This is a genomic window from uncultured Algibacter sp. (genome assembly GCF_947495675.1).
Lineage (GTDB): Bacteria > Bacteroidota > Bacteroidia > Flavobacteriales > Flavobacteriaceae > Algibacter_B.
On the sequence record NZ_CANLZX010000014.1, the window covers coordinates 57,672 to 115,303 of the forward strand.

General features: G+C 29.9%; 52 protein-coding genes (1 of these 52 only partly in view). 27 read left to right on the top strand and 25 right to left on the bottom strand.

Translation table 11 applies throughout. From position 1 onward, the window contains the following. Positions 1 to 173 carry the 3' portion of a hypothetical protein gene (locus Q0842_RS10850; RefSeq protein WP_298497917.1) on the top strand. The gene continues 70 nt to the left of window position 1, outside the view, so only the last 173 of its 243 coding nucleotides appear in the window; the start codon falls outside the window, past its left edge; the stop codon is at positions 171 to 173. A 74-nt stretch (positions 174 to 247) separates the two neighbouring features. On the opposite strand, the gene Q0842_RS10855 is transcribed toward Q0842_RS10850, so the two are convergent. Next, complete coding sequence (locus Q0842_RS10855; RefSeq protein WP_298497919.1) at positions 248 to 1,108, bottom strand: winged helix-turn-helix domain-containing protein; 861 nt, start codon at positions 1,106 to 1,108, stop codon at positions 248 to 250. A 132-nt stretch (positions 1,109 to 1,240) separates the two neighbouring features. On the opposite strand from Q0842_RS10855, the gene Q0842_RS10860 reads away from it, so the two are divergent. Then, on the top strand, positions 1,241 to 2,023 hold the full coding sequence (locus tag Q0842_RS10860) for a hypothetical protein (protein ID WP_298497921.1): 783 nt from the start codon (positions 1,241 to 1,243) through the stop codon (positions 2,021 to 2,023). Positions 2,024 to 2,035: 12 nt separating this feature from the next. Here Q0842_RS10860 and Q0842_RS10865 read toward each other — a convergent pair whose 3' ends face one another. The 5 genes from Q0842_RS10865 to bshC form a co-directional block, all read right to left on the bottom strand. Beyond that, positions 2,036 to 2,266 carry a DUF3820 family protein gene (locus Q0842_RS10865; protein WP_298497923.1) on the bottom strand — a complete coding sequence of 77 codons (231 nt, stop codon included), beginning with the start codon at positions 2,264 to 2,266 and terminating at the stop codon, positions 2,036 to 2,038. Between the two features lie 6 nt (positions 2,267 to 2,272). Further along, the gene (locus Q0842_RS10870) at positions 2,273 to 2,815 is read right to left on the bottom strand and encodes a DUF922 domain-containing protein (RefSeq protein ID WP_298497925.1); all 543 of its coding nucleotides are present in this window, start codon (positions 2,813 to 2,815) and stop codon (positions 2,273 to 2,275) included. A gap of 39 nt (positions 2,816 to 2,854) precedes the next feature. Beyond that, positions 2,855 to 4,792, bottom strand: a complete 1,938-nt coding sequence (locus Q0842_RS10875) for a LysM peptidoglycan-binding domain-containing protein (RefSeq protein WP_298497927.1) — start codon at positions 4,790 to 4,792, stop codon at positions 2,855 to 2,857. A gap of 202 nt (positions 4,793 to 4,994) precedes the next feature. Then, positions 4,995 to 6,530, bottom strand: a complete 1,536-nt coding sequence (guaA, locus tag Q0842_RS10880) for a glutamine-hydrolyzing GMP synthase (protein ID WP_298497929.1) — start codon at positions 6,528 to 6,530, stop codon at positions 4,995 to 4,997. A 56-nt stretch (positions 6,531 to 6,586) separates the two neighbouring features. Beyond that, positions 6,587 to 8,188, bottom strand: coding sequence for a bacillithiol biosynthesis cysteine-adding enzyme BshC (bshC, locus tag Q0842_RS10885; protein WP_298497931.1), 1,602 nt, complete (start codon positions 8,186 to 8,188; stop codon positions 6,587 to 6,589). 204 nt (positions 8,189 to 8,392) lie between these two features. Here bshC and Q0842_RS10890 point away from each other — a divergent pair, with 204 nt between their 5' ends. Both Q0842_RS10890 and Q0842_RS10895 read left to right on the top strand, forming a co-directional pair. Next, positions 8,393 to 9,196, top strand: a complete 804-nt coding sequence (locus Q0842_RS10890; protein ID WP_298497933.1) for a TerC family protein — start codon at positions 8,393 to 8,395, stop codon at positions 9,194 to 9,196. Positions 9,197 to 9,293: 97 nt separating this feature from the next. Next, positions 9,294 to 10,559, top strand: a complete 1,266-nt coding sequence (locus tag Q0842_RS10895) for a carboxypeptidase-like regulatory domain-containing protein (RefSeq protein WP_298497935.1) — start codon at positions 9,294 to 9,296, stop codon at positions 10,557 to 10,559. Here the strand turns inward: Q0842_RS10895 and Q0842_RS10900 are convergent, their stop codons facing one another. From Q0842_RS10900 to ychF, 8 genes are all read right to left on the bottom strand, one after another. Continuing rightward, on the bottom strand, positions 10,560 to 11,345 hold the full coding sequence (locus Q0842_RS10900) for an endonuclease/exonuclease/phosphatase family protein (RefSeq protein ID WP_298497937.1): 786 nt from the start codon (positions 11,343 to 11,345) through the stop codon (positions 10,560 to 10,562). It lies immediately after the preceding gene. Between the two features lie 248 nt (positions 11,346 to 11,593). Next, positions 11,594 to 14,245 carry a DNA gyrase/topoisomerase IV subunit A gene (locus tag Q0842_RS10905; protein ID WP_298497940.1) on the bottom strand — a complete coding sequence of 884 codons (2,652 nt, stop codon included), beginning with the start codon at positions 14,243 to 14,245 and terminating at the stop codon, positions 11,594 to 11,596. Positions 14,246 to 14,254: 9 nt separating this feature from the next. Next, the gene (locus Q0842_RS10910; protein ID WP_298497942.1) at positions 14,255 to 14,389 is read right to left on the bottom strand and encodes a hypothetical protein; all 135 of its coding nucleotides are present in this window, start codon (positions 14,387 to 14,389) and stop codon (positions 14,255 to 14,257) included. A 152-nt stretch (positions 14,390 to 14,541) separates the two neighbouring features. Next, positions 14,542 to 16,395 (bottom strand): DNA topoisomerase IV subunit B, encoded by a 1,854-nt coding sequence (locus Q0842_RS10915; protein ID WP_298497944.1) that lies wholly within the window; start codon positions 16,393 to 16,395, stop codon positions 14,542 to 14,544. Between the two features lie 141 nt (positions 16,396 to 16,536). Continuing rightward, complete coding sequence (locus Q0842_RS10920) at positions 16,537 to 17,235, bottom strand: TonB-dependent receptor (protein ID WP_298497945.1); 699 nt, start codon at positions 17,233 to 17,235, stop codon at positions 16,537 to 16,539. Between the two features lie 110 nt (positions 17,236 to 17,345). After that, a complete protein-coding gene (locus Q0842_RS10925; protein WP_298497946.1) occupies positions 17,346 to 18,251 on the bottom strand; it encodes a DMT family transporter in 906 nt (301 codons plus the stop codon). 133 nt (positions 18,252 to 18,384) lie between these two features. After that, the gene (locus tag Q0842_RS10930) at positions 18,385 to 18,855 is read right to left on the bottom strand and encodes an SRPBCC family protein (protein WP_298497947.1); all 471 of its coding nucleotides are present in this window, start codon (positions 18,853 to 18,855) and stop codon (positions 18,385 to 18,387) included. Positions 18,856 to 18,963: 108 nt separating this feature from the next. Beyond that, entirely contained in the window at positions 18,964 to 20,058 is a 1,095-nt protein-coding gene (gene ychF / locus Q0842_RS10935) for a redox-regulated ATPase YchF (RefSeq protein ID WP_298497949.1), read from the bottom strand. Positions 20,059 to 20,346: 288 nt separating this feature from the next. On the opposite strand from ychF, the gene Q0842_RS10940 reads away from it, so the two are divergent. Continuing rightward, complete coding sequence (locus Q0842_RS10940) at positions 20,347 to 21,888, top strand: hypothetical protein (protein ID WP_298497950.1); 1,542 nt, start codon at positions 20,347 to 20,349, stop codon at positions 21,886 to 21,888. Between the two features lie 4 nt (positions 21,889 to 21,892). Here Q0842_RS10940 and Q0842_RS10945 read toward each other — a convergent pair whose 3' ends face one another. Both Q0842_RS10945 and Q0842_RS10950 read right to left on the bottom strand, forming a co-directional pair. Further along, on the bottom strand, positions 21,893 to 22,498 hold the full coding sequence (locus Q0842_RS10945) for a thiamine diphosphokinase (RefSeq protein WP_298497952.1): 606 nt from the start codon (positions 22,496 to 22,498) through the stop codon (positions 21,893 to 21,895). 108 nt (positions 22,499 to 22,606) lie between these two features. Further along, positions 22,607 to 22,960, bottom strand: a complete 354-nt coding sequence (locus tag Q0842_RS10950; RefSeq protein WP_298497954.1) for a 4Fe-4S dicluster domain-containing protein — start codon at positions 22,958 to 22,960, stop codon at positions 22,607 to 22,609. 100 nt (positions 22,961 to 23,060) lie between these two features. Here Q0842_RS10950 and Q0842_RS10955 point away from each other — a divergent pair, with 100 nt between their 5' ends. The 9 genes from Q0842_RS10955 to Q0842_RS10995 all read left to right on the top strand — a co-directional run bounded on the left by Q0842_RS10955 (position 23,061) and on the right by Q0842_RS10995 (position 31,418). Continuing rightward, positions 23,061 to 24,119: an acyl-CoA reductase gene (locus Q0842_RS10955; RefSeq protein WP_298497956.1), complete on the top strand. Its 1,059-nt coding sequence runs from the start codon at positions 23,061 to 23,063 to the stop codon at positions 24,117 to 24,119. A 77-nt stretch (positions 24,120 to 24,196) separates the two neighbouring features. Next, a complete protein-coding gene (gene serC, locus Q0842_RS10960; RefSeq protein ID WP_298497958.1) occupies positions 24,197 to 25,261 on the top strand; it encodes a 3-phosphoserine/phosphohydroxythreonine transaminase in 1,065 nt (354 codons plus the stop codon). Between the two features lie 51 nt (positions 25,262 to 25,312). Further along, entirely contained in the window at positions 25,313 to 26,263 is a 951-nt protein-coding gene (locus Q0842_RS10965) for a D-2-hydroxyacid dehydrogenase (protein ID WP_298497960.1), read from the top strand. Positions 26,264 to 26,392: 129 nt separating this feature from the next. Next, positions 26,393 to 27,031, top strand: coding sequence for a DUF937 domain-containing protein (locus Q0842_RS10970; protein ID WP_298497962.1), 639 nt, complete (start codon positions 26,393 to 26,395; stop codon positions 27,029 to 27,031). A 210-nt stretch (positions 27,032 to 27,241) separates the two neighbouring features. After that, positions 27,242 to 27,679 (top strand): DUF6146 family protein, encoded by a 438-nt coding sequence (locus tag Q0842_RS10975; protein WP_298497965.1) that lies wholly within the window; start codon positions 27,242 to 27,244, stop codon positions 27,677 to 27,679. A 34-nt stretch (positions 27,680 to 27,713) separates the two neighbouring features. Then, complete coding sequence (locus Q0842_RS10980; RefSeq protein ID WP_298497967.1) at positions 27,714 to 28,016, top strand: DUF6787 family protein; 303 nt, start codon at positions 27,714 to 27,716, stop codon at positions 28,014 to 28,016. Continuing rightward, entirely contained in the window at positions 28,016 to 28,348 is a 333-nt protein-coding gene (locus Q0842_RS10985) for a hypothetical protein (RefSeq protein ID WP_298497969.1), read from the top strand. The genes Q0842_RS10980 and Q0842_RS10985 overlap by 1 nt, the downstream gene beginning before the upstream one ends. Positions 28,349 to 28,429: 81 nt before the next feature. Further along, positions 28,430 to 30,829, top strand: coding sequence for a TonB-dependent receptor (locus Q0842_RS10990; RefSeq protein ID WP_298497971.1), 2,400 nt, complete (start codon positions 28,430 to 28,432; stop codon positions 30,827 to 30,829). A 19-nt stretch (positions 30,830 to 30,848) separates the two neighbouring features. After that, complete coding sequence (locus Q0842_RS10995) at positions 30,849 to 31,418, top strand: type 1 periplasmic binding fold superfamily protein (protein ID WP_298497973.1); 570 nt, start codon at positions 30,849 to 30,851, stop codon at positions 31,416 to 31,418. A gap of 85 nt (positions 31,419 to 31,503) precedes the next feature. Here the strand turns inward: Q0842_RS10995 and guaB are convergent, their stop codons facing one another. The 5 genes from guaB to Q0842_RS11020 all read right to left on the bottom strand — a co-directional run bounded on the left by guaB (position 31,504) and on the right by Q0842_RS11020 (position 36,524). Beyond that, entirely contained in the window at positions 31,504 to 32,976 is a 1,473-nt protein-coding gene (gene guaB / locus Q0842_RS11000; RefSeq protein WP_298497975.1) for an IMP dehydrogenase, read from the bottom strand. A 91-nt stretch (positions 32,977 to 33,067) separates the two neighbouring features. Further along, positions 33,068 to 33,556, bottom strand: coding sequence for a hypothetical protein (locus Q0842_RS11005; protein ID WP_298497977.1), 489 nt, complete (start codon positions 33,554 to 33,556; stop codon positions 33,068 to 33,070). Continuing rightward, positions 33,557 to 34,084, bottom strand: coding sequence for an FMN-binding protein (locus Q0842_RS11010; RefSeq protein ID WP_298497979.1), 528 nt, complete (start codon positions 34,082 to 34,084; stop codon positions 33,557 to 33,559). It lies immediately after the preceding gene. A 189-nt stretch (positions 34,085 to 34,273) separates the two neighbouring features. Then, complete coding sequence (locus Q0842_RS11015; RefSeq protein ID WP_298497981.1) at positions 34,274 to 35,449, bottom strand: hypothetical protein; 1,176 nt, start codon at positions 35,447 to 35,449, stop codon at positions 34,274 to 34,276. 211 nt (positions 35,450 to 35,660) lie between these two features. Next, positions 35,661 to 36,524 carry a hydroxymethylglutaryl-CoA lyase gene (locus Q0842_RS11020; protein WP_298497983.1) on the bottom strand — a complete coding sequence of 288 codons (864 nt, stop codon included), beginning with the start codon at positions 36,522 to 36,524 and terminating at the stop codon, positions 35,661 to 35,663. Between the two features lie 107 nt (positions 36,525 to 36,631). Here Q0842_RS11020 and Q0842_RS11025 point away from each other — a divergent pair, with 107 nt between their 5' ends. Both Q0842_RS11025 and Q0842_RS11030 read left to right on the top strand, forming a co-directional pair. Next, positions 36,632 to 37,561, top strand: coding sequence for a spondin domain-containing protein (locus Q0842_RS11025; protein WP_298497986.1), 930 nt, complete (start codon positions 36,632 to 36,634; stop codon positions 37,559 to 37,561). Positions 37,562 to 37,714: 153 nt separating this feature from the next. Next, positions 37,715 to 39,643, top strand: coding sequence for a T9SS type A sorting domain-containing protein (locus tag Q0842_RS11030; protein ID WP_298497988.1), 1,929 nt, complete (start codon positions 37,715 to 37,717; stop codon positions 39,641 to 39,643). 1 nt (position 39,644) lies between these two features. On the opposite strand, the gene Q0842_RS11035 is transcribed toward Q0842_RS11030, so the two are convergent. Then, a complete protein-coding gene (locus Q0842_RS11035; protein WP_298497990.1) occupies positions 39,645 to 40,676 on the bottom strand; it encodes a quinone-dependent dihydroorotate dehydrogenase in 1,032 nt (343 codons plus the stop codon). A 136-nt stretch (positions 40,677 to 40,812) separates the two neighbouring features. On the opposite strand from Q0842_RS11035, the gene pepT reads away from it, so the two are divergent. The 11 genes from pepT to Q0842_RS11090 all read left to right on the top strand — a co-directional run bounded on the left by pepT (position 40,813) and on the right by Q0842_RS11090 (position 52,676). Beyond that, positions 40,813 to 42,057 carry a peptidase T gene (pepT, locus tag Q0842_RS11040; protein ID WP_298497992.1) on the top strand — a complete coding sequence of 415 codons (1,245 nt, stop codon included), beginning with the start codon at positions 40,813 to 40,815 and terminating at the stop codon, positions 42,055 to 42,057. A gap of 396 nt (positions 42,058 to 42,453) precedes the next feature. Next, a complete protein-coding gene (locus Q0842_RS11045; protein WP_298497994.1) occupies positions 42,454 to 42,753 on the top strand; it encodes a hypothetical protein in 300 nt (99 codons plus the stop codon). Positions 42,754 to 42,952: 199 nt separating this feature from the next. Continuing rightward, positions 42,953 to 43,354 (top strand): hypothetical protein, encoded by a 402-nt coding sequence (locus Q0842_RS11050; RefSeq protein ID WP_298497996.1) that lies wholly within the window; start codon positions 42,953 to 42,955, stop codon positions 43,352 to 43,354. A gap of 30 nt (positions 43,355 to 43,384) precedes the next feature. Beyond that, complete coding sequence (trmD, locus tag Q0842_RS11055; RefSeq protein WP_298497998.1) at positions 43,385 to 44,065, top strand: tRNA (guanosine(37)-N1)-methyltransferase TrmD; 681 nt, start codon at positions 43,385 to 43,387, stop codon at positions 44,063 to 44,065. Beyond that, positions 44,055 to 44,561 carry a GyrI-like domain-containing protein gene (locus tag Q0842_RS11060; protein WP_298498000.1) on the top strand — a complete coding sequence of 169 codons (507 nt, stop codon included), beginning with the start codon at positions 44,055 to 44,057 and terminating at the stop codon, positions 44,559 to 44,561. The genes trmD and Q0842_RS11060 overlap by 11 nt, the downstream gene beginning before the upstream one ends. Before the next feature lie 347 nt (positions 44,562 to 44,908). Further along, positions 44,909 to 45,259, top strand: coding sequence for a 50S ribosomal protein L19 (gene rplS / locus Q0842_RS11065; protein WP_298498001.1), 351 nt, complete (start codon positions 44,909 to 44,911; stop codon positions 45,257 to 45,259). Positions 45,260 to 46,091: 832 nt separating this feature from the next. Continuing rightward, on the top strand, positions 46,092 to 48,302 hold the full coding sequence (locus tag Q0842_RS11070; RefSeq protein ID WP_298498003.1) for an NADP-dependent isocitrate dehydrogenase: 2,211 nt from the start codon (positions 46,092 to 46,094) through the stop codon (positions 48,300 to 48,302). A gap of 76 nt (positions 48,303 to 48,378) precedes the next feature. Beyond that, positions 48,379 to 50,754 (top strand): TonB-dependent receptor, encoded by a 2,376-nt coding sequence (locus tag Q0842_RS11075; RefSeq protein ID WP_298498005.1) that lies wholly within the window; start codon positions 48,379 to 48,381, stop codon positions 50,752 to 50,754. A 4-nt stretch (positions 50,755 to 50,758) separates the two neighbouring features. Beyond that, positions 50,759 to 51,574, top strand: a complete 816-nt coding sequence (locus Q0842_RS11080) for a DUF4249 domain-containing protein (RefSeq protein WP_298498007.1) — start codon at positions 50,759 to 50,761, stop codon at positions 51,572 to 51,574. Positions 51,575 to 51,634: 60 nt separating this feature from the next. Beyond that, a complete protein-coding gene (murQ, locus tag Q0842_RS11085) occupies positions 51,635 to 52,453 on the top strand; it encodes an N-acetylmuramic acid 6-phosphate etherase (RefSeq protein WP_298498009.1) in 819 nt (272 codons plus the stop codon). Continuing rightward, positions 52,443 to 52,676, top strand: coding sequence for a DUF6095 family protein (locus Q0842_RS11090; RefSeq protein WP_298498011.1), 234 nt, complete (start codon positions 52,443 to 52,445; stop codon positions 52,674 to 52,676). Before murQ ends, Q0842_RS11090 begins: the two co-directional genes overlap by 11 nt. Positions 52,677 to 52,692: 16 nt before the next feature. On the opposite strand, the gene Q0842_RS11095 is transcribed toward Q0842_RS11090, so the two are convergent. The 3 genes from Q0842_RS11095 to Q0842_RS11105 form a co-directional block, all read right to left on the bottom strand. Next, a complete protein-coding gene (locus Q0842_RS11095) occupies positions 52,693 to 53,178 on the bottom strand; it encodes a DinB family protein (RefSeq protein WP_298498012.1) in 486 nt (161 codons plus the stop codon). 171 nt (positions 53,179 to 53,349) lie between these two features. Then, positions 53,350 to 55,788 (bottom strand): helix-turn-helix domain-containing protein, encoded by a 2,439-nt coding sequence (locus Q0842_RS11100; protein WP_298498013.1) that lies wholly within the window; start codon positions 55,786 to 55,788, stop codon positions 53,350 to 53,352. 355 nt (positions 55,789 to 56,143) lie between these two features. Beyond that, positions 56,144 to 57,475 (bottom strand): exonuclease domain-containing protein, encoded by a 1,332-nt coding sequence (locus Q0842_RS11105; protein ID WP_298498014.1) that lies wholly within the window; start codon positions 57,473 to 57,475, stop codon positions 56,144 to 56,146. Between the last annotated feature and the right edge of the window lie 157 nt (positions 57,476 to 57,632).

Consider the following 57,632-nt stretch of genomic DNA (forward strand, 5'->3'; position numbering starts at 1 on the left):
TTCATTTAAAAGAATATATTCAATTAGAACATTTAAATGTTACCTCTACAGGAATTGAAAACCTAAGTGACATACACACTATTGCATTTTTAGTTGTTGATGAAAACTTAATGAAACCTATAAGAGATGCATTAAAACCACACAGAGGTCAAGTATATACTGAAACCGAATAATATTTCGTTTTTACAATTAATTTTATATTTATAAAAAATTACGATTACTATTCTTTTAATGCTATTTAGTAAAATTAATCGTTAGTTATAAGTTTATAACCAACACCACGAACATTTACTATTTTAAGCTTTGAATCGAATTCTAATTTCTTTCTTAATTTTGATATAAAAACATCTACCGTTCTACCAATATAATCGCCCTCATCTCCCCAAACTGTATTTAATATAACATCACGATTTACAGTTGTATTTGCTGCATCAAATAATAGGAGCAACAAATCTGCTTCTTTACTTGTAAGTTCTATTTCCTGATTATTAATTATAAGTTTGGTGTTTTTTTTATCAAAAAGATAAGCACCTAATGAAATTATATTGGGGTTATTGTTATTTGAATTTGAGCGTTTCTTAAAATACAACATTACTAATAGTAGAAGTATAACTAGTAATATAATTAGCAAATAATCCTGAGGTGTTAAATTACTATTTACACCTTTTTCAATATTGTGATCAATAATAGTAAATAAAACAGAATAACAAGATTTAGGCAATACTCTCCCTTTACAAGGAATGATATCGGACTTTTTTAACACGTCCATTTCAAAACTATAAACAACTTCATTAGTTTCACATTGCTCAACCTCAACAATATAATTTTTAGCAATTTTAGTTTGTTTAACAACCTTATTTACAATTGAGACTAAGCTATCTGGATTAAAAAGTAAATTAGATTCAAATTGAATTCGGTATTGATTTTTATCTCTTGTTAAAGGTAAAACACGGGAAGTACTATCATTTGATTTAAGTAAGATTTGATGACCAATCAATCTTAATGCAACTTCAACATGTTTGTCTTTTTCTTGAGAAAAACCTCCTGTTGCAAACAAAAAAAAACATACATTAATTACTATTATTCTTTTAAAATGTGTTGAGACCATTTTACAAAACTATTCGATTATGTTACAATTTATAATGATTTACGCAAATTTTACATTATTTTACATTTGATTACGCTTATAAGACGTGCCTTGAATTAAATTTGGAGCTCATTAATCATTAAATTTACAGTTATGAAAAAATCAATTATTATAATTTGTATTGCTTTGGCCGTTTTTAGTTTTTTTGCTTTTAATTATATTAATAACAAGGAAAGTGAAACAAAAAAAACAGAAATTATAAGTCTTGAAGTTTCCAATAAAATTAAAGAAAACATCCCGGATTTTATTTATGAAGTTGGCCCCAGATTTTCTCCTATAAAAAAAGGAAACATAAATAATAATTTGTCAATAACTTATTTTTTAGATGCCATGCAGGTTGATAGAATCTCTTCTATTGAATCTATTGAAATCATTATAATTGAAAATGACGAACAAACAAATAGACGCTTAAAAGTATTAGGTAATAATTTTTCAGATGCTCAAATTAATCTACTAAAATCTTTTAATTACTCTGATGGTTTTAAACTAAAAATTGATTATAAAGAAAAACATTTTGGATCTGAGACTTTATTTGACGCCTCTTCTACTCCACATCATACAATAGTTCCAGAAACACAAGCTGAATATATTTATGGTAAAAATGCTTTAATTAAATATTTTAAAGATAACACAGAAACTGTAACACAAAATGTAGTTGAAGAAAAGCTAAAACCAGCTAAATTATATTTTACAGTTACAAAAGATGGTAGTATAAACAATATTAGATTAGATAATACTTCTGGCTATATTGAAATAGATGAGTTAATGCTAGAATTAATAAATACAACCCCAGGAGGATGGATTCCTGCAACAAATATAAAAGGTGAAAATGTTAACCAAGAGTTGGTAGTATCATTTGGCTTATTAGGTTGTTAACTTTTTTACAAACTATTGTTTAGGATATTGCTTTTTAATATTTCTTATTAAATCTTCCAAGCCATTTAACTTTAACTCATAAACTTGTTCTAACATTTTACCTAATTTTCCTTTTGGAAATCCTTTGTTATGATACCAAACTACATAATATTCGGGCAAATCAATTATATAACGATCTTTATACTTCCCATAAGGCATTTTTGTGTGCGCTAAATCTATAAGAAACTGCTTATCTGGTAACATTGCTTTTTAATCTAAAGATTGGTATTTAGAAAATTTTTCTAGTTCCTTACTAATAAAATTTCCCCAATTAGTCTGAGACTCAAAATTTCTTGAATAATCAGTTTCACTATCATATTTATTTTGCACCTGAGACAATTCAGTATTTATATCATTATGGATTTTCTTAAGCTGGCTTTTAATATTATTCGAAAGTTTTAATTGGCTAATTCGATATCTAAATTTACGAGCAAATAATTCAGTAATATCAAAATGCAATTGTTCATGTCCTAAAATATGGCTATCTGCTTGCTCTATTTTATACCATGATTGATCAGGATAAAAATGTGCATGTACATTAGTTGTAAAACTTAAAACTTCATTTTTATCTGTTTTTGTAATAGAAAACTTAAATGTAATTCCTGAAGCTGTTATAGCAACTGCAGCGTCATTTAAATTTGGTTTTGCTTTAAAATCTTCCCATGACAACGTTTTAGATGCACTCCAAGACAAAACAGGTGCATTATCTTGAACACAAAACAAACAACAAATTAATATTAGAATTTTAACCACGATTTTAAGCTATTAAAGTAAAACGAATAGCCTTTAGCCTTATTGCTTTACTTCAACAATTGTTAAATCGTTATACTTAACTAAATAAACAGTATCGTTAAAATAGCCACCAAAAAGTTTTTTCTTGTAAGCAAATTTATTTTCAACATACTCTGTTAAAGGCGCATTATTTACAGATGCATATAAATCTTCAGAGGATACTAAACGCAACACCACATCCATTGTTAAATCAAAACCTCTAACAGCCCTTTTATTAGGTGTTATATTATATAGCTTTTCGTATTTCTTAACAAAAGCATTATTATCATTTTCGCTATATTCTTTTGATGCAGTAGCAAAATGAAATTGTAAATTAGATAGGTGTGTATTATTTATTTGATCGCCTTCAAAAGCCGAATTTAAATTTGTAGTTACTAATATTATTTCTGGAGCCGCTTCTTCTTCTTTTTCTGGATTAATACGATTGTTTAAAGAGGCTAAAACACTCGTTACGTTTGATGCATACCCTTCATTTTGAGTTTCTAAAAACACAATGTTTTTACCTGGTTTTAAAGCCTCTTGAATATCTTCTTTAGTTACAAAAAACTCATCTTTACCTTCTTTGTTCTTTCTAGAATACACCACTTTAGCATTATTAAACTCACGTTTAATTTCATTAGCAATAGTAATATTTTTTGTATCTGCTATTACAACAATGTTTTCTGCTAATGAATCTGATTTTACAAAATTCACAACCTTAGTTTTCAATAAATCGTCTGATGGTCTTGATTGAAACACGTTGTCGTGCAATTTTAATTTTGTACCAATTGGCGATATTATTGGAGTATTGAATTTTCTTAATTCTGTAGCTACTTTATTAAAATTAGCAGGTGTTAAAGGACCAATAACAGCATCAACATTTTCAAAGTCATTTTCTCTAACAATTCTTGAAACTTCGCTAACTTCATATCGTGTATCGTAAACATCTACTTTTAAAGAAACCCCTAAAGATTTTAAGGAATCAATAGCCATTAAAACACCCGAATGAAAATCTAGAGACACATTTAAATATGGGTCTTTCTCTAAACTTTTCTTAGCATCGCTTATAGAATCAAAATCCACTCGATGCATTCTAAAAGGTAGCATGATGGCGATATGTTTCGTATCGTAATTAGAAATACTATTTGCTAGATTTGCAGCTTGTGCTTCTTTATTAACATCATTATTAACATTATCATTATGTGGTATTTTTAAAATCATTCCAGATTTTAAACCAGATGTTTTTAATTCTGGGTTTAAAGCTTCAATTTCATCTTGCTCTAATCCTAGTTTTAACTTTAAACGGTAAAACCCTTCTTTAGGTAATACTTTATAATAACTGTATTGTTCGTCAAATTTATTTTGTTCCTCTTTTTCAATATTAGGAACATTTATAACAGCTCCATCGCTTAAAACCTCAGCCATATTAGGATTTAAACTTTCCAATTCATCAACTGTAATTCCAAATTTATAAGCAATTCTCCACTTACCTTCTTTAGGTAAAACTGTGTAAGATTTTGTTGTAGCAACTTCCTCTATAACTTCAGTAATTTTATATTTAGGTATTTGAAGTTTATCTCCCTTTCTTAAAGGGTTTGCATATAAAAATTTATTGTATTTCTTAATATCATCCTCTTCAACATTATATTTTTTAGCTAAACTATATAGTGTTTCTTTACGTTTAGTTTTATGCTCTTTAAAACCTTGCAACTCTTTATTGACAGTTACTTTTGGTTTATTGGCTTTAGAAATAGGAATAATTAAAACCGTATTAGGTTTAAGTTCCTTTTTTGCATCAGGGTTTAGTTTGTATATATCAAAAGGAGTTACAAAATAACGCTTTGCAATACCTTCAATTGTCTCTCCTTTTTTAACTTGATGTGTACTGAAATTTTGAGCCTGAACTGCTGTGAAACCAAAAGCCAAAACCAAAACAAGTACTAATAAAAATCTTTTCATGTTGTTGTATCTACTTGATAAATATAATAAACCTGATTATCTTAATAATATACGTTCTATTCTCTGTAAAAGATTAAAACGATTCCTTTTTCTTAACATTAGCATATAACATGCCAAAATTAATTTTTAAGCATCACTACAAGTATTTAGCTATATACTATAAGCGCTGTTTGTTTCTAGTTGTAGCTTTTAATCAATTACCTTATTCCCACTCGATTGTTGCTGGTGGTTTCGAACTAATATCGTAAACTACTCTATTAACGCCTTTAACTTTATTTATTATATCGTTTGATGTTTTTTGTAAAAACTCATATGGTAAGTTTACCCAATCTGCAGTCATACCATCTGTACTTTCTACAGCTCTAAGTGCTACACATTTTTCGTAAGTACGTTCATCGCCCATAACACCTACGCTATTTACTGGTAATAACATGGCGCCAGCTTGCCAAACTTTATCGTATAATCCCCATTCTTTTAATCCGTTTATAAAAATAGCATCAACTTCTTGAAGCATACGTACTTTCTCGGCTGTAATATCTCCTAAAATACGAATTCCTAAACCAGGTCCTGGAAATGGATGACGTCCAAGTAACTCTGGGTCAATCCCTAAAGTAGCGCCAACACGTCTCACTTCATCTTTAAAAATAGCACGAAGAGGCTCTACAATTTTTAGTTTCATAAAATCTGGTAACCCTCCAACATTATGATGACTTTTTATGGTTGCTGATGGCCCTCCTGTAGCAGAAACACTCTCAATAACATCTGGATAAATAGTACCTTGTGCTAACCACTTAACATCTTCTAATTTGTGTGCTTCATCATCAAAAACTTCTATAAAAGCATTTCCAATAGCTTTACGTTTTTTCTCTGGGTCTTCTATTCCTGCCAAAGCATCTAAAAACCGTTTGGATGCATCAACGCCTTTAACGTTTAGCCCCATGCCTTCGTATTGATTTAATACACTTTCAAATTCATTTTTACGTAACAAACCATTATTTACAAAAATGCAATACAGATTTTTCCCAATTGCTTTATTTAATAAAACTGCTGCAACAGTAGAATCTACTCCGCCAGAAAGTCCTAAAACGACTTTGTCTTGTCCTACTTTTTCTTGTATAGCCTCTACTGTTTCTTCTACAAAAGAATCTGGTGTCCAATCTTGATTTATACCTGCGATAGAAACCAAAAAGTTTTCAAGTAATTGCTTCCCATCTGTAGAGTGATATACTTCTGGATGGAATTGAATCGCATATGTAGTTTCTCCTTGAATTTTATATGCGGCATTCTTAACATCGTTAGTACTAGCCAACAAAACGGCGCCTGTTGGCAATTCCTTTATAGTATCACTATGGCTCATCCAAACTTGGCTGCCTTCAGAAATATTAGAAAAGAAAGGCTCTCCTTTTTGTATAAACGATAAATTTGCTCTTCCATACTCTCTGGTATTTGACGGTGCCACTTCTCCTCCAGAAAAATGCGCTAAATATTGCGCACCGTAACATACAGCAAGTATTGGTTTTTTGCCTCTTATCTCAGATAAATCTGGATGTAATGCATCTTCTCCCCTAACAGAATTAGGGCTACCAGATAGAATTACAGCTTTATATTCTGCTGTGTTGGTTGGAATTTTATTAAATGGATGTATTTCGGAGTATATGTTGAGTTCTCTAACTCTACGGGCAATAAGTTGTGTGTATTGCGAACCGAAGTCTAAAATTAATACCTTGTCATGTTGCATGCGCAAAAATAGGAATTGATTTTATTTTTTAGGAATTAGGATTACATTTTTTTTAATCAAATTGTTAACACTAAAAACTGACTATTTAATGGTTCTAAATTTTTTATAAGATTGGGAATTAAAAGTTCTCCATACTCTAAATAAAATTCAGAAAAATTGGTATTCCTTTCTTGTAGGCTTCCATTAGGAAATAGTTCATTTTGCAACTCTGCCATTCTTGCAACTTCGTTAGAAAGTTTCTTTTTCTGTGCTTTTAACAATCTTTTTTCAAGCTTATCAAGCCCTTTTAATTGCTTAGTTTCCTGTGCTTTAACAGCTCCTAAAAAAGATTTATCGGTTTGTTCGGCAAGTTTATATAAATTATCAAACTGTGTTTTTAAATGTTTTTTTTGTACACTAAAATCAATATCTATATTTGATATTTCCCTCACCTTTTTGTTTATTAAAGAATCTTTCTTTAAAAATAAATCTTGGATTGAAATATTTAACTTACTAAGTTTTTCTTCTTGCTTTTTAGTTTGAATTAAAACTGAATTTCTTAGCAACAATATTGGAAAAGGTATTTCAACTTCATCAAAATAATCTTTTAGCTGCATCCAATAAGCCAATTCTCCACCGCCACCAATGTAGCATAAATTGGGCAAAATAACTTCTTGATACAAAGGACGCATAATTACATTTGGTGAAAATCGTTCAGGATATGCTTTAATTACTTTTTTAATATCAGCTTTAGTCCAAACTATATCTGTGTTTAAAACTTTATAAGTTTCATCTTCCAAAACAATACGCTCTCTTAATTTTTTTTCTAAATAAAAAAGGTTTATTTCTCGAGGATTAACTTGTATTTTATAATCTTCTGAAACACTTGACAGCCTATCATTGGTTTTTGTAACCGTAGTAAATGATGTTTTATTAAATATTTCATCTTCAACAAAAGGGGTAAATAAACGTTTTAATTCAGAATCATTGGCATCAATAATTACTAATCCGTAATCTTTAAATAATTCATTTGCTAAAAAACGAGTGGCATCAGCAAGATTATTATGATTTAAATAAGCATTTTTAAAAAGGCGCTTAATACTTTCTGCATTTGAGGTTGCCCCTAAATCTTTAGAAAAGAAATCCAAAACCTCGTCTAATCCTTCTGTTGAAAGTTCTCCTACGGCACCACTTGCATCTTTATTCCATTGAAATTTTTTCCCTTTAAAATTGAAGTAATTAATTTCCTCGAAATCGTGATCTTCTGTAGCCATCCAATATACTGGAACAAAATCTTGCTCTGGATATTCAGATTTTAATGCTTTTGAAAGATTTATAGCTGATACAATTTTGTATAGAAAATATAGTGGCCCTGTAAATAAATTTAACTGATGCCCCGTAGTTATAGTGAAAGTGTTTACAGAATTTAAACTATCAATATGATTTTTAGTTAACTGTGTGGTTTCAATATTTTGATACTGCTTTTTTAAAACTGTAACTAGCGTATTTCTATTTTCTACAGAAAAAGATTCTTTCTTCTGTGAAATTTGTGCTTTAAAATTCTCAAGCTTTGAGAAACGATTAAAAAATGGACTTAATTCTTTTTTTTCGTCTAAAAAATCACAAATTAATGATGAAAAATATCCTGTTTTACTAAATGCTATATGATTTTGCTTCATGTTTTATTTAAAAATCATGTAAATATACAGCTATTCTATTTTTAGAAATCTAAAAAATACGTTAAGAGTTTTTAATTAAAAAAAACGTTTAATAAATAAATTTAATAATCTCTGATGGATTTTTGTAAAAGCAGATAAAATTATATAGGTTTAAGTTATTAATACAAATTCTTTTAATTAAATTTATAGTTAAATTTTAAGATCGTGATAGACTTTCTCTTAACAAGCGATGCTATAATGGCTTTGCTAACATTAACCTTTTTAGAAATAATTTTAGGTATAGATAATATTGTTTTTATATCTATAGCAGCCAATAAATTACCAGAAGACCAAAGAGCAAAAGTTACAAATATTGGTTTGTTATTAGCTATGGCACAACGTATTATATTGTTGTTTTTTGTTAGCTTTTTAATTGGTTTAAAAGAGCCTTTTTACACCATCGATAAATCTTGGTTACAAATTGCAATAAGCTGGCAAGCTTTAATATTATTTACCGGTGGTTTGTTTTTAATATATAAAAGTACATCTGAAATTCATGAAAAAGTAGAAATGCCTGATCATGATGAAAATAGTTTAAAGAAAAAGAAATTTAAAACCTTATCACAAGCTATAGTTCAAATTCTTATTATTGATTTTATTTTTTCAATAGACTCAATTTTAACAGCAGTTGGAATGACAAATGGTTTGCATCCTAATCATAATTATAATTTGGTTTTAATGATTATAGCAGTAGTAATCTCTATTTTTATCATGATTGGTTTTGCAAACCCTATTAGAAAATTTATTGAAACCCACCCAAGTATACAATTGCTAGGATTAGCTTTTTTAATATTAATAGGGTTTATGCTAATTACCGAAGCTGCCCACTTATCTCATACAAAACTTTTTGGAAATGAAGTTGGAGCTATACCAAAAGGTTATTTATATTTTGCAATTGCATTTTCGTTATTTGTTGAGTTCTTAAACTTTAAGATTCAGAAAAAAAACAAGAATACTAATTCAGTTTAATATGTTAATCATATCATAAATTTACTAAAACAAACTGGTTACTAGCTAATTATATTATTTTTTTTCGTATATTAAGAATACCTTAAAATTAATAGTCATGAAAAAAATAATTAAACTAATAGTTGTTTCTGTTTGTGCTCTTTTGTTATTTTCTTCAAATTTAAAAGCTCAATCAGAAACTGAAAATACATTTATAGAAATTGAAGCCAAGGTCATTGACAATGACACAAAATCTCCATTGGTGTTTACAGATATTGTAATCAAAGATTCAAATATTAGTACAGTTACTAATAACGACGGAGAATTTCTTTTAAAAATTCCCAATAATTTGTTAGAAGGCGAATTAACTATTACTCATTTAGGATATGAAACAAAGAAAATAAAAATTTCTTCAATAAAGAATCATGAAAAAATTAAACTTTTACCAGCTTATACTAAATTAAATGAAATTAGTATTACAACAACAACTATAGATGCGCGTAAAATTGTAGAAGAAACTCTTAAAAAGAAAAGTAGTATTTATAATAATAACAATACATTAATGACAGCTTTTTATCGAGAAACCATTAAGAAAAGAAGAAGAAACGCCTCTCTTTCTGAAGCTGTAGTTAAAATCCATAAACAACCTTATAATAATTTTAAAAATGATCATATAGAACTTATTAAAGCAAGAAAAAATACTGATTATTCTAAGCTAGATACTATAGCATTAAAGTTGCAAGGAGGTCCTTTTAGTAACTTATATACAGATATTATTAAATACCCTGAATTTATTTTTACACCTGAAGATTTACCTAAATATGAATTTAGTTATGTAAACTCAACCAAAATAAATGACCGTGATATTTATGTTATTAAATTTAAACAAAAAGAAAATATTAACATTCCGCTTTACTACGGAAAACTATATATAGATGCTGAAACTCTGGCATTAACAAACGCTGTTTATAGCTTAAATGTTACAAACAGAGAATTGTCTAGCCAAATGTATGTTAGAAAAAAGCCAAGAAAAGTAGATGTGTATCCTACCGAAGCAACTTATCGTGTTAATTATAGAACAACAAACGGAAAATGGCACTATGCATATAGTAATATTTCTTTAACATTTAAAGTAAATTGGAAAGGCAAACTTTTTAATAATGTTTATACGCTAAATAGTGAAATGGCCATAACAGATTGGAAAATCTATGATACTAAACTTGCTAAGATTAGAAAACAATTAATTAGGCCTACAACCATTTTAAGTGAAAAAGCTTCTGGATTTTCTGATCCATTATTTTGGGGTGCTTATAATATAATTGAACCAGAAAAGTCTATTGAATCTGCAATAAAAAAAATACAGAAACAGTTAAAACGAACATAATTAATTTAGTTTCATTTTTACCAAAACAGGCTCGTGGTCTGATAGTTTTAAATCAAAATTTTGATGTGATAGAATTTTAATATTATCACCTGTTAAAACATAATCAATTCTAAAAGGGTAATTAAAAAGAGGATATGTTGCACCAAATCCAAATCCTGCTTCAATAAATGAATCTTGTTTATTATATTTTAATTGCTTATAAATTTTGGAATATTGTGTGCTATTAAAATCTCCAGAAAAAACAATAGTGCCATCAAATTTACTTGCATGATCTAGTACAATTTTTACTTGTTCTTCTTGTTTATTTTGAGCAATATTTATTTTATTTGAAATTCTCTTACTCCCTTTATAAGTGAGATTCGATCTATTTACTCTTAGCATATAAGATTGTAAATGAATATTATAGACCCTAATTACATTATCTTTAATTTTTATATCTGCATATATACATTGGTTTCTTGTATCAGGAAAATCAATATATCCTTTATTTATAATTGGATTTTTAGAATAAATTACCTGTAGTGTTTTTTCAAAACCTTGTCTATACCCTACAAATTTATGAGGATAATATGCAAAACTTTTAAATTCAAATCTTGAAAACTCTTGAAAACAAATAATATCTGGATTTATTCCTTTAGTAAATTCTAATATTTTCTTACTTGTTTTTAAATTTCTATACCGATTTGTTGAGCCAAATCCTTTAACGTTAAAAGTCATAAAGCATAACAAATCATCTGCTTTATCATTAGTTATATTTAGCTGTAAAGGAGTATCAAAAAGAAACAAAAATATTATTAAACTTATGAGAGGAAAAACAAAATGTTTAGTTCTCTTTATTAACCAAATAGCTAAAAATAAGATATTTAACAAAAATAAAATTGAGATAAATAAAGAAAACAAAAAAGAATAAACACTTAATTGATAATAACAAACAAAACTAGCAATTATTAAGATAATACTTAATAAAAGAGATATTGAATAACCTATTTTTTTGATAATTTTTAATTTTATTAAAAGTGAAAAAAAGTAACTTTTTAAAAAAGGTTAATTTGCCCCTCTTCATCAATATTGGTATCTGAATCGTTAGCAGAAGGAATGCTTTTTTCATTATCTGAAACGCCAGCAGACACCTCTTTTTCATCAACAACTTCTATATCATCAGCATGAACCTCTTCTGGAGCTTCATAAGGTAAAGCTTCTAAAAGATTGATTTGATTAACTTTATCTTTTGTTAATTGATTGCCTTGTGCGGTTAATCCCTTAATATCAATAAATTCTTCTAAATTAATTTCTAAATTATCTTTACGATCTTTACCACGTTCTTTAGCAAAAACGATTTCAGCCATAGGTTTCCAGTCTGTAGATACTATTTCTAATTGAGAATTTGGATGATCTGAAATAAAAGATTCTTCTCTGCCTTCTTGTTCAATAAGGAAACGTTTTACGTAGTACAATTCTTTTTCACCATTAAAATAAATAGCAGAAATTGGCTTATTAGGCACCCATTTTTCCAATACAATCATATCATCATCAAAATGCATTGTCACTTCTGGTGTTACTGTTTTAATCATACCAGATTGGTTAATGATAAGCAATTTATCTTCACCTCTAAATTCTCCTATAAGCTCTCCTCTACCATCAACATTTAATCTTTGTACAGTATCATCAAACCAAATCTTTCTTGGTTTTAAGGTAGATACGCCCTTCTCTTTTAATTCAACACGTTTAACTGGATATTTAGTAACTAAATTTCCTTTTGATGCTCTTCCTTTTATTAAAATATCAGCAAAATCAATATCCCATTTTAATTTTTTTATACTTCCAGCTTGTCTTAAATTGATTGAAACTACTTCTGCTTCTCCATTAGGATTTGCTGAAAAATATAATGCAACTGAACCTTTATTACCGTTTGTTAAATCGTACTCTCTATCTCTTGTAATACTTGTAACAGCAAACCTTTTTATATATGAAGGTCCTTTTTTTCCATCACGATAAATCAAATTATAGATGGTGCGTTTGTCTTTCTTTTTAAAAACAGCAACATGAATTATTCCTTTACCAATAAATGTTTTAGAATCTACTTTAGTTACCATCATTTTACCTTCGTTGGTAAAAACAATAATATCATCAATATCACTACAATCCCCTACATATTCATCTCTTCTTAATGATGTACCTATAAATCCTTCTTCTCTATTCACATAGAGTTTCGTGTTTCTAATAATTACTTTTGTGGCATCAACATCATCAAAAGTTCTAATTTCGGTTTTGCGTTCACGTCCTTCTCCATATTCTTTTTTTAATCTGGTGAAATAAGCTATTGCATAATCAATAAGATGTTCTAAATGATGTTTAACTTCTGCTATTTGATCTTCTAAAGCATCAATTTTTTGTTGAGCTTTATCAATATCAAATTTTGAAATACGTTTAATTCGAATTTCTGTTAAACGAGCAATATCCTCAGTTGTTACAGCACGCTTTAAATGTTTAATGTGGGGCTTTAATCCTTTATCAATAGCATTTATAACGCCATCCCATGTTTCTTCTTCTTCTATATCACGATAAATTCTATTTTCAATAAATATTCGCTCTAAAGATGCAAAATGCCATTGTTCTTCAAACTCTCCTAATCTTATTTCTAATTCTTGTTTTAAAAGTTGAACGGTATTATCTGTTGAGCGTCTAAGCATTTCTGAAACGCCAACAAATAAAGGTTTATTATCTTCAATAACACAACCTAAAGGTGATATGGAAGATTCACAACTAGTAAAAGCAAAAAGTGCATCTATAGTTTTATCAGGAGATAAACCTGACGGAAGATGAACTAAAATCTCAACCTCTGCAGCAGTATTATCTTCTATCTTTTTTACCTTAATTTTACCTTTATCATTCGCTTTTAAAATAGAATCTATAAGTGATGATGTTGTAGTACCAAAAGGCAATTCTGTAATAACTAACGTGTTTTTATCGAGTTGTGAAATTTTAGATCGTACACGAACTTTCCCGCCTCTTAAACCATCATTATAATTTGAAAAATCGGCTATTCCTGCTGTAGGGAAATCGGGTAATAAAGTAAATCGTTTACCTTGTAAATGCTTGATAGAAGCATCTATTAGTTCTATAAAATTATGTGGTAATATTTTGGTTGACAAGCCTACAGCAATACCCTCACCTCCTTGAGCTAAAAGTAAAGGAAACATTACTGGTAAATTTACAGGCTCTTTTCTACGTCCATCGTAACTAGCTTGCCATTCGGTTATTTTAGGATTAAAAACAACATCTAGTCCAAACTTAGAAATACGTGCTTCAATATAACGCGATGCTGCTGCCCTATCACCTGTTAAAATATTCCCCCAGTTTCCTTGAGTATCAATTAACAAGTCTTTCTGACCAATTTGCACCATGGCATCTGCTATACTTGCATCACCATGTGGGTGGTACTGCATAGTATGCCCTACAATGTTCGCTACTTTATTATAGCGTCCATCATCAAGGTCTTTCATAGAATGCATAATACGACGTTGTACAGGCTTAAAACCGTCTTCAATAGCTGGCACTGCCCGTTCTAGAATTACATATGAGGCGTAATCTAAAAACCAATCTTTATACATTCCCGTTACACGGGTTATTGTTTCTTGAGGTTCGTCTTGGCTATTAATTAAATCGTCGTTTTGGTCTTCTGTCATTAATTTTAATTACGCTTTTGGTTTCCCGCTTAAAGTTATTCGTCCTTTTTTTCTACGCTTTTTAGCTTTACCTGTAATATCATGATTGTGCAAATAATCGTAGGAACGTTTTTTTTCTTTTCTTTTTTCTTTTGAATATAACATGTTATATAATTTTTAATACTTAGTATTTAGGTCTTAAAAATCAAACTCCCTAAAACTAAGAGATTTATAATTTTAATTAAATTTTGTACTACAAAATTACTAAATATTTAATTTTAAACATATATAATTCTTTATATGATAACATAAAGATTTTATTCTTCTATCAGATCTAATTCTACTTTTAAATTATCAATTATAAATTCTTGTCTTGTTGGTGTATTTTTCCCCATATAAAATGATAATAACTCTTCAATAGACATATTATCATCTAACATTATTGGGTCTAAACGAATATCATCACCTATAAAGTGCTTAAACTCATCTGGTGAGATTTCACCTAAACCTTTAAACCTTGTTATTTCAGGTTTTGGTTTTAACTTTTCTATAGCATTTCGTCGTTCGTCTTCAGAATAACAATAAATTGTTTCTTTTTTGTTTCTTACTCTAAATAAAGGGGTTTGTAAAATATACAAATGACCTTGTTTAATAACTTCAGGAAAAAACTGCAAAAAGAAAGTTATTAAAAGTAAACGTATGTGCATACCATCTACATCGGCATCTGTTGCAATAACTACGTTATTATATCTTAAATCTTCAAGAGATTCTTCAATATTTAATGCTGCTTGTAAAAGATTAAATTCTTCATTTTCGTAAACAATTTTTTTACTTAAACCATAACAATTTAATGGTTTACCTTTTAAGCTAAAAACAGCTTGCGTATTTACATCACGAGATTTTGTAATACTTCCAGAAGCAGAATCACCCTCTGTTATAAACAAAGTGGTTTCTAAATTTCTTTCATTTTTAGTGTCCCCAAAATGCACACGGCAATCGCGTAATTTTTTATTATGTAGGCTTGCTTTTTTTGCTCTATCTTTTGCTAGTTTTCTAATACCTGATAACTCTTTTCGCTCGCGTTCAGCTTGCAAAATTTTACGCTGTATTTTTTCTGCAGTATCTGTGTTTTTATGTAGATAGTTGTCTAGTTTCGTTTTTAAAAAGTCGTTTATATAGGTTCTTACTGTAGGCAAATTGCCTCCCATATCGGTAGATCCTAATTTGGTTTTAGTTTGACTTTCAAATACTGGCTCCATGACTTTAATAGCAATAGCACTTACTACTGATTTTCTAATATCTGAAGCATCATAATTTTTACCATAAAACTCGCGTATGGTTCTAACTAAAGATTCTCTAAAGGCATTTAAATGCGTACCTCCTTGCGTTGTATTTTGTCCATTTACAAAACTGTTATACTCCTCGCTATATTGTGTTTTACTGTGCGTTAAAGCTACTTCTATATCATCACCTCGCAAATGAATAATTGGATAAAGTAAATCGGTCTCTGCAATTTTTTCTGCCAAAAGATCTTTTAAACCGTTTTCGCTATAATATTTTTCACCATTAAAAACTATGGTTAAACCTGGATTTAAATACACATAGTTCTTTAACATTTTAACTACATACTCACTTCTGTATTTATAGTTTTTAAATATAAGCTCATCCGGTATAAATGATACTTTTGTTCCTTTTCTTCGGGTAGTATCATCAAGCATGTCTTGCTTAGTCAAGTTTCCTTGTTCAAATTCAGCAGAAGCAGATTTACCTTCTCTGTTCGATTCAACCCTAAAATAATTTGAAAGTGCATTTACCGCTTTAGTACCTACTCCATTTAAACCTACTGATTTTTTGAATGCCTTAGAGTCATATTTACCACCAGTATTCATTTTAGAGACCACATCGACAACTTTCCCTAATGGAATACCACGTCCATAGTCTCGAACAATTACCTTATTTCCTTGTATAGAAATTTCGATGGTTTTCCCTGCCCCCATTACAAACTCATCAATAGAGTTATCTAAAACTTCTTTTAAAAGTATATAAATACCGTCATCTGGTGAAGACCCGTCTCCAAGTTTTCCAATATACATTCCTGGACGCATACGAATATGCTCTTTCCAATCTAATGAACGTATATTATCTTCGGTATATTTGGTTTCTTTTGCCATTTGTTTTTCAGAAAACTTAGTGAGGGTTGCTAATATAGCACAACCAATTAAAAAATAAAACAGTAAGCATACAAAGTAATTAACAATAAAAAACCAATGTTGTTGAGAACATTGGCTTAAACACTTATATGTTAATACTTATTATAGTTTATAAACTAAACCAATAAGTACCCTTGGCATTAAATTGGGTTGTTTTATAGCCTTGTTTGCATCTTTAAACGTGAATTCTACATTATTATTTGTGTTATCATTTCTAGCATTTACATTGTCGTTATCTGGACTATAAGAAGTATCATGTCCTTTTAATGTATTATTAAAAAAATAGTCTAAACCTACAGCTGCCAAAAGATTAAATTTATCATTAATTTTAAATTGACTTTCTATACCTAAACCCACTCCAAATTGTTTTGAAGTAACATCAAAATCCTCATTACCACCTACATACTTGAAATTAGCTTTAAAACTTGAATACCTGGGTCCAAAAACAATTTTTGTAGCTTCAGAATTAATGAAATTAGAGTTTAACATAAAATCGAGTCTGTAATCAAAAGATTTTGCTTTTTCTTCAGGCACTCCATTTGTAGCATTATTGATAAAAATACGCCTAGCATCTGCAGAGTTCCCAGGATTTAATTTAGTTAATCCAATACCAAATCTTATTTGAACCGGCAGACTTTCCAGCGGACGCAATGCAGCTATACTTATTTGTGCACCAAAGCCTCTGTTGTATCCTGTAGAAAAACCAACTGCGAATTTGGGTTCATCAGCATCTATTTGTGCGTGAGAAAGAAAAGAAAAAATTAATAAAAAAACGGTTAATAGTGATTGTTTAGCATTCATAAATTTGGGGTTTATTTTAATTTATTTACGAATGAAGAAAGCTTTAAGACTATAAATTAAAATGATTTAACCCAACAAATCGATGAAATGCAATACTTGTATTAATTAAATTATTTTCTATTTTCTTTTTTTACTGATACTACCACGATACCAAATACAACAATTAAAGCGCCAAATAATTGTAACAAAGTTAATCTTTCATTTAAAAAAACAGCGGCCAATATAATAGTAGAAATTGGCCCAATACCTGCTACAATTGCAAAGTTAGAAGAACTAATCATTTTTATAGATGCAGAGACCAAAAATGATGGAATAACTGTTGCAAAAACAGCAATTAAAAACCCTAATACATATACTTCTTTTGAGAAGCTAAAAAGGTTTATTTCACTTATTACACTATAATGTATAAAAACACAAACACATGAAACAATCATAGCATAAGCTGTAAATTTCATAACTCCAAATTTGGGAATTAACCAACCACTACCTACTAAATAAGAGGCATAAGTTATGGCGCTTAACAATATAAAAAAACCTCCTAAATAAGTGTCTGTACCAGAAATAGAAACTTCATTGGAGAAAGCTATTACTATACCCAAATAAGTCAACCCAATAGCAAGGCCTTGTACTTTAGTAATAGCTTTTTTTAAAAATATTTTGTTTAGTAAAAGCACTATGGTAGGATATAAAAACAATATAATACGTTCTAAACTTGCTTTGATATAGGTAAGCCCAACAAAATCAAAATAACTTGCTAAATAGTAACCCACAAAGCCAAAAAATATGAGCCACAAATAATCTTTAGCGTTTGGATTTTGTATTGGCTTTTGATTATTAAAAACAAATGCAATAACTATATAAAAAGGAAATGAAAATAGCATACGTAATAGTAAAATACTTATAGCATCTACATTATAGTTGTAGGCTAGTTTTACCATGACTGCTTTTGAGGAAAACATTACAATTCCTAAAACACCAATGCCTATTCCATACCAAAATTGTTTTTTTGATTGCATGAAACGAAACTAAAGAGGTCTTTTTAAAAAATAAGAACTGTAAAATAAAAATTACGATGCCCAAACCATTTTATATGATTTACAAACATGAGTCTTCTTATTTCTTTTTTTAGAAAATTGTTTTTAGGTATTATTAAGAAATGCTTTCAAGTTGAATTTTTTCAGCTTTTTCTTTTAGAGTTTTATTTCTTATTTTTAAAATATTTATCATATATTTTTTCATAAAAAACTTATCCACTATTTTACCCAAAACTCCCCAATTAGATTCAAAATAGAACTTATCTATCATTATAGTTTTATTATTGCTTTTACGAAAAATATGCTCATGCTTATAAGCTTTAAAATCCCCTTCAACAATTTCATCTACAAATAAAGATGGATTATTAAATTCCGTTACTTTTAAAGTTATGTGCCTAACAAAACCTAGATGTTTTGCTTCCCAAGTGATAAAATCATTTGCCTCAACTAAACCAGTAGTTTTACCATCTATTGCTATTTCTCTAGAGTTTTTTATTGATTTTTGGTAGAAATCAACATTACGAGCTAAATCAAAACAAGTTTGTATATCTGCATTAATAAAAGTTTCTATTTGAACTAAAGGCATGAGAAAATTTTAAATTATTTATGATCTAATGAGAGGGAGATATATTAATAAATACAGACACGCTAAAAAGAAAAAAGTCACTAATAAATTTAAAACTCTTTAAATATTCTATACGTTGAATAAAAAATGCATTACATCTCCATCTTTAACAATGTAATTTTTACCCTCAACTCGCATTTTACCAGCTTCTTTTACTTTGGCTTCACTTCCGTAAGCTATATAATCTTCATAAGCAATAACTTCTGCTCTAATAAAACCTTTTTCAAAATCGGTATGAATTACACCTGCTGCTTGCGGTCCAGTTGCACCAATATCGATAGTCCAAGCTCGAACTTCTTTAACACCTGCAGTAAAATACGTTTGCTGGTTAAGTAATTTATATGCTGAACGAATTAATTTTGCAGAACCTGGTTCATCTAAACCTATATCTTGCAAAAACATTTGGCGTTCTTCATAATCATCTAATTCATTTATATCTGCTTCGGTACCAACAGCTAATACCAAAACCTCAGCATTTTCATCTTTAACAGCTTCTTTAACTTTCTCAACATAATCATTTCCTGAAACTGCAGCTCCTTCATCAACATTACATACGTACATAACAGGCTTATCTGTTATAAATTGTGAAGGTTTTACAAATTCTACATAATCTTCATCACTAAACTCTAAAGCTCTAACAGAAATTCCAGACTCTAAGCCTGCCTTTATTTTTAATAAAACAGCTTCTTCTTTTTGAGCCTCTTTGTTTCCAGTTTTTGCAGCACGCTTAACTTTATCTAATTTTTTTTCGGCTGTTTCTAAGTCTTTAAGCTGTAATTCCATATCGATAGTTTCCTTATCACGAATAGGGTTTACATTGCCATCGACATGTACAATATTATCATTATCAAAACATCTTAAAACATGAAGAATCGCATCTGTTTCACGAATATTAGCTAAAAATTGATTTCCTAATCCTTCACCTTTACTTGCTCCTTTAACTAATCCTGCTATATCAACAATCTCTACAGTTGCTGGCAAAACTCGCTCTGGATTCACTAAAGATTCTAATTTCTCTAAACGAGGATCTGGCACATTAACCACACCTATATTAGGTTCAATTGTACAAAACGGAAAATTTGCGCTTTGTGCTTTTGCATTTGATAAACAATTAAACAACGTTGATTTCCCTACGTTTGGTAATCCTACGATACCTGCTTTCATAATTAAATAATTTTGCGAGTGCAAATGTAGTTAATAAAAAAGAATTTTGAGACTAAATATTTATTGAGCATTTTAGCTTTTTTATTTGTAAGATTATCTAAATTATAACACAAACAACCAAAATAAAAAGTTAAATAAGTTTGAAAAAAAAAAATTGGGAAAACCAAAAAAATATTAAACCTACATTAGAAATGAAAGCCTTTAAAAGTGAATAATATTTTCTTAAGCAAATAGGTAACCAAATCTTAAAATTATTATATTTACTTAATAATTTTCTGTTTCAGACTTATGAAAAATCTCCTGTTTTTAAGCCTTATTATTTTAAGTAATTACCTATTAAAAGCGCAAAGCAAAATAGATATTGAATATGGTGCCATCTTTAAAAATGAAAAAAGAGAAATTCCTGTTGATATAATAGGACAAGATGAAAATGGATATTATTTACTGTACTCTGAAGGTAAGTATGGACAAGGTGATGATATGTTTTTAAGAAAGTTTAATTTAGACTTAACGCCATCTAATAAAGAAATCAATTTAAAAAATGAATCCTATGAAGGTAAATTTAATTCATTGGGATTAACAAAACTAAAAACTAAAATTGTTCATGTTTTTTATTTGTTAACAGAAGAAGGAAAAAACTATTATTATCAAAACATAGATTTATCTACTTTCTCCCTAAGTCCAAAAAAACTTATTACTACCGTTTTAAACGACTCTAAAAACGCAAAAAACTCTTTAAGCAGATTTCTTATTAGTGATGATGAAAATACAATCACACTTTTTTACACCATACCAAATAAAAACAAAGAAACTGCCAAAATAAGAATTCAAACTTTTGATTCAGATTTTAATGAAAAAACCAGTAATTATTATGATTTTCCCTACAATAACGATGTTTTGTCATATAGAAGCATTTTTATGAATAGTAAGAATGAGCTTTTTATACTTTGTAAAAAATATAATTCTTATAAAACTTTTAATGACGAAAACAATCACAGGTACGAATTTCAACTTTATCAAATAAAGAGTAACCAATTAGGGCTATTAACAACTATAAAGCCCGAAAATGTGCATTTAAGATCCTTAAACACTTCTCTTATCAATGACGAAGAATTAGTTTTAACAGGATTATATTCTGAAAAAGACTTATATGCTATGAATGGTGTTTACGCTTCAAAAATTAATCTTACAAACGGAGAAATATTATCTTCTAATTATAATAAATTTTCTTCTGATTTTTTCTCAAAACTTATGGAAGATGGTAAAAAGAAAAACAAAGCCATAGCAAAATATAATGATGGTAAACGCGCCGACCAAAACTACATATTAAAACAAACCATAAAACTTGATAATGATGAGATTTTGGTTCTAGCAGAACAAGTATGGTCTTATTCTTATAATTATGCTATTACATATTATCATCACGATATTGCGGCTATAAAATTAGATAGTAATGGCAGTATAATTTGGGCTAATAAAATTGGTAAAAGAAACGATAAGCCTAATGTGTTTATTTACAACTCATACCATCCTGTTTACAAAAATGATAAATTGTACTTATTATATAATTGTAGTGCTAAAAACCTAAATCATTCTAAAGGGCGTTTAGCAAATTATTTTACTGATTTTGACAGAGCTTTTATAGCTACTAATGTAGATTTAAAAACAGGTAATTACAAAAGACAAATATTAATTAAAAATGATAATTTAGAAGGTATTACAATTAGACCATCTTTATATAATTGGGTAAACGATGATACGCTTTTAATGTTTGGCCAAGATATAGACAATTTAAAAAACCAAAGGTTTGTAAAACTTAAATTTAACTAAACCACTAATCATTTACAAAAAGAAATAAATCTCCTGTTTCAAATGTAATTTCAATATCATCTTCAACAGCTTTATTTCTTGTACCTATTTTTCCTCCAAAAAATAAAGTTTCATTTTTTAAAGCATATTGCAACCCCTTTGTTAATATTCCGGTTGCTTTTGGGAAAGGAAACAAAGACACGTTTTTCCCTTTACAATTTGATAGTTTTACCTTTTTATCTGCTAAAAAATAAAAACCATGATTATCAAAAAAAGTAACATTAAGTTTATCTTGCCATTGAAGAGCAGTATGCAAATTTCCAAGAAAATGATCTTGCTCTTGACCACTACCTCCAAAGACATGAATATCAATAAAACTTCTATTGAAAAGAATTTGTAAAATTTTATCAAAATCTGTAAAATCCTGATTTGGAGTACTAATAACTTCTATATTTTTTGGTAGGCTTTTTAAAGAATCAAAATCACCACTTATAAAATCTGGAGTAATATTTTGCTGTTTTAAAATATTAAAAGCCCCATCTGTAGCACAAATAACAGCATAACTTGTTAAATCTGGAATCTTTAATGGCGGCTCACCATTTAATAGAAGAAATGCTTTTTTAGAATTCATTATATCAAAATTACAAAACAAATGTATTCATCAAATTTTAAAACAACCAATAAAAAAATCCTAAGCTAAAGCTCAGGATTCTTTTGTATAAATAAATTCGTTTATAAATTATCCTTCAGGATGCATGAATTTTTGTTTAGCTAGTAATTCCTCTTCAGTTTCAACTACATCCTCATCTGGCACACAACAATCTACAGGACAAACTGCGGCACATTGTGGCTCATCATGAAAACCTTTACACTCTGTACATTTATCTGGTACAATGTAGTAAAGCTCATCACTTATAGGTTCTTGAGCCTCATCAGCATCAACTTCAGTTCCATTAGTTAGTACTACTGTACCTTCTAAACTTGTACCATCTTTATAGCGCCAATCATCAGCACCTTCATATATTGCTGTATTTGGGCACTCAGGTTCGCAAGCACCACAATTTATACATTCATCTGTTATTATAATTGCCATAGTATTTTTTTATCTTTTAAAATTTAAAGAACTCTATTTGAGTTTCCTTAAATTTGCAATTGCAAAAATAAAGCCAAAACCATTCATAACCAAATTAAGGATGAAATTACAAGAAAGAATTAATGCTTTTGTAAAATTAGGAGATTTTTTAAGGCAATTTTCTAATGAAGATATCCAAAAGGAAGATAATGTTGAACACAACGACACTTTTTTCGATGGCTTTAAGCACCAGCTAAAACTAGCAAAAGAACATAATGGTTGGTTTACAGAAGAAAATATACAGTTTGCTCTTAAATCTTGGTCTGATGCTTTAACTTCTAATAATTTAAATACTTGGTTAAAACCTTATAATATAGAAAATGTAAACCCCAAACAAGTAGCTATTATAATGGCCGGAAACATTCCTTTGGTTGGATTTCATGATTTTTTATCAGTTCTTATTTCAGGACACAAGGTATTAGTAAAACAATCATCAAATGATAAACATTTACTGCCTTATCTAGCTAAGTATTTAGAGTATGTTGAACCACAATTTAAAGGCAACATATCTTTTACAGAAGCTAAAATTGAAAATTTCGACGCCGTAATTGCTACAGGAAGTAACAATACTGCTCGTTATTTTGAATACTATTTTAAAGGCAAGCCTTCAATAATAAGAAACAATAGAAATTCAATAGCCGTTATAACAGGTATTGAAACTAAAGATGATTTAATAAATCTATCTGATGATATATTTAGATATTATGGTTTAGGCTGTAGAAATGTATCTAAACTTTTTGTGCCAAAAGGTTATAAGTTTGATGCCTTTTTCGAAGCAATTTACCATTGGCATCCCATAGTTGAAAAAGCCAAATACGCTAACAATTACGACTATAACAAAGCAGTTTATTTAATGAGCGAATTTGATATGCTTGAAAATGGATTTTTCATGATAAAAGAAGACCAAAGTTTTGCTTCACCAATAGCAACATTATTCTATGAGCAATATGAAGATTTGTCAAAATTAAAAGAATACTTAAAATCAAAAAAAGAACAAATTCAATGCATAGTTTCCAAAGGGTTTTTAGAAAATGAAATTGCTTTTGGAGAAACTCAAAAACCAGAACTTTGGGATTATGCGGATGATGTAGATTCCATTGAATTTTTGTCAGCAATTTGACGAAAAAATTATTGATTATTTAACACAAATTACCTAATTAATTAGGACCTTTGTTTCTTTAAATTAGACGACGAAAAATGAAAAAACATAACTTTAGTGCAGGCCCATCTATTTTACCACCAGAAGTATTATTAAAAGCTTCTCAAGCAGTTGTCGATTTAGACAATAGTGGTTTATCATTAATTGAAATTTCACATAGAAGCAAAGCTTTTGTTGACATTATGGAAAATGCTAGATCCTTAGCTTTAGAATTACTAGGTCTTGAAGGCAAAGGCTATAAAGCTTTATTTTTACAAGGAGGTGCTAGTACACAGTTTTTAATGGTAGCTTTAAATCTTTTAGAGAAAAGAGCTGGGTATTTAAATTCTGGTGCATGGGCAGCAAAAGCTATTAAAGAAGCAAAAATTTACGATGATGTTTACGAGGTTGGCTCTTCTAAAGATGCTAACTATAATTATATCCCTAAAGGTTATGAAATACCTGAAGATTATGATTATTTTCATTGTACCTCAAATAACACCATTTACGGAACACAAATGAAATCGTTTCCACAAACTAATATTCCTTTAGTTTGTGATATGAGTAGCGATATTTTTTCTCGTACTCTAGATTTCACACAATTTGGACTTATATATGCTGGTGCCCAAAAAAACATGGGCCCTGCAGGTACTACTCTAGTGGTTATTAGAGAAGATATTTTAGGTAAAGTATCTCGAAAAATACCATCTATGATGGATTACAAAATACATATTGATAAAGGAAGTATGTTCAACACTCCTCCTGTATTCCCTGTTTATACATCAATGCTAACACTAGAATGGTTAAAAGGCCTTGGTGGAATTGCTGCTATTGAAAAGGAAAATGAAAAAAAGTCTCGATTAATGTATTCTGAAATTGACTTAAACCCATTATTTAAAGGTTTTGCTTCAAAAGAAGATCGCTCTAGTATGAATGCCACTTTTACTTTAGAAAATGAAAACTTAAAAGAAACTTTTGAAACCATGCTTAAAGAAGCTGGTATTAGTGGTGTTAACGGTCACAGAAGTGTTGGTGGTTACAGAGCTTCAATGTATAACGCTATGCCTATTGATAGTGTAAAGGTTTTAGTTGAAGTAATGAGTGAATTAGAAAGTAAAGCATAAATAAAATATAAATGTTTTCGCTTTTGCGGAAATACTAAAAATAGAATTTCAATGAATGTATTAGCAAACGATGGTATCTCACAAAGTGGTATCGATGCATTAGACAAAGCTGGTTACAACGTAAGTACAACTACAGTAGCACAAGAGCAATTAATTAATTATATAAACGAAAAAGATATTACAGTACTTTTAGTTCGTAGTGCAACAACAGTACGTAAAGATTTAATTGATGCCTGCCCAGGATTAAAAATTATTGGTCGTGGCGGTGTTGGTATGGACAATATTGATGTTGAATATGCTAGAGAAAAAGGTTTAAGCGTTATAAACACACCTGCAGCTTCTTCGCATTCTGTTGCCGAATTAGTTTTTGGACACCTATACGGATTGGCTCGTTTTTTACATAATGCAAACAGAGAAATGCCTCTTGAAGGAGATAGTAACTTTAAAGGCCTAAAGAAAGCATATGCTAAAGGAACAGAACTTAAAGGAAAAACTTTAGGTGTTTTAGGTTTTGGTCGTATTGGACAAGCTACTGCAAAAGTAGCACTTGGAGCTGGTATGAAAGTTATTGCTTTTGATCCGTTTTTAGAAGAAGCAAATTTAGAATTAGACTTTTTTGATGGACAAAAAGTGAATTTTAATATTAAGACTATTTCTAAAGAAGATGTTTTAAAACAAGCTGATTTTATTACGCTTCATGTCCCTGCACAAAAAGATTACGTTATAGATGAAGCTGAATTTAACATGATGAAAGATGGTGTTATTATAGCTAATGCTGCTCGTGGTGGTGTATTAAATGAAGTTGCTTTAGTAAAAGCAATTGAAAGTGGAAAAGTTGCAAGAGCTGCACTTGATGTTTTTGAAAAAGAGCCAAAACCAGAAATGCAATTATTAATGAATCCTGCCCTTTCACTAACACCACATACTGGTGCTGCAACTAACGAAGCGCAAGATAGAATTGGTACAGAATTAGCATCACAGATTATTAGTATCTTAGGATAAGATAAAAATAAATGTGACCTAAAAGTAATATTTGAGTCCTAACTATAACAAGTTGGGACTTTTTTTGTACTTTAAGCTTCCAATTTTATCAAAAATTTATTAATTAACATATACAATAAACAAAAAGACATGGCAGGAATTTTAGACTTATTAAACAGTGACCTAGGAAAAACTATTATTAGCGGAGTAGCAGGTTCAACAGGAAACGATACAAGCAAAACTAGTAGCGTATTAACAATGGCATTACCAGTTTTAATGAAAGCCATGCAACGTAATGCTTCAACTCCACAAGGAGCAGAAGGACTAATGGGAGCAATCCAAGGAAAGCACAACGGTAGTATTTTAGACAATCTTGGTGGTTTATTTGGTGGTGGTGTTGATGATAATGTAAAAGAAGATGGGTCTAAAATATTAGGACACGTTTTAGGAGCTAAACAACAAGGAGTTGAAAAAATATTAGGAGAAAAATCTGGTTTAGATGCTGGATCTGTTGGTAATATTTTAAAAGTTGCTGCGCCAATTTTAATGGGTGTTTTAGGAAATCAAGCAAAACAACAAAACATAAGCTCTTCTAATGGAATAGGAGATTTACTTGGTGGTTTACTTGGTGGTAATTCTGCAGATAAAGAACAAAGTTTCTTAGAATCTATTTTAGATGCTGACGGAGATGGAAGTATTGTTGACGATGTTGCAGGAATGGTTCTTGGTAATGCAAGCAAAAAAGGAGGCCTAGGAGGTCTTTTAGGAGGTCTTTTTGGAGGAAAATAACATTCAAAAAGAATAAAATAATTAAAGAGCTAAACAACTTGTTTAGCTCTTTTTTTTATTAAACAGTATTCAAAATCAATAATTTAGGAATGATTTTTGTAAATTTAATAGAAAAGTAATTCGTTTACTCAACGAATGTATTAGTTAACTCATTCTTACTTATAAATGATGGCATTCAGTTATATATTTGAAATGAAAACAACATAAATCATGAAAAAAATAATATACATTTTACTGCTTTCTATTTTCATCTTTAACTGTAATTCAACTAAATCAACATCATCAAAAAATGATGAGCGATTAGAAAGTCTAAAAAAAAATGACACGGTTAAAATTGCTAATGAAGAGATAGAATACGAAATTATAATTATTGAACCAGGTTTTAATTTTTGGTTAGCAAGCAGGGCAAGACCAAAAGGTTTTTATACTCAGTCCTTTTTAGAAAACAGAAATTTTATTTTAGTAAATGAATGGAATCAAAGAGTACTACAACCCCAAAGGTTTGATACAAACTTATATGAATTACAAATTAATTATCAGCAAGGTATAGACTACGGCTATGAGGTTAATTACATGCTTTATAACTATTTTATTTACTTCCAATTAACCTATAAACAAAGATTAGGACCATTTCTTCCAAGAATTTAAATCTGTTTTAATATTTTTGCGTAAAATTGCAAACTTGGAAAAACTAAAAGCACGTTGGGATATTGAACATAATTGGCAAATTGTTGTCATATTTTGTGTGTTTGCTATTACTGGTTCAACAGCATCATATATTGGTAAACCCATATTAAATTTCCTCAATATCACCACAGAAAGTTTTGGTAGTATAGGCTATTGGGTAATTCGTATAATACTTCTTTTTATAGTATATCAATTTTTACTAGTACTTTTTGGTTGGTTATTTGGTCAACACAAATTTTTCTGGAATTTTGAAAAGAAAATGCTTCGTAGAATTGGGTTAAAAAGATTTGTTGATTAATGAAACTTATTAAGGAACATATCGTTTTTAAATTACTAACCGTTTTGTTGGTAACAACGCTATTGGTTCCTGCTGGAGTAAAATTAGCTCACATTTTTGAACACCACAATCATAAAATTTGTTTAGGTGACGATAGTACACATATACATAAAGTTGATTTAGATTGTGAGTTCCAAAAATTTAGTATTACCCATCACTTTCAATTATCAGAAGAATTTATTGAGTTTTTTCAAACGGAATCCCCTACTCTTACTTACAATGTAACATATAAATTTCTTAATAATCATCGGCCTTTATCTTTCTCTTTAAGAGGTCCACCTGTTTTAGTTTAAAAAATCATATCATATCTCATTTTAAATACTTTTAAAATAAGATATGGTTATAGCAATTTATTTTTAAACTAAAATTTAGTAATGAAACACTATATACTGATTATAGCATGTTGTTTATTCGGCTTTGCTTATGGTCAAAATTGTAATTACAAGCTTTCTGGTAACGTGCATGATTTCCATGATGGTTCTGCAATAGCTGGTGCTGCCATATACATTGAAACCTTAGACAGATATACAACATCTGATATTGAGGGAAACTATAGCATTGAAAATCTCTGTAAAGGACTTTTAACTCTTGAAATATCGCATTTAGGATGCGAGACTAAAAGAATAAAAGTTCAAATTAATGGTGATACGCAATATGAAATTAATATGGAACACCATATTGAGGAACTTCATGAAATTAAAATTGATGCCAGCGGAAATCCTAAGCTAACAAAAACATCGCAAGAAACACAGTTAAAAGCAAAAACCCTAGAACGCTTTAGTGCTTTTAGCCTTGGTGATGCTTTAAAGCAAGTAAGTGGTGTGTCGTCAATTAATACTGGAAATACTATTGTAAAACCTGTTATTAATGGGTTACATAGTAGTCGGGTTGTTGTAATGACAAATAATGTACGATTACAAGATCAAGAATGGGGTATTGAACATGCTCCAAACATCGATTTAAATGCCTCTGGTCAAATAAACGTTATTAAAGGTGCCAATGCATTAGCATATAGTGGTGATGCTATAGGCGGCGTTATAGTGTTAAAACCTAAAAATATTAGTTTAAAAGATTCCCTTTATGGAAAAACAATTTTGGGTGCCCAAAGTAATGGTCGTGGTTATAATTTATCCTCCTTGTTAACCAAATCGTGGAAAAAAGGATGGTACGCAACAGGACAAGCGTCGTACAAACGCTTTGGCGATTTTAAAGCTCCAGATTACTACCTAACCAATACGGGTATGAACTCGAAAGGGCTATCTGTAAATACAGGTTTTAAAAGTTTCGAAAAAGGGTTCAATGTTTTTTACAGCTATTTAAATAATGAAATAGGCATTTTAAGAGCCTCGCATATTGGTAGTGTAGAAGATTTAGTAAATGCTATAAACAAACAAGAACCGTTAGTTCAAGACGATTTTAGTTATGATATTAGTGCCCCTAGGCAAGAGGTAACACACCAAATTATTAAAGCAGATTTTTACAAACGTTTCAAAAAATTTGGTCGTTTAGAGTTTCAATATGACTTCCAAAACAACCAAAGGTTTGAATACGATGTTAGGGTTGGTAATGATAAAGATAAAGCTGCAATAGATTTAACTTTAAAAACTCATACCTTAAAATCTAATTTAAAAATAGACACTAACACCAATGCTATTTATAAGGTTGGTGTAAATGTTGGATTCCAAAATAATTTTGCAAACCCAGAAACTGGTGTGAGACGATTAATTCCTGATTATGATAAATTTGATTTCGGAATTTATGCCATTTCAGACTATAAAATAGGCGATAACACTAATATAGATTTTGGCTTACGTTACGATTTTAATAAAATAGACGCTAAAAAATTTTATTTAACAAGCCGTTGGGAAGAACGCGGTTACGACCAGGATTTTGGCGATATTGTTATAGACGATTTAGGCACACAGTTGTTAGCAAACCCTGTACTTACATATCATAATGTTTCGGTTTCCGCAGGAATTACGCATCAATTTAATGCTAATAACTCTGTGATTTTAAATTACGGATTAGCCAATAGAGCACCCAACCCTTCGGAGCTGTTTAGTGATGGTTTACACCACTCTGCAGCACGAATCGAATTAGGTGATTTGCGTATTAAACAAGAAACATCAAACCGTATTGGCGCTTCATATCTTTTTAACAATGAAAAACTATCTTTAAACCTAGAAAGCTATTTAAATCATATTAAAGATTATATTTTTATAAAACCAACAGGAACAGAGTTAACCATAAGAGGGGCATTTCCTGTTTGGGACTATTTACAAACTAATGCTTTGTTATATGGTTTAGATATAAGTGCAAATTATAAATTTAATTCGCAATGGTTTTTAAACAACAAAACAGCGTTTATAAAAGGTAGAGATATTACTAAAAAAGAGGCCTTAATTGATATACCTTCTTTTAAAACGGTTAATACTATTGGATATTCAAATAAAAAGTGGCTAAATTTTAATGCCGAATTACAAAGCGAGTTGGTTTTAAAGCAAAACGATTATCCTGATAATAATTTTGAGGTGTTTATTCCAACCACCGAAGAATTTGTATTATTAGATATTAGTACACCACCTCCTACCTATCATTTAATGCATTTTGAAAGTGATATTACAGTAAAACTTTCTAAAAAAACAGATTTAAATATAGGTCTTAACATTACAAACATTTTTAATACTTCTTACAGAGAATACCTTAACAGATTAAGATATTTTGCCGATGACTTAGGAAGAAATTTTATGTTACAATTAAAATTAAATTATTAATAATTAAAAAACACAAAGAATGAAAACTTTAAAAAATTTATCAATATTATTTTTATCTGCATTAGTATTTACAGCATGTTCTAGCGACGATGATAACCCTGAAGCAGTAAACGAAGAAGAAGTAATAACAACTTTAACAGCTACTTTAATACCTGCTACAGGTGGAAATACTATTACTTTACAAACAAAAGATTTAGATGGCGATGGGCCAAACCCTCCTGTGGTTTCTATCTCAGGACCTTTAGCTGTTAACACGACTTACAATGGCACACTAGAGTTATTAAATGAGACTGAATCGCCTGCAGAATCTATAAATGTAGAGATTATAGAGGAAGATGATGAACACCAATTTTTTTACCAAGTAACTAACAGTCTTGCGACTTTTACTTATGAAGATTTTGATGGTGATAGCAACCCTGTTGGTTTAGCGTTTACAGCAACAACTAGTGCTACACCAGGAACAGGAACACTAACTATAACTTTAAGGCACGAACCTAGTAAAAGTGCTGCAGGAGTAAGTGAAGGTGATATTACAAATGCTGGAGGAGAAACAGATATTCAGGCTGTTTTTAGCATCTCTGTAGAATAAGTATTATTTCTTATTTTTAATACTACTATTCAAAAAAAGCTACACTATTTTAGTGTAGCTTTTTTGTTTAAACATATAAATAAATCTACCTAGAATAATTTGGAGATTCTTTAGTTATAGTTACATCATGCGGATGACTTTCGTTAATTCCACTTGCTGTGATTTTTACAAATTGTCCAGTTTCTTTAAGTGTCTCAATATCTTTAGCTCCACAGTACCCCATTCCTGCACGTAAACCACCAATAAATTGATGAATACTTTCAAATATTTCTCCTTTATATGGTACTCTACCAACAATACCTTCTGGTACTAGTTTTTTAATATCGTCTTCAACATCTTGGAAATAACGGTCTTTACTACCTTCTTTCATGGCTTCAACAGACCCCATACCACGGTAAGATTTAAACTTTCTACCTTCATAAATAATGGTTTCTCCTGGAGATTCTTTAGTTCCTGCAAGAAGAGATCCTAACATAACCGTATCTGCACCTGCAGCAATGGCTTTAGGAATATCACCTGTATATCGAATACCACCATCTGCAATAACTGGCACCCCTGTTCCTTTTATAGCAGCTGCTACTTCTAATACCGCAGAGAATTGTGGAAAACCAACTCCAGCAACAACTCGTGTAGTACAAATAGACCCAGGACCGATACCTACTTTTACAGCATCTGCTCCAGCTTCAACTAAATATTTTGCTGCTGCTCCTGTTGCAATATTTCCAACTATTACATCTAGTTTTGGAAACTTAGATTTTACTTCTTTAAGTACATTAACCACACCTTTTGTATGCCCATGAGCTGTATCAATAACTACAGCATCTACTCCAGCACTTACTAACGCTTCAGCTCTTTCAACAGCATCGCCAGTTACTCCAATAGCTGCAGCTACTCTTAAACGCCCATATTTATCTTTATTAGCATTTGGCTTTTGACTTAATTTAGTGATATCTCTAAATGTTATTAATCCTGATAATTTAAAATTATCATCAACAATTAATAACTTTTCTATTTTATGTTGTTGTAGTATTTTTTCGGCATCTTGTAAAGATGTACCAACTGCTGCTGTTACAAGGTTTTCACTTGTCATAACCTCAACTATTGGCCTTTTATTATCATGCTCAAAACGTAAATCACGGTTAGTAACAATACCTTTTAACGTACCTTCATCATCAACAATAGGAATACCACCAATACTATATTCTGCCATATATTTTTTGGCATGTTTTACTTTAGCGGTAAGTGGTAGAGTAACAGGATCTATAATCATTCCACTCTCAGCACGTTTTACTCTTTTAACTTTTTGAGCTTGAGCCTCAATAGACATATTTTTATGAAGAACACCAATACCACCTTCTTGTGCCATAGCAATAGCCATTTTACTTTCAGTAACTGTATCCATGGCAGCGGATATAATTGGCACGTTAATAGTAATGTTACGCGTAAATTTTGTTTGAATATTTACTTCTCTTGGAAGTACTTCAGAAAAAGCTGGAACTAATAGAACGTCGTCATAAGTTAAACCTTCTCCGACAATTTTGTTTTCGTGTGCAGTCATGTTGCAATTACAATTATAATTGCGTGCAAATATACAATTTATAAATTGATAAAATTGCCTAATTAATGTTAAGAAATTAACTAAACCAAATCTATGATTTTTGAAATAACTGTTTTAATATAATGAGTGTTGATATTGTAAAAGTTATTGTCATTACGAATCCGGAAAGCATAACAATATACTTCATCCAGAGTATGCCTGTCCAGAGTAAATACAAGCCTCCAAATGTTAAAATTACTGAAACAAATGGCTCTACTATTAAAAAGGTTTTTATTTTTTTGTTGAGCTTTGTTATAGAAACTAATAGCCCTACTAAAAAGAAAATTATAGACATTGATAAGATGTGATTGTGCACAAGAGTAAGCATTTCTTGTGGACTTTTCTTAAAACGCATTACTTCTGCATTTTCATCATCTTCATTACCTAAATACTGTTGTTCTATTCCATTTGGATTAGCAGAAGAAGTTTCCCCTACAAATAACAAACCGGTATAAAAACCTATACTTAATACGATTACAAATGCACCGATTAATAATTTAATCTCTCTAGGGAGTGTAAAAATTAAACCGTTTAATTGCATTTATATAATGTTTTTATTTTGTAGAATGCTTATTGATTTTAAAAAATCATTCATGGCATTTGTCATAGAACGTACAGATATAGTTGCACCAGATATGGCAACAATATTATCACCATACTTTAAATCATCTCCTCCTTTTTTTCCAATAAATTGTTTTAACCAACGTGTACTACCAATTTCGCCACCATATTCTTCTCTGTAGATTAACACCTTTGATTTTAAAACTATTAAATCTTTATCAAGTAAAATTAAATAGTCGAAAAGTGCTGTTTTACTTGGTGCTTTTGATAAATATGCATAGCCTAAAAGAGAATTATTTGTTTCTATTTTAAACAGGTTATTGGTATTGAAATTTGAAGGTAATGTTTTTGCAATGTTTGAGGCTATTAAAACTTCTGTAAAATTATAGGTTTCAATATCGTAAGTTTTTAAAATTTCTTTATCTACTTTTTTCTGAATGTTTTTGGGCAAACCAAAAGACATTAGTATTAAAGCCAATATAAATATAGAAACGTATTTAATTTTCATTTTACAAAAGTATTGTTTTTTATTCTTTTAACAATTAAAATGCCAAATAGCTTATTTGTAACATACTATTTACAAATAAGCTAAATGGTGCTTGTGCGTTAGGGATTGAAGCGGCATCCTTTTTTGCTAATTAAAGCAAAAAAGATATAGCGAAAAGCCCGACCCTTGGGGTAACGCCCAAATTATTATTTAGAACCAAACTCCGATTCCAAAATTTAACCTGTTTGCTACATCGCCACCAGAAACTGCGTTGTCTCTAAATTGATAATCGCCTTTTAATACAACACCTGGTGCAATGTGGTAGCTTAATCCTGTTGTTAAATCGTTACGGTTATAAGCATCATTTCTTTGTATACCTTCTGTACCGGCATGTGTATCATACTGCTCGTATCTTGCAAAAGCAAACAATCGTTGTTGTTTTTCTTGTGGTAATAAGTTATATGCTGCCTCTAAATACCAACCTTGTAACTCGCTTCCTAAATCTTGTCCGGTTAAGTTATTGTAATCTTCTGTGCCTGATAATGAACCATGAACAAACTGCCCACGAGCTGTGAAACGTTGGTATGCATAACGAGCATCTAAGCCAAACATAGAAATACCTATGTTTGCACCATCAATATCTTCTACATCGTCTTCTGCTTGTGTGTCACCAAAATATCCTGAAAGACCTAAACGTAAACCTGGAATACCGTAATAATCAAACTTCATTGATAGCGTTGGACTATCAACTGTTGATTGTATTGCTTTTTGACGACCGCTACGTAATCCATTTGAGCCTTTTAAAACCCCATTTACTCCGCCTTCTCCATTAAAAGAAGTTGATTTAAAACCGTTAAATATATAGGCTTGGTAACCAAGAGATATCTCGTTAAATCTTCCTGTTACACCTACACCTAATTCTCTCCATGTGGTTGGTATGATAACATTATCTACAGATGGTCTTTCTACACCATTAAAGGTCGTTGGCTCATGAAATTCGTTAATAATACCAAAAGGTACTAGCATTAAACCACCACGTAAACTAACATTTGGTGCAACATTATAATTTACAAAAGCTTGTTCTACAAAAAGCTCTACTGTATGCTCTACTTCTAATTCTGTTACAAATTGTGTTTTATCATTAAATTTGTAACCAAAAAGCAATACTAAACGCTGTATGTCTAATTCACCATTTAAAGCTTCTGGTTGGTTATAGGTTAGCTCACCATAAGCACCAACTGTAACTGCTTTACCATAATTACCCGATAGGATACGCTGTGCTGCATTTAATTGTTTTTGAGGATCGAAAGTTATTGAATCCTGTAAAGTTTGAGCACTTGCAAGAGATACTAATAAGATTGAAAAAAGTAAGGTTAGTTTATTCATTACTGTTTAATTAACTGTTTTTATTTAGACTTATTACAAATAATATTTGAATTGAAGCTGCAAATATAAAACACATAATTACTTATGCAAAGTTTATTTAGATTAAATTTAAATAGATAAAAAACAGAATAAATAAACACCTGTTTAACAAGCACTTATAAAAGTATTCAACATCTAAATAATTGATAAAATGAAGATAAGAATGTAAAAACTAATAATAATTCTTGAATATTTTAGAAGCTTCGTTATATGCGCTTTCAAAACTTAGTGCATTTAAAGGATTACTTTTTTGAGTGGTAAAGTATGATAATAATTTTTCGGTTGGCATATTACCTATTAGTTCATCTTTAGCCATTGGGCAGCCACCAAAACCTTGGATAGCACCATCAAAACGATGACATCCTGCATTGTAAGCAGCATCAACTTTTTCAAACCAACTACTAGAGGTTGTATGTAAGTGTGCACCGAATTCAATCTTTGGATATTTAGGAATTAAATTAGAAAATAGGTAATCTATGCTTTCTGGGTTTGATGTTCCAACAGTATCACTAAGTGATAATATTTTAACACCCATATTGGCTAATTTTTCGGTCCACTCGCCTACAATATCAACATTCCATGGGTCTCCATAAGGGTTTCCAAAACCCATAGAAATATAAACTACAACCTCTTTATTAGTTTTATTAGCTATCTCTAAAATTTCAAAAAGTGTATTAACCGATTGAGCAATAGTTTTGTGCGTATTACGCATTTGGAAGTTTTCTGAAATTGAAAACGGATATCCTAAATAATCAATTTCCGTATGTTTTGAAGCATCATTTGCCCCTCTTGTATTGGCTATAATTGCTAAAAGCTTGCTTGCTGTTTTACTTAAATCTAATTTTGACAAAACCTCTGCTGTATCAACCATTTGTGGAATAGCTTTTGGGGATACAAAACTTCCAAAGTCTATAGTGTCAAAACCAACTCTTAATAGCGATTGAATATACTGTACCTTCTGCTCTGTTGGTATAAATTGCTTTATACCTTGCATAGCATCGCGTGGACATTCAATTATTTTAACGGTTTTAGACATTGTTTTTAAAATTCAGTTGATAAAAATACTATTATTTTTAAGAAAGTAAGTTTTAATAATTAATTACGACATAAGATTAATGCTATTAATTTTTCAAAACTATCCACATGAAAAAAATTACTTTTATTTTATCTTTAATAATTAGCTCTGTATCTTTTGCTCAAAGTACTGCTAATTATAACATATCTATAACAACAATTTGGAATTCTACAAATCATACATCCTTACCCAGTAATGCGCATTGGTCTCCTTTAGCAGGAGCAACTCATAAAAACGTAAATGACATTTTAGAGTTTGGAGTAACAGCACCAACAACTAATGGTATAAAAAACATTGCAGAAACTGGAAGTACATCAAATTTTAATACTGAAGTTAATAATGCTATTGCTGCAGGTAATGCCGATCAATACCTTGAACAAGGTTTTTCGCCTTTTGCGGGAAATAATAGTAATGCTTCGTTAAATAATATTACTGTTAGTAAAGAATTTCCTTATATTACTTTAGTTTCCATGGTAGCTCCAAGTCCTGATTGGTTTATTGCAGTAAACAACTTAGATCTTCGATCTGGAAATGATGCTATTAATAATGGATGGAAAGATACATTTACGATGGATGTTTTTGCTTATGATGCAGGTACAGACTCAGGCACCAATTATTCATCTAGTAATTCTGCAACATCTCCCAGAGAACCGATAGCTCTTGTGTCTGGATTTCCTATTAACGGAAACAAAATGGCAACTATTACTTTTACATATAATAATTCTACACTAAGCACTAATAATCTTAATAAGATTACAGATTTAAAAATATACCCAAATCCTACTAAAGGAAATATAACTATTTTAAATGTTCAAAATGTAGAATTAAAACCCATTGAAATTTATAGTGTCTTGGGTAAATTAATCAAACAAATACCTGTTGATCAAAACTCAAACAAAATCAATTTAAACTTAACAGATTTAAATACCGGTTTATATCTATTAAAACTGCAAGATAATACCAATACATACAACACGCAGAAACTTGTAATACATTGAATATTACAGGGTTTTGAGACAACAATAAGCTCCAAAACTTATCAACATATATTAATTAATTGTTAATAAACGAAAATATTAACATTATGACGTTTTTTTTACAGAGTAAGATTCATTTAAATATACATTTGATTATAAATGTTTTCACCCCAAATGAATCTATTGACCTACAGACTAAACCTTTTTATATTTTCGGTATTATTATCGATTACTACCAATCTATTTTCTCAAAATAGTGAAGAGGTTTATTGTGGTAATATAATATCTCAAAAATCAATTGAATTTTATAAGAGTATTAAACCTCAACTCAAAAAATTTGAGAATGAATTTTATTTAGCTAAATCAGCTAAAGGAACCGTTCCTGTAAAAATAACAAACTCTATACCTGTTAAGGTATATATTATAAGAAACTCTAATGGGGCTGGCGGTTTAAGTATGTCTCAGCTAAACGATGCTTTTGCTAATTTAAATTCAATTTATAAAGATGCTTATCTAGATTTTTTTATGTGTGATGGCGTTCAATATATAGATGATGATAAATTATGTCAGTTCAAAAGAGGTGACGAAAAAGGTTTTACCGAGACTAACTATACTCCTGGATTAATCAATATATATTTTACAAGCAATATTGAAAACGAAGCTAACGAGAATATTTGCGGTTATAGTGATAATGTTGGTAGAAATGATGTGGTTGTTATGAATAATAGTTGTGCTTTAAATGGCTCATCACTTCCGCATGAATTAGGGCATTTTTTCTCATTATTGCACACTCATGGCGCAGACAACATATCAACAACTACAGAGCTAGTAAATGGTAGTAATTGTGATACTGATGGTGATGGTATTTGTGATACTCCTGCAGACCCAAGATTAAATCACGCTGTTGTAGATGATTCTTGTAACTATATAGGTACTACAACCGATGTAAATGGTGATACATATAGCCCAGACACAAATAACATTATGTCTTACTCGAGAAAAGAGTGTAGAACTATTTTTTCTGAACAGCAATTAGCAAGAATGTATGCCTTTTATATGACTACTAAAAGTTATTTGTCTTGTCCTTCATTTAATGCCGATATAGCTGTAAATGAAAGTGAAACTTGTGAGGAATCATTAACAGTAAATTTTGAAAGTTTAAGCGAAAATATTACTGCTTGGCAATGGGATGTTAATAATGATGGCCTTATTGATTATACAACAAAAAACCCAACACATACTTTTGAAACTGGTATTTACGATGTTACACTTACTGTTTCAAAAAAATCTAAAACAATTAGAAAAACATTCAAAAACATTATAAAAGTAGGCACTTTTATAGACAAATTGGATGAGAGTTTTGAAAACTTTAATCTTCTTGACAATCATGGCTGGACTAGTAAAGACCTTTCTGGAAATGGGTACCTTTGGTATTCTAACTTTGGTGACACACAATCAAGTGAAACTGGACCTTCAAATTATAAAAATGCCGAAAACAGATTAAATACCTACATGTATGCAGAGGCTTCGGGTGCTCAAGAAGGTGATGTTGCTACATTTACTTCTCCCTGTATTAATGTGAATTATCAAAATAGTGAATTAGAATTTTCATACCATATGTTTGGGAAAAACATAGGAGAACTTCATGTTGATATCAAAACAAATTCTGGTTATATTAATGATGTTATTGAACCTATATACGGCAGTCAACAAGATCATCAAAGTGATAACTTTATAACTAAAACAGTTAGTTTATCATCTTACGCTAATCAAACTATAAATATTAGATTTAGAGCTGTAAGAGGTTCTAATTGGCAAGGAGATATTGCTATTGATAATATATTCTTAAAAACCATACACACTCCTATTACAAATGTTTTGTATGATGTTTACCCCAACCCTGTAAAAGGTGATTTTCTTTATGTTAAGAATAATGATATTGATACAACGAGCTCCTTTACAATAACTAATTTGGTAGGTCAGCCATTTATATCTGGTACTGTTACAAACAACCCAATTAATTTTAGTGGACTTTCTTCAGGAACTTATTTACTTATTCTAACTAATGGTAAGTCAAGAGTTATAAAGAAAATTATTAAATAACTTAATTGTTAATAATTGCTTTATTAATAGATTTTATAAGACTTGGACCTTCATAAATAAATCCTGTATAAATCTGAACTAAATCTGCTCCAGCATCCAGTTTTTCAAGAGCATCTTTTGCCGAATGAATACCTCCTACTCCAATTATTGGGAATGCTTTATTGCTTTTTTCAGAAAGATATTTTATAACCTGTGTGCTTTTCTCTTTTATTGGTTGACCGCTTAAACCACCGTTACCAATTTCTTCAAGTCTTTCGTTAGTAACTTTTAAGCCTGTTCTGTCTGTGGATGTGTTACTAGCAATAACACCATCAAGATGAGTTTGCTTTACAAGATCAATAATTTCATCTAATTGATTATTATTTAAATCTGGTGCAATTTTTAACAGAATAGGTTTCTGTTTATTAAACGTATTGTTTGCTTTTTGCACAGCACCTATTAATTCCTCTAAATAATCTTTATCATTCAATTTAGCATGGCTTCCAACATTAGGGCAACTTACATTCAATACAAAATAATCAACATAGGGATGTAATGCATTAAAACATTCTAAATAATCTTTAGTGTAATCTTCAGGTTTTGTATTGGTGTTTTTACCAATATTTCCACCAATTATTAGATTTCCTTTGTTTTTTTTAAGTTGAATAATAGCAGCCTCTAAACCATCATTATTAAAACCCATCCTATTAATAATACCTTTATCGTCTTTTAATCTAAACAATCTTTTTTTAGGATTTCCTGCTTGACCTTTTGGTGTTACTGTTCCAATTTCAATAAAACCAAAACCAAAATTTGCTAACTCATTATACAACACAGCATTTTTATCAAAACCGGCTGCTAATCCTACTGGGTTTTTAAAAGTAAGCCCAAATAATTGACGTTCTAATTTTTTATCCTCAATAACAAACAAACTTCTGTAAAGGCTTTTAAAGCCTGGTATTTTAGAAGTAAACTTCACTAATGAAAATGTGAAATGGTGAATTTTTTCAGGATCAAAAGAAAAAAATATTGGGCGAAGTAGTAATTTGTACATCAGTATAATTTAATGCAAAAATAAGTTGAAATACTGTAAATAAAAAATTGAGATACACTTACTTATTCACGCTTAATAATTGTAAATTAGAGCCATAAATAGCTACAAATATCTTACAATAAAAAATATCATTTAAATGATTTCAAAAGAACAGATAATTAAACGATTTACGGGTTATGTTACTATAGATACTGAATCTGATCCTGCCTCAGAAACCACTCCTAGTACAGAAAAACAATGGGATCTGGCTAATAAATTAACCGAAGAGCTTAAAGCTATTGGCATGCAAGATGTTAGCATAGATAATAATGCATACATAATGGCTACTTTACCAAGTAATGTAAGTCATGATGTCCCTACAATTGGATTTATATCACATTTTGATACATCGCCAGATTTTACTGGTGCCAATGTAAAACCTAAAATTATTGAAAATTATAATGGTAAAGATATTATCTTAAATGAAGCTGAAAATATTGTTTTGTCGCCCGATTATTTTGAAGATTTATTACAATACAAAGGACAAACTTTAATTACAACTAATGGTACAACACTTTTAGGTGCCGATGATAAAGCTGGAATATGCGAAATTGTATCGGCAATGGAATATTTAATAAAGCATCCTGAAATTAAACACGGAACTATTAAAGTTGGCTTTACACCCGATGAAGAAATTGGTAGAGGTGCACATAAATTTGATGTTGAAAAATTTGGAGCAGATTGGGCATACACTATGGATGGTAGCCAAATTGGCGAGTTAGAATATGAAAACTTTAATGCTGCAGGAGCTGTTGTAAAAATAAAAGGTAAAATAGTACATCCTGGTTATGCAAAAGACAAAATGATTAACTCCATGTATATCGCTACAGAGTTTATTAACTCTTTACCAAGACTAGAAACTCCAGAACATACCGAAGGATATCAAGGTTTTTTCCATCTACATAATATGGAAGGTGATGTAGAAGAAACGACTCTACAATATATTATACGCGACCACGATATGGGGCATTTTGAAGCTCGTAAAGAAGTTATGGTGAAGCTTACCAATGAGCTTAATGCTCAATATGGCAGAGAAGTAATTACTACAGTAATTAAAGATCAATATTTTAATATGAAAGAAAAAGTAGAACCTGTAATGCATATTGTTGATATCGCTGAAGAAGCTATGAAAGCACTTGATATTACTCCTCTAATTAAAGCTATCCGTGGCGGTACTGATGGTTCACAATTAAGTTATATGGGATTACCTTGCCCGAATATTTTTGCTGGCGGACATAATTTTCATGGTCGATATGAGTATGTACCTGTGGAAAGTATGATTAAAGCAACCGAAGTGATTTGTAAGATTGCGGAGTTAACAGCATTGAAAAATTTAAGCTAACGGAATAATAAATTTCACAAAACAATTAATTCTCAAATTAAAAAATCTTTAGAAACAGAACAATGATGAAAAATTTATTAGAATAGTGAAATTTAAAAACATTTTAAAAAACATTTTCCCATCTATTAAAGATTGGAAAAAATTCTCTTTAAAGAAAAACTAGAAATTATTAGTATATAATTTGGCTTTGTTATTGTTTTACCGTCTATCATATTCTTTTTTACTGGTCTTTCATCTTCACCTTCTGAAGAATATATTGACTCAAAACGTCCATATCTTGAAGTTCAACTTAGTATCTATAAAATTGACTCAACTGGAATTTATTACAAATATATATTAGAAAATAATGGAAATCTTCCCGCCAAAAATTTAAAGTTTAGCAAAATATCTCCTACTATGATAGGTTCAGAATTTAAATTAGATCATAGAGACATTGCGCCTAGTGGAAAAATTGAAATAAGAGAAGGCATTAGTATCTCTTCTATTGATTTGAAAAATCTTAATAAATTTAGCCTAACCGCTTCATATGAAGTGGCAATTGCTGATGGCTTGAAAAAACATCATACAACATTTGTCTTTTTGATTCCTATGAAGGATATCGCAATAAAAACCTATTTATATAATGATGTTAAAAGACAAGAGGGGATAATTTCAAAAGAAGAAATTAAAAAAAATTTGGGATATAGAATGGCCTAAAATAAAGAATAAAAGAGAGATTAAACCAAATGAAATAATTGATGCTCATTCTTATGTTGCCCTAGTTAAATTTAAAGATACAGTACTCAATAGAAAAAAATATATTTTTGATGCAGGTAAATCATTAAAAAAAGATAGAGTTTCCTTATACCTAAATGAACATAACGATATAGTATTTACTATTATTGATAAAAATGGAATGAAAGATTCTGTATATTTTAAAAAGCAACCAAACTTCTTTAAATTCAAATGGCTAATAAATTGTGAATATTGTTATGGAAAAGATTTTACAATATTACGCATATATATTAGCGATAGTCTTGCTATGGAGAAAAAAATTAGATATAAATCTGAACTCAGCAAATGTAAAATTTTAATGGAGAATATAACTTATGGCGCAGATATTAAAAAAAATAATGGAGGTGTTTTTATTCTTGCTTTTTTTTTATCTTATGAAAAATTAGTAGACAAAATTAGTAGAAGTACAATTTCAAAAGAATATCATAATAAGAAAATAGAAAAATGGGTTGAATTTAATGGTGTACAAAATTGGCAAAAAAATAAAAGAGAAATAAAACCTTCAGAACTTAATTACAATTAATTTACTTTTACATTTCTTAAAAAAAAATGCATGCGCATAGATATTATTACTGTTTTACCAGAATTACTTAAAAGCCCTTTTGAAGCTTCTATATTAAAACGTGCTATTGATGCTGGTTTAGTTGAAGTCCATTTTCATAATTTACGTGATTATACTACAGATAATTACAAATCTATTGACGACACACAATTTGGTGGTGGTGCCGGAATGGTAATGATGATTGAACCAATTGATAAATGTATTTCTGCTTTAAAAACAGAACGTAATTATGACGAAATTATTTATATGACACCAGATGGCGAAACATTAAAACAAGGCATTGCCAACCAATTGTCTTTAAAAGAAAATATCATTATTTTATGTGGACATTATAAAGGTGTAGACCAACGTGTTCGTGACCATTTTATAACACGTGAAATTTCTATAGGTGATTATGTACTTTCAGGAGGCGAATTAGGAGCAGCTGTACTTTGCGATGCTGTTATTCGATTAATACCAGGTGTTTTGGGAAATGAAACCTCTGCCCTAACCGATTCCTTTCAAGATGGCTTATTAGCACCTCCTATTTACACAAAACCCAGAGAATACAAAGGATGGAAGGTTCCTGAGTTATTATTTGGTGGTAATTTACCTAAAATTGAAAAATGGCGTGAGGAGCAAGCATATATAAGAACTAAAGAACGAAGACCCGATTTATTAGATGAAAATTAAAACAGATTTAGAACCTGTAATAGAGAAAATCGAGGCTAAAAAATTAGTTGGAAAATCTATTTCTATGTCTTTGATGGATAATAAGACTTTTGATTTATTTTCTGAATTTATGCCAAAACGAAACGATATAAGTAATAATATAAGTGAAGATATTTTTGAAGTATTGCTATATAATAAAGCATATTTTAAAAATTTCAATCCAAACAATATGTTTATTAAATGGGCATGTTTAGAGGTTTTTGATTTTGAAAACACTCATAAGAACATGAAGCAACTACCTATTGAATCTGGACTCTATGCTAGATTTAACTATAAAGGTTTAGCTAAAGATATTGGTGAATTAATGACTTTTATTTATTCGGATTGGCTACCAAATTCTGAATATGAATTAGATGACAGACCTCACTTTAATATTCTAGGAAAGAAATACAAAAACAATCACCCAGACTCTCAAGAAACTGTTTGCATACCTATAAAGGCTTCTGCTAAGGATTAAACAATATATTAAAAATGCACTCTTAAAGAACTAATTAATCTACAACTTTATAGTTACAAATTAAAACTATTAGTATATATAGAATATCATACAATTATGTTAAGGATAGAAGTGGCATTCTTTATTACCATTAAAAAGTAATATAAAGTTAGCGGATAGCCTGGCTTTTTGCTAATATAAAACATAATATCGTCCTTAAATTTCTAAGCAAACAGAAACACTTAAAAAAATATAAGTAAAACGTTGCAGATTATTAATTAATACTTATTTTTGCAGCCAATTTCGGGTTAACCTCTGGCGAGAATCGTGAATGTTGTTCTGAATTAATTATAATTAAATTTAAAGATATGGAATCTTTAGTAAAATTTGTACAAGACGAATTTGTAACAAGAAAAGATTTACCTGAATTTGCAGCTGGTGATACTATTACAGTATTCTACGAAATTAAAGAGGGTAACAAAACACGTACTCAGTTTTTTAGAGGTACAGTAATTCAAAGAAGAGGATCTGGAACTTCAGAAACTTTTACAATTAGAAAAATGTCAGGATCTATTGGTGTAGAGCGTATCTTCCCAATTAACTTACCTGCATTACAAAAAATAGAAGTTAACAAACGTGGTAAAGTGCGTAGAGCTCGTATCTACTACTTTAGAGGTCTTACTGGTAAAAAAGCTAGAATTACTGAACGTAGACGTTAATAACAATATTCCTGCAATTGCAGTATTTAAAAGCCTTGATATTTATCAAGGCTTTTTTTATTAACTTTTGTTAATAACAATGGTTAATAGTTAGTTGATATCTAAATACTTAAAAAATTGTTTTTTTCAAAGTGTCATGCTATATTTACAAAAGAAAAAAATGACAATCCTTTGGTTGGTTTCGCCTCAACAACGAATTTACATAACTTTCTAAATAAGGTAACGTTCTTTATATAATTGTTTTTGAGGTTTTATTGAACCACGTGTATGCGTGAGAAAACAAAAAAACCATGACATTGTAAAGGTATCATATGCGAAAGTAGATGAACACTAATATGATGGAAAGCTTAAAAAGCAACACAAGCGAAAGTAAATGTTGTAATGCAAGCAATGCTAATTGCGATTTTAACACGAAAGTGAAGAGGTAACAACTAGTATCAAGAAAACAGTTACAGAAACATTTTAGTAATAAGTCAATACATTTTGAAAATTACAATAATGTTTCGTTGAAATAACAACACTTGAACTGAAATAGTTTAAATGAAAATTTTAAACAAACATGAGTAGTAATACTCATTAGGTCACGCAGAGTTATTTCAAAAAAGCCATATCAACGTAGATTAAGTTCTGTAGTGATATGGCTTTTGTTTTTATTAAATTATCACTTACTCTTCCCTATTTTGGTTTTCTATTAAAAATTCATCTTTTATGTTTTTTCAATAAAAATTTGAACATTATTAAATGTCAATTTTTGTATATTCGCACCGCGAAAACGTTATCGTAATTAAGTCTCAATTACTAACTAAGTATTAATTCAAAAAAAACGACACAAATGTCTAAAATCATTTATACAAAAACTGACGAAGCTCCTGCTTTAGCAACACGCTCATTACTACCTATTGTTCAAGCGTTTGTTAAATCTTCGGGTATTAATATTGAAACTAAAGATATTTCTTTAGCAGCTAGAATTTTAGCTGTATTTCCAGATTTTTTAAATGAAGACCAACGTGTTACTGATGATTTAGCAATACTAGGTGAATTAGCAAAAAAACCAGAAGCTAATATTGTAAAACTACCAAATATTAGTGCTTCGGTTCCACAATTAAAAAGCGCTATAAAAGAATTACAATCTAAAGGTTTTAATATTCCAGATTATCCTAGTGATGCTGAAACTGATACCGAAAAAGATATTAAATCGCGTTACGACAAAATAAAAGGTAGTGCTGTTAATCCAGTTCTACGTGAAGGAAATAGTGACAGACGTGCACCTAAAGCAGTTAAAAATTATGCTAAGAAAAACCCTCACTCTATGGGTGTTTGGACTAGCGATTCTAAAACTCATGTTGCAACAATGAGTGAAGGTGATTTTGCACACAATGAAAAATCTGTAACATTAAATGATGCAACAAGTATAACTATAGAACATACAGATAATAGTGGTAATACAACTGTTTTAAAAGAAAGTTTTCCTTTACTAAAAGGCGAAATTATTGATGCTACAGTAATGAATAAGAAAGCATTAGTCAACTTTTTAAACAAACAAGTTGATGATGCAAGAGATAAAGGTGTATTATTTTCTTTACATATGAAAGGCACCATGATGAAAGTGAGCGATCCAATCATTTTTGGTCATGCCGTTAAAATATTCTTTAAGAATGTTTTTGCTAAGTATAGTGAAGTTTTTGAAAATATTGGCGTTAACGTTAATTCTGGTTTAGGAAACTTACTAGAGCGTATTCAAGAATTACCAGATACTGAACGTAAAGCTATTGAAGCTGATATAGAAGCTACTTATAAAAAAGGACCTAGCATAGCTATGGTAAATTCTGATAAAGGAATTACAAATTTACATGTACCTAGTGATGTTATTATTGATGCATCCATGCCAGCAATGATTCGTACTTCTGGCCAAATGTGGAATGCTGAAGGTAAACTACAAGACACAAAAGCAGTAATTCCAGATAGTAGTTATGCAGGGATTTATTCAGCAACTATAGATTTTTGCAAAGAAAACGGTGCTTTCGATCCTACAACAATGGGAACTGTTCCTAATGTTGGACTTATGGCTCAAAAAGCTGAAGAATATGGTTCTCATGATAAAACTTTCGAAATTCCTGCAAACGGAACTGTTAAAGTAATTGATGCTTCTGGAAGCACATTATTAGAACATACAGTTGAAGAAGGCGATATCTGGAGAATGTGCCAAACTAAAGATGCTCCAATTCAAGACTGGGTTAAATTAGCAGTAACTCGTGCTAGAGCTTCTGAAACCCCTGCTGTATTTTGGTTGGATGAAAAAAGAGCTCATGATGCAGAAATAATCAAAAAAGTTAACACATACTTAAAAGATCATGATACTTCAGGATTAGATTTAAGAATCTTATCTCCAATTGAGGCTACTAAATTTACATGTGCTAGACTTATAAAAGGGCAAGATACCATTTCAGTTTCAGGAAATGTATTACGTGATTACTTAACAGATTTATTCCCTATACTAGAAGTTGGTACTAGCGCAAAAATGTTATCTATAGTTCCTTTAATGAATGGAGGTGGTTTATTTGAAACTGGTGCTGGTGGTTCTGCACCAAAACATGTTCAACAATTACTTGAAGAAAATCATTTACGTTGGGATTCTTTAGGAGAATTTTTAGCACTTGCAGTTTCTTTAGAACATTTTAGCCAAGTTAATAATAATGCTAAAGCTAAAATTTTAAGTGAAACTTTAGATGATGCGACTGACAAATTATTAGAAAACAGTAAAGGCCCTTCTAGAAAAGCTGGAGAATTAGATAATAGAGGAAGTCACTTTTACTTAGCTATGTATTGGGCAAATGAATTGGCTAAACAAAATAAAGATGAAACTTTAAAAGCTGAATTCACACCTATCGCAAAACAATTAGCAGATAATGAAATAACTATAGTTAAAGAATTAAATGATATTCAAGGTAAACCTACTGATATAGGAGGTTATTACGAACCTAATGAAGATTTAATTAACAATGTAATGAGACCTAGTAAAACATTTAATGCTATTTTAAAATAAAAATAACATCAATATAATTATCAAAAGCCCCTAATAAGGGGCTTTTTTTTATACTTTTATAAAAAAAAGCTAATACATGAAGAATCCTTTAGTATGGTTTCTTTTTGCGTTTTATTTTTCAATTCCTATAATTAACGCACAAGAAAAATTCACACTTAGTGGAACCATTTATGAAGAAAAAAGTAATGAAACCCTAATTGGGGTTAACATTATTTTTCCAGAACTATCCGCCGGAACAACCACAAACGAATATGGTTTCTATTCTATTACACTCCCAAAAGGCACATATAATATTGTAATTAGCTATTTAGGCTACGCAACAGTTTACGAAAAAATTAATCTTACAGACGATATCTCAAAAAACTTTAGCTTAACAGATACTATAGAAAATTTAGATGAAGTTGTTATTACCGAAAATATTGAAAAACTCAATATAAGAACACCTCAAATGAGTGTAAATAAATTAACTTCTGGAACCATTAAAGATATACCTGTTGTACTAGGTGAATCTGATATTATTAAAGCAATAACCTTATTGCCAGGTGTTACTAATGCAGGTGAAGGATCTTCCGGATTTAATGTTCGTGGTGGCGCTGCAGATCAAAATTTGATTCTTTTAGACGAAGCCACTATTTATAACTCCTCACATTTATTTGGATTCTTTTCTGTTTTTAATCCAGATGCTATAAAAGATTTAAAATTATTTAAAGGTGGTATTCCTGCTCGTTATGGTGGCAGAGTGTCTTCTGTTTTAGATATTTATCAAAAAGAAGGAAACAATAAAGACTTTCATGCAAATGGAGGTATTGGTATTGTATCTAGTAGACTATTGTTAGAAGGGCCACTAAAAAAAGACAAAGGCTCTTTCCTTTTAGGAGGAAGATCAAGTTATGCGCATTTATTTTTACCCCTTTTTGATATTGATAATATTGCATACTTCTATGATTTAAACACTAAATTAAGTTATAAATTAAATGATAATAATAACATTTATCTTTCTGGTTATTTTGGTAGAGATGTTTTTAGAATTGAAGATACTTTTGAAAACACATATGGTAATTCTGTTTTGAATTTTAGATGGAATCATTTGTTTTCAAATAAGTTATTCTCTAATTTATCTCTAATTTATTCTGATTATTATTATGATTTAAAATTGAATTTTGTTGAATTTGATTGGGTTTCTGGAATTCAAAATTTCAATTTAAAATATGATTTTAAACATTATTTAACCGATAAAATAAAACTACAATATGGTTTAAACAGTATTTATTACAAGTTTAATCCTGGAGAAATTAAACCAACAGTAGAATCATCTGGGATAAACCCCTTTAAACTTATTGATAAATATGCCTTTGAAAATGCTATTTATTTAGACACTGAACATAAAGTATCTGATAAATTAGCATTATCATACGGACTTCGTTTAAGTAGTTTTCATCGTTTAGGACAAGATGAATTAAACTTGTACAATGATGACCAGGCCGTTTTGTTTAATGAAGATTTTCAAATATATGAAAAAGCAGACCCAGTAGGTACTGAATCTTTTAAGCGAAGTGATGTTATTGAAAGTTTTTATAATTTAGAGCCAAGAGCATCTTTAGCATATCAATTAAATACCAAAAGTTCTGTAAAATTGAGTTATAATCGTATGGCACAATATTTACATCTACTTTCAAACACTAGTTCTCCTACACCATTGGATATTTGGACACCTAGTGGTAAATATATTAAACCCCAACTATTAGATCAATACGCTATTGGTTATTTTAAAAATTTTAACGATAATTCCTATTCTCTTGAGGTTGAAAGTTTTTACAAAAACGTTAAAAATAGAATTGATTATATTGATGGTGCTGATTTAATAGCTAATAATGCCATTGAACAAGTAATTCTAAACGGAAAATCTAGAGCTTACGGACTAGAAGTTTTAATTAGAAAAAACGAAGGCCGTTTTAAAGGCTGGTTAGCGTATACTTTATCAAAATCAGAACAGCAAACCCCTGGAAGAACAGATACTGAGCTAGGTATAAACAATGGGAATTGGTACAATACTCCTTTTGATAAAACACATGACATTTCATTCACAGGAAGTTATGATTGGAATGAAAAATGGAAAATCAATACCAATTTCTTATTTCAAACTGGACAACCTGCAACATTTCCAAATGGCCAATATGAATACAATGGCTTGAGTATTCCAAATTATAATGGCAGAAATTCAGATAGACTTCCAGCTTATCACAGACTTGATGTTTCTTTAAGTTATACACCAAGACCAAATAAAAAAGAAGGATGGATAGGCGAATGGGTGTTTGGTTTCTATAACCTTTATAATAGAAGGAATGCTGCATCAATATCTTTTGGGCAAAACGATGTAACAGGTACAAATGAAGCTACGCGTTTGTCAATTTTCGGAATAGTTCCATCAATTTCTTATAATTTTAAATTTTAGGATAATGAAAAAAATATTCAAATTAATACTTATCAGTTTTCTATTTATATCATGTGAAGATGTTATAGATGTCGACGTTAATACTGCTGATCCAAGATTAGTTATTGATGCTTCTATTCATTGGAATAAAGGCTCTACTGGAAACAATCAATTTATTAAACTTACTCTTACTGCACCATATTTTGATGATAATGTACCACCTGCAACAGGTGCTACTGTAACTGTTACAAATTCTAAAAATTTTATATTTAATTTTTTAGAAGAAGATAATACTGGAATTTATAAAAATAAAAATTTTGTTCCAGAGATTGGCGAAATATATTATTTAAATATTCTATACAACAACGAAACTTATGTGGCTACTGAAACTATGCTACCTGTGGCACCTATTGAATATGTTGAACAAAAAAATGATGGTGGTTTTTCTGGCGAAGAAATTGAAATAAAAGCATATTACTCAGACCCAAAAAACGTAGAAAATTTTTATCTCTTTGAATTTTATATTTTAGATAGAAATACCTCCTCTCTTGAAGTATACGATGATGAATTTACAGATGGTAACCAAATTTTTGCATTTTATTCTGATGAAGATTTAGTAAGCGAAGATCAAATTCTTATTATAAATTCTGGTATTTCTAAACGCACTTATGAGTATTTAAATATTCTATTGCAACAAACCGACGAAGATTCAGGAGACCCTTTTCAAACTCAACCTGCTACTGTAAGAGGTAATTGTGTAAACCAGACAAATCCTGATAATTATCCATTTGGCTATTTTAGGGTTTCTGAAACAGATGTTTTTACTTATGTAGTTGAATAATTGTAAGTTCTACAGCTATTTTCTATTCTGTATACTTCAAATTTTATGTATTTTTGACATATGAGTTTTATTAAAACCACCGAGCAAGATTCTAACCACAATCATTTGGAAAAAATGAGTGTTTCAGAATTATTACTAAACATAAATAAAGAAGATAAAACCGTTCCTAATGCTGTTGAAAAAGCTATACCACAAATTGAAATATTAGTCCATCAGATTGTTGAAAAATTAAAGAATGGTGGCCGTTTATTTTACATGGGAGCAGGAACTAGTGGTAGATTAGGTATTGTAGATGCTTCAGAATGCCCTCCTACTTTTGGTGTATCATTTGATTTAGTTATTGGATTAATTGCAGGTGGAGATTCTGCGATAAGAAAAGCTGTTGAATTTGCCGAAGATTCTAAAACTCAAGGCTGGAAAGATTTACAAAAACATAATGTTAACACTAAAGATATTGTAATTGGTATTGCAGCTTCTGGTACCACTCCGTATGTTATTTCTGCATTAGAAACCTGTAATTTAAACCATATTACTACAGGTTCTATTTCTTGTAACAAAAACAGTCCTCTTTCTAATGTTGCTAAGTTTCCAATTGATGTTGTTGTAGGTCCAGAATTTGTTACTGGTAGTTCTAGAATGAAAGCCGGTACTGCTCAAAAACTAGTATTGAATATGATTACCACTTCTACTATGATTCAATTGGGACATGTAAAAGGAAATAAAATGGTAGATATGCAACTTAGCAATAATAAACTTGTTGATAGAGGTGCGAAAATGATTATGAAAGAAATAAATGTTTCTGAAAATGAAGCATTAAAATTATTAAATAAACATAAAAGTGTGAGAAACGCAATAAAATATTATAATAATGGAAGATAATAAAACTGATAAGATCATGCTTTTTCAAGGTGTAAAAACATTAATATTTGCTGCTTTAAGCTTGCTAATGGGACCTGTTTTGTTAAGTTTTGCATTTAGTAAACCAGATGATAAACTATATATCCCGCTTTTAATAATTGGTTGTTTAATTTGTGCTTTTGCTATATTCTTAATTTTTAAAGGGATAAGGCTAATTATGAATAGTATGTTCAAAAAAAAATAACACAACAAACCAAATATTATTTTGGTGTAGTAGGATTATATCCAAAATCCGAATCATTAATAACAATGCCTAAACTATCAAAAATATAATTAATAATGGCATAATGGTGAATAGTATGGCTATTAGCTTGTGCTAACAAAGAACCATATGTATAAGGAATCTCTGTTTTTCCTATTCCTAAATCATCAATTACTAAAATATTGTCATTAATATCAAAAGATGCAGCGTTTAATCTTTCAATTATTTGTTTCAAATAATCTTTAGCACATACACAATCTGCTTCAACATTCTTATTTCTACTTCTAGCAGTTAAGTCAACTTTATTTTCTGTATTAACATTACAAATACAATCATAAAAATCTAGAATATGTCTAATATGAGAACCAATACTAGAATGGTAAGGCGGTACTGAAGCATCACATAATTGATTATTGGATAAATGATCTAATAAAACTTGAGACTTTTTAAGTGTTTTAAGAGTAGATTGGATAATAATGTTCATGGACACTAAATTAACTAAATAATTCGAATTTTATTAAGTATTAACATTTAGTCTAAACACAATAAAATCCTTACAAACTTATAAAAAAAGTTTTGTTACAGCATTTAGCCAAACATAAAAAAGAAATTATACATTTAAATTTTATTGATTTACTTTGTATTTATGGTTATATTATTTGGAATTTAATTCTTCTAAAACCAACCTTAATTCACCATAACTATACTTATCATCTAACTGATGTTTCAAATCAGATAAGTTTTCAAATTTTTTCTTTGGTATTAATATTTTTAACTCCTCATAAAATTCATCAGACATCAAATCTGTTATTTTCACTTCGCCAGTTGGTATAAAACTAGCTAAATGGCCAATAATCGTATTTACATTCAATTCGCGAGCATTTGCAATATCTGCAACAGATTTACCAGATTTAAAAAGTGCTAAAGATTCTTTTTTTGTATCTCCCTTTTGTCGTTTAGGTTTCTCAACTTCAAAAATCTCAACTTCTGCAGAAACTTCAATATCCTGTTCATCACAATAGGCTTTTATCACTTTCAAAATGGCAGCACCATATTTTTCAACTCGTGTTTTACCCATACCATTAACCTTTAGCAATTCAACCTTATTTGTTGGTAAAGTTTCACACATTTCATATAAAGCCTTCTGAGTAAAAATCTGATAATGAATCAAATCTTTCTCATCGGCAATATCATTTCTAAGTAATCGTAATTTCTCGAAAAGTACAACATTACTTGTACCTTCAACAACTGCTTTCCTTGTTTTTTTTGGACTTTCTTTCCCAATAAAAACAGATTTTGCTCTAAGTTCCAAAATTCGTTCTGCACTAAAACCATCAAATAGCCCATTAAAATAAAGAAGTTTTACAGCTAATAAGTCTTCAAAAGCATCTAAGTTTTTGGTAATCTCGCTTCCTACCGCTTGGTTATCGGTAGTAAAGGCAAATGTTTTTAGAGGTGTCACAATTTTAGACTCTGTTTCAGTTTTAAAATATCCTATTCCTTTTTTAAAACGTCCTTGAATTAACGGGCTTTGCACTGGTAAACCACCAGTTTCAGCAAGCTGTTTTAATTGTGCATTAAAACCATTGGCCACCTTTAAAAAATTTGCAATAATTTCTTTAATTGGTAAAAACACATCGTCTATAGCTCCTTTAATTATTGTTCTATTCTTATAAAAGATATCTAAAATTCGATTTAGAGGATACAAAAACTTGTAAAAATCAAACACTTCTGCGATTAAATCCAACTGAAAATTGGCCTTAGAATGCTCCAAAACACTTTCATCGGGTGTATTTTGCTCTGCATTTTCATTAAATGTAGTTACATTTCCATCACTAATAATCTGGCTTGAATTAATTTTACTTTTCAATACTAAACCTTCCAGAGATTTACACCTACTTAAAGCCACATACGTTTGCCCATGTGCAAAAGCTCCTTGAGCATCAATAATCGCTTTTTCAAACGTTAAACCCTGACTTTTGTGTATGGTTATACTCCACGCTAATCTAAGAGGCATTTGGGTATAACTCCCAATTTTTTCTTCAGTAATCTCTTTTGTTTCAACATCAACCGAGTAATTAATATTCTCCCAAATTTCGGGTGTCACATTAATATTAAAATCATCATCAGGACAATGTACAACCACTTCATCGTTATCTAATAAAATCACTTTACCTATCTTACCATTAAAATAACGTTTTTCTGGTTTACTGTCATTTTTCACAAACATTACTTGGGCACCAACTTTTAACTCCAATCGCTTAGCATTTGGGTATGCATACTCAGGAAATTTTCCATCTACTTCTGCATTATATGTAATTGTCTTACTAGATAATTTTGCTAATTCTGCGCTATTAGTTGCCTCTGCTTTATTATTATGTGTAGTTAACGATATGTATCCCGCATCTGGCTCTGGAATAAAATTTGGCACATGCCGTTTATTTAACTCGGCTGCACTAGCATCACTCAATCTATTATTCCTAATCTCATTTAAGATTTTAATAAATTTAGGATTCTCTTGTCTATAGATATGCTTTAATTCAATAGTAATCGCATCACATTGCTGGAACGCATAACTACTAAAAAAGAAACCATTGGCATAAAACGGTTTTAAAAGCTCCCACTCTTGTTCTTTAATTACTGGAGATAGTTGTTGCAAATCTCCAATCATTAAAACCTGTACACCACCAAACACCTTATTGCGGTTTCTAAAACGACGTAAGGTTTTATCAATTCCATCAAGTAAATCGGCTCGCACCATACTAATTTCGTCAATAACCAATAAGTCCATCGACTTAATAATATTTATTTTTGTTTTGCTAAACTTCCTATTAAAACCCTTACCTGCATTTAAGTCTGTATCAGGTAAAATTGGACCAAAAGGCATCTGAAAAAATGAATGTATAGTTACCCCTTTAGCATTAATAGCTGCTACACCTGTAGGTGCAACTACCACCAAACGTTTTAAACTACTCATTTTTAATCGATGTAAAAACGTTGTTTTACCAGTACCTGCTTTACCTGTTAAAAAAATTGATCGGTTTGTATTGTTAACAAACGACCAAGCCAATTCCAGTTCCCTATTTTCAGCCATTAAACAATTTAAGATTTAAAATTTCAAGATAATAATTTGGATTATTTTCTGAACAAATTTATAAAAATTAAAATATAACAATTATCAGTTTATAACCGTTTAGATATCTAAATTTTAAACAAAAAGCCATTACTAGTTTAACTTTATTTTCGCTAAGCTAAAAGTAACAACTACTAACGTTCTCGTGTCAATTCAACTAATATTTAGGTTAAATAATTAACGTTTCTTATTAACTAAGTTTACTAATAAGAATATAAACATAAGGCAATCTATAATAGAATTGAAGAAGTTAATTAATAATACTTTATAAAATTATGAAATAATAACTATTTACTATATCGTTCAAAAATCTCAATTACATTATCAAGTTCCTAATTATCTTTTGAATATCGCTATTATCTTTTTGTGGAATTAAAAAGGTTTCTAAATCTTCAGTATTATTTATATGTTCATTTTTATCAATAAAACCATATCCTAGGTAAGTACCCTTTTCAATCATAATAAAAGCATCTTCCCGTTCGTGCCTACCTTTTTGTTTTAAAATTACATCTTTTAAATTGTTATTTAGGCTTTCAATTGCATTTATAACACGTTTGTTATACTGTTTAAAAGTTTCTTGGTCTTCACAGATACCTTTACAAGTATGTATTTTAAAGTGATTACATTTAGCAACAGTATCTTGTAAATGATAATATTTAGGGCAAAGTTCAAACTGGCTACAAATCTTTTCAATTTGCTCTCGGCAATCTGTTATAGAATTTAAAGTTAGTATTGGGTTTGGTGTAGCTTTTAGTGTGTTATAAGCTATATGAATAATACCTTTTCGGTCGGTATAACTAAAAATAGCATACATTTTTGGTGTACGTTTTGACACTTGATTAAATTCTGGGTAATGCTGTTTAATTGCAGCATCTTCCATAAGTAAAGCAATAAGCTCAGTACCAGAAAGTGTAAAGTCTATATCGGCAGTTTCGCGACACATAGCTAAAGATTTCTTCGCTTTACTATAAAAATGACTTAATACCCGCTTTTTAATATCTTTGGCTTTGCCAACATAAATAATTTTACCCTTTTTATTTTTAAAATAATACACGCCTGGAGTGTTTGGTAAATTATTAAAAACCGAGGTTGACAAATGCGATGGTAATGTCGCTTCTTTAGATGATTTTTTTAAGAAATCGTTAAATACAATTTCTGCATTTTCTTGATTAAGAAGCATTTTGAACAAAATTACGGTAGCTTCGGCATCTCCTCTTGCTCTGTGTCTGCCAACTATTCTTATGTTTAAAGCTTTACAAAGTTTCCCTAAACTATACGATTTATGTCCTGGAATTAATTTCCTAGCTAACCGTATGGTACAAAGTTTTTTTCTATTGAAAACTATATTTATGGCTTTAAATTCATTTCTAATAGCGTTGTAATCAAAATTTACATTATGAGCTACAAAAATACAGTCTTTGGTAAAAGATAAAATAGTGTTGGCGATTTCGGAAAATGTAGGTGCATTGGCTACCATACTGTTATCAATTCCTGTGAGCGCAGTAATGTAATCTGGAATATATAATTCTGGATTAATTAATGATGTAAATTCATCAATAATCTTTGAACCATCATATTTAAAAATGGAAATTTCGGTAAGCTTATTACTTCTACCAGAGGTTTCAACATCTATAATTGTGTAAATCATTTTTAAGAGATTCAAGAATCTTAAAGATATTAATAAAGAATTACAACTTTAAAATTTATAATTAATATTTCAAACTATAACAAAAAAAATCCTCAACAAATAAATGTTGAGGATTAAAAAAGGCAACGACCTACTCTCCCACAAATGTAGTACCATC

What these genes read in the sequence shown, in the direction of transcription:
- Q0842_RS11080 (WP_298498007.1), top strand. Translation starts at nt 50,759, where the DNA reads ATGAAAAAAATATTCAAATTAATACTTATCAGTTTTCTATTTATATCA.
- Q0842_RS10940 (WP_298497950.1), top strand. Translation starts at nt 20,347, where the DNA reads ATGAAAAATCTCCTGTTTTTAAGCCTTATTATTTTAAGTAATTACCTA.
- Q0842_RS10985 (WP_298497969.1), top strand. Translation starts at nt 28,016, where the DNA reads ATGAAACTTATTAAGGAACATATCGTTTTTAAATTACTAACCGTTTTG.
- rplS (WP_298498001.1), top strand. Translation starts at nt 44,909, where the DNA reads ATGGAATCTTTAGTAAAATTTGTACAAGACGAATTTGTAACAAGAAAA.
- Q0842_RS11075 (WP_298498005.1), top strand. Translation starts at nt 48,379, where the DNA reads ATGAAGAATCCTTTAGTATGGTTTCTTTTTGCGTTTTATTTTTCAATT.
- Q0842_RS10950 (WP_298497954.1), bottom strand. Translation starts at nt 22,960, where the DNA reads ATGGCAATTATAATAACAGATGAATGTATAAATTGTGGTGCTTGCGAA.
- Q0842_RS11095 (WP_298498012.1), bottom strand. Translation starts at nt 53,178, where the DNA reads ATGAACATTATTATCCAATCTACTCTTAAAACACTTAAAAAGTCTCAA.
- Q0842_RS10860 (WP_298497921.1), top strand. Translation starts at nt 1,241, where the DNA reads ATGAAAAAATCAATTATTATAATTTGTATTGCTTTGGCCGTTTTTAGT.
- serC (WP_298497958.1), top strand. Translation starts at nt 24,197, where the DNA reads ATGAAAAAACATAACTTTAGTGCAGGCCCATCTATTTTACCACCAGAA.
- Q0842_RS11005 (WP_298497977.1), bottom strand. Translation starts at nt 33,556, where the DNA reads ATGCAATTAAACGGTTTAATTTTTACACTCCCTAGAGAGATTAAATTA.
- Q0842_RS10905 (WP_298497940.1), bottom strand. Translation starts at nt 14,245, where the DNA reads ATGACAGAAGACCAAAACGACGATTTAATTAATAGCCAAGACGAACCT.
- Q0842_RS11045 (WP_298497994.1), top strand. Translation starts at nt 42,454, where the DNA reads ATGATAGGTTCAGAATTTAAATTAGATCATAGAGACATTGCGCCTAGT.
- guaB (WP_298497975.1), bottom strand. Translation starts at nt 32,976, where the DNA reads ATGACTGCACACGAAAACAAAATTGTCGGAGAAGGTTTAACTTATGAC.
- Q0842_RS11105 (WP_298498014.1), bottom strand. Translation starts at nt 57,475, where the DNA reads ATGATTTACACAATTATAGATGTTGAAACCTCTGGTAGAAGTAATAAG.
- Q0842_RS10945 (WP_298497952.1), bottom strand. Translation starts at nt 22,498, where the DNA reads ATGAATTCTAAAAAAGCATTTCTTCTATTAAATGGTGAGCCGCCATTA.
- Q0842_RS10865 (WP_298497923.1), bottom strand. Translation starts at nt 2,266, where the DNA reads ATGTTACCAGATAAGCAGTTTCTTATAGATTTAGCGCACACAAAAATG.
- bshC (WP_298497931.1), bottom strand. Translation starts at nt 8,188, where the DNA reads ATGAAGCAAAATCATATAGCATTTAGTAAAACAGGATATTTTTCATCA.
- Q0842_RS10930 (WP_298497947.1), bottom strand. Translation starts at nt 18,855, where the DNA reads ATGCCTTTAGTTCAAATAGAAACTTTTATTAATGCAGATATACAAACT.
- trmD (WP_298497998.1), top strand. Translation starts at nt 43,385, where the DNA reads ATGCGCATAGATATTATTACTGTTTTACCAGAATTACTTAAAAGCCCT.
- Q0842_RS11050 (WP_298497996.1), top strand. Translation starts at nt 42,953, where the DNA reads ATGAAAGATTCTGTATATTTTAAAAAGCAACCAAACTTCTTTAAATTC.
- Q0842_RS11010 (WP_298497979.1), bottom strand. Translation starts at nt 34,084, where the DNA reads ATGAAAATTAAATACGTTTCTATATTTATATTGGCTTTAATACTAATG.
- Q0842_RS10855 (WP_298497919.1), bottom strand. Translation starts at nt 1,108, where the DNA reads ATGGTCTCAACACATTTTAAAAGAATAATAGTAATTAATGTATGTTTT.
- Q0842_RS11020 (WP_298497983.1), bottom strand. Translation starts at nt 36,524, where the DNA reads ATGTCTAAAACCGTTAAAATAATTGAATGTCCACGCGATGCTATGCAA.
- Q0842_RS10915 (WP_298497944.1), bottom strand. Translation starts at nt 16,395, where the DNA reads ATGGCAAAAGAAACCAAATATACCGAAGATAATATACGTTCATTAGAT.
- Q0842_RS11015 (WP_298497981.1), bottom strand. Translation starts at nt 35,449, where the DNA reads ATGAATAAACTAACCTTACTTTTTTCAATCTTATTAGTATCTCTTGCA.
- Q0842_RS10995 (WP_298497973.1), top strand. Translation starts at nt 30,849, where the DNA reads ATGAAAACTTTAAAAAATTTATCAATATTATTTTTATCTGCATTAGTA.
- ychF (WP_298497949.1), bottom strand. Translation starts at nt 20,058, where the DNA reads ATGAAAGCAGGTATCGTAGGATTACCAAACGTAGGGAAATCAACGTTG.
- Q0842_RS11090 (WP_298498011.1), top strand. Translation starts at nt 52,443, where the DNA reads ATGGAAGATAATAAAACTGATAAGATCATGCTTTTTCAAGGTGTAAAA.
- Q0842_RS11035 (WP_298497990.1), bottom strand. Translation starts at nt 40,676, where the DNA reads ATGTACAAATTACTACTTCGCCCAATATTTTTTTCTTTTGATCCTGAA.
- Q0842_RS10925 (WP_298497946.1), bottom strand. Translation starts at nt 18,251, where the DNA reads ATGCAATCAAAAAAACAATTTTGGTATGGAATAGGCATTGGTGTTTTA.
- Q0842_RS10975 (WP_298497965.1), top strand. Translation starts at nt 27,242, where the DNA reads ATGAAAAAAATAATATACATTTTACTGCTTTCTATTTTCATCTTTAAC.
- Q0842_RS11060 (WP_298498000.1), top strand. Translation starts at nt 44,055, where the DNA reads ATGAAAATTAAAACAGATTTAGAACCTGTAATAGAGAAAATCGAGGCT.
- Q0842_RS11100 (WP_298498013.1), bottom strand. Translation starts at nt 55,788, where the DNA reads ATGGCTGAAAATAGGGAACTGGAATTGGCTTGGTCGTTTGTTAACAAT.
- guaA (WP_298497929.1), bottom strand. Translation starts at nt 6,530, where the DNA reads ATGCAACATGACAAGGTATTAATTTTAGACTTCGGTTCGCAATACACA.
- Q0842_RS10970 (WP_298497962.1), top strand. Translation starts at nt 26,393, where the DNA reads ATGGCAGGAATTTTAGACTTATTAAACAGTGACCTAGGAAAAACTATT.
- pepT (WP_298497992.1), top strand. Translation starts at nt 40,813, where the DNA reads ATGATTTCAAAAGAACAGATAATTAAACGATTTACGGGTTATGTTACT.
- Q0842_RS10910 (WP_298497942.1), bottom strand. Translation starts at nt 14,389, where the DNA reads ATGTTATATTCAAAAGAAAAAAGAAAAGAAAAAAAACGTTCCTACGAT.
- Q0842_RS11030 (WP_298497988.1), top strand. Translation starts at nt 37,715, where the DNA reads ATGAATCTATTGACCTACAGACTAAACCTTTTTATATTTTCGGTATTA.
- murQ (WP_298498009.1), top strand. Translation starts at nt 51,635, where the DNA reads ATGAGTTTTATTAAAACCACCGAGCAAGATTCTAACCACAATCATTTG.
- Q0842_RS10990 (WP_298497971.1), top strand. Translation starts at nt 28,430, where the DNA reads ATGAAACACTATATACTGATTATAGCATGTTGTTTATTCGGCTTTGCT.
- Q0842_RS10895 (WP_298497935.1), top strand. Translation starts at nt 9,294, where the DNA reads ATGAAAAAAATAATTAAACTAATAGTTGTTTCTGTTTGTGCTCTTTTG.
- Q0842_RS10875 (WP_298497927.1), bottom strand. Translation starts at nt 4,792, where the DNA reads ATGAAAAGATTTTTATTAGTACTTGTTTTGGTTTTGGCTTTTGGTTTC.
- Q0842_RS11025 (WP_298497986.1), top strand. Translation starts at nt 36,632, where the DNA reads ATGAAAAAAATTACTTTTATTTTATCTTTAATAATTAGCTCTGTATCT.
- Q0842_RS11070 (WP_298498003.1), top strand. Translation starts at nt 46,092, where the DNA reads ATGTCTAAAATCATTTATACAAAAACTGACGAAGCTCCTGCTTTAGCA.
- Q0842_RS10965 (WP_298497960.1), top strand. Translation starts at nt 25,313, where the DNA reads ATGAATGTATTAGCAAACGATGGTATCTCACAAAGTGGTATCGATGCA.
- Q0842_RS10955 (WP_298497956.1), top strand. Translation starts at nt 23,061, where the DNA reads ATGAAATTACAAGAAAGAATTAATGCTTTTGTAAAATTAGGAGATTTT.
- Q0842_RS10920 (WP_298497945.1), bottom strand. Translation starts at nt 17,235, where the DNA reads ATGAATGCTAAACAATCACTATTAACCGTTTTTTTATTAATTTTTTCT.